This is a genomic window from Hydrogenophaga sp. NFH-34 (assembly GCF_021401345.1).
Classification (GTDB): Bacteria; Pseudomonadota; Gammaproteobacteria; order Burkholderiales; family Burkholderiaceae_C; genus Hydrogenophaga; species Hydrogenophaga electricum.
In genome coordinates this window covers 112428-165101 of sequence record NZ_JACBGE010000012.1, presented here as the reverse complement: position 1 = coordinate 165101, position 52674 = coordinate 112428, and the positions used below count along the sequence as shown (strand labels likewise).

At 68.2% G+C, this 52674-nt stretch carries 56 protein-coding genes (1 of these 56 cut by a window edge); 17 read left to right on the top strand and 39 right to left on the bottom strand.

What is annotated here, in order from left to right; all coding sequences use genetic code 11:
* Positions 1-472: alpha-hydroxy acid oxidase (locus L0977_RS13575; RefSeq protein WP_234265389.1), on the bottom strand; the 472-nt coding region annotated here is incomplete at its 3' end.
* A 246-nt stretch (positions 473-718) separates the two neighbouring features.
* Here L0977_RS13575 and L0977_RS13570 point away from each other — a divergent pair.
* Entirely contained in the window at positions 719-2035 is a 1317-nt protein-coding gene (locus L0977_RS13570) for a hypothetical protein (protein ID WP_234265388.1), read from the top strand.
* A 22-nt stretch (positions 2036-2057) separates the two neighbouring features.
* On the opposite strand, the gene L0977_RS13565 is transcribed toward L0977_RS13570, so the two are convergent.
* The 3 genes from L0977_RS13565 to L0977_RS13555 all read right to left on the bottom strand — a co-directional run bounded on the left by L0977_RS13565 (position 2058) and on the right by L0977_RS13555 (position 4274).
* A complete protein-coding gene (locus L0977_RS13565) occupies positions 2058-2381 on the bottom strand; it encodes a hypothetical protein (protein WP_234265387.1) in 324 nt (107 codons plus the stop codon).
* Between the two features lie 49 nt (positions 2382-2430).
* Complete coding sequence (locus L0977_RS13560) at positions 2431-2592, bottom strand: DUF1328 domain-containing protein (protein ID WP_234265386.1); 162 nt, start codon at positions 2590-2592, stop codon at positions 2431-2433.
* Between the two features lie 128 nt (positions 2593-2720).
* Complete coding sequence (locus tag L0977_RS13555) at positions 2721-4274, bottom strand: bifunctional aminoglycoside phosphotransferase/ATP-binding protein (protein WP_234265385.1); 1554 nt, start codon at positions 4272-4274, stop codon at positions 2721-2723.
* 124 nt (positions 4275-4398) lie between these two features.
* Between L0977_RS13555 and L0977_RS13550 the strand changes: the two genes are divergently transcribed.
* From L0977_RS13550 to L0977_RS13540, 3 genes are read left to right on the top strand one after another with little or no spacing between them, the layout of a single operon-like run.
* Positions 4399-5946: an AMP-binding protein gene (locus L0977_RS13550; protein WP_234265384.1), complete on the top strand. Its 1548-nt coding sequence runs from the start codon at positions 4399-4401 to the stop codon at positions 5944-5946.
* Between the two features lie 31 nt (positions 5947-5977).
* Entirely contained in the window at positions 5978-6271 is a 294-nt protein-coding gene (locus L0977_RS13545; RefSeq protein WP_234265383.1) for a CopG family ribbon-helix-helix protein, read from the top strand.
* Positions 6259-6549 carry a type II toxin-antitoxin system RelE/ParE family toxin gene (locus L0977_RS13540; RefSeq protein WP_234265382.1) on the top strand — a complete coding sequence of 97 codons (291 nt, stop codon included), beginning with the start codon at positions 6259-6261 and terminating at the stop codon, positions 6547-6549. Before L0977_RS13545 ends, L0977_RS13540 begins: the two co-directional genes overlap by 13 nt.
* 9 nt (positions 6550-6558) lie before the next feature.
* Here L0977_RS13540 and L0977_RS25590 read toward each other — a convergent pair whose 3' ends face one another.
* The 3 genes from L0977_RS25590 to L0977_RS13525 form a co-directional block, all read right to left on the bottom strand.
* Positions 6559-8178 (bottom strand): GNAT family N-acetyltransferase, encoded by a 1620-nt coding sequence (locus L0977_RS25590; protein ID WP_326491070.1) that lies wholly within the window; start codon positions 8176-8178, stop codon positions 6559-6561.
* A 68-nt stretch (positions 8179-8246) separates the two neighbouring features.
* On the bottom strand, positions 8247-8693 hold the full coding sequence (locus tag L0977_RS13530) for a hypothetical protein (protein ID WP_234265381.1): 447 nt from the start codon (positions 8691-8693) through the stop codon (positions 8247-8249).
* A 22-nt stretch (positions 8694-8715) separates the two neighbouring features.
* Positions 8716-9024: an addiction module antidote protein gene (locus L0977_RS13525; protein ID WP_234265398.1), complete on the bottom strand. Its 309-nt coding sequence runs from the start codon at positions 9022-9024 to the stop codon at positions 8716-8718.
* Positions 9025-9273: 249 nt separating this feature from the next.
* Between L0977_RS13525 and L0977_RS13520 the strand changes: the two genes are divergently transcribed.
* Positions 9274-9477: a putative motility protein gene (locus L0977_RS13520; protein ID WP_234265380.1), complete on the top strand. Its 204-nt coding sequence runs from the start codon at positions 9274-9276 to the stop codon at positions 9475-9477.
* Between the two features lie 82 nt (positions 9478-9559).
* Here L0977_RS13520 and L0977_RS13515 read toward each other — a convergent pair whose 3' ends face one another.
* From L0977_RS13515 to dctP, 4 genes are all read right to left on the bottom strand, one after another.
* The gene (locus tag L0977_RS13515) at positions 9560-10498 is read right to left on the bottom strand and encodes a 3-hydroxyacyl-CoA dehydrogenase family protein (RefSeq protein ID WP_234265379.1); all 939 of its coding nucleotides are present in this window, start codon (positions 10496-10498) and stop codon (positions 9560-9562) included.
* Positions 10495-11634, bottom strand: a complete 1140-nt coding sequence (locus L0977_RS13510; RefSeq protein ID WP_234265378.1) for a serine hydrolase domain-containing protein — start codon at positions 11632-11634, stop codon at positions 10495-10497. Before L0977_RS13510 ends, L0977_RS13515 begins: the two co-directional genes overlap by 4 nt.
* A 21-nt stretch (positions 11635-11655) precedes the next feature.
* Complete coding sequence (locus L0977_RS13505) at positions 11656-13704, bottom strand: TRAP transporter large permease subunit (protein WP_234265377.1); 2049 nt, start codon at positions 13702-13704, stop codon at positions 11656-11658.
* A 72-nt stretch (positions 13705-13776) separates the two neighbouring features.
* Positions 13777-14778: a TRAP transporter substrate-binding protein DctP gene (gene dctP, locus L0977_RS13500; RefSeq protein ID WP_234265376.1), complete on the bottom strand. Its 1002-nt coding sequence runs from the start codon at positions 14776-14778 to the stop codon at positions 13777-13779.
* 187 nt (positions 14779-14965) lie between these two features.
* Between dctP and L0977_RS13495 the strand changes: the two genes are divergently transcribed.
* Positions 14966-15925 (top strand): helix-turn-helix domain-containing protein, encoded by a 960-nt coding sequence (locus tag L0977_RS13495; protein WP_234265375.1) that lies wholly within the window; start codon positions 14966-14968, stop codon positions 15923-15925.
* A gap of 3 nt (positions 15926-15928) precedes the next feature.
* On the opposite strand, the gene L0977_RS13490 is transcribed toward L0977_RS13495, so the two are convergent.
* The 3 genes from L0977_RS13490 to L0977_RS13480 are packed head-to-tail and all read right to left on the bottom strand — an operon-like array spanning position 15929 to position 18006.
* Positions 15929-16264, bottom strand: a complete 336-nt coding sequence (locus tag L0977_RS13490; RefSeq protein WP_234265374.1) for a thioredoxin family protein — start codon at positions 16262-16264, stop codon at positions 15929-15931.
* A gap of 18 nt (positions 16265-16282) precedes the next feature.
* Entirely contained in the window at positions 16283-17803 is a 1521-nt protein-coding gene (locus L0977_RS13485; protein ID WP_234265373.1) for an MFS transporter, read from the bottom strand.
* An 11-nt stretch (positions 17804-17814) separates the two neighbouring features.
* A complete protein-coding gene (locus L0977_RS13480) occupies positions 17815-18006 on the bottom strand; it encodes a hypothetical protein (RefSeq protein ID WP_234265372.1) in 192 nt (63 codons plus the stop codon).
* Between the two features lie 551 nt (positions 18007-18557).
* Here L0977_RS13480 and L0977_RS13475 point away from each other — a divergent pair.
* From L0977_RS13475 to L0977_RS13440, 8 genes are all read left to right on the top strand, one after another.
* Positions 18558-19616 (top strand): ABC transporter substrate-binding protein, encoded by a 1059-nt coding sequence (locus tag L0977_RS13475; protein ID WP_234265371.1) that lies wholly within the window; start codon positions 18558-18560, stop codon positions 19614-19616.
* A complete protein-coding gene (locus tag L0977_RS13470) occupies positions 19613-23011 on the top strand; it encodes a PAS domain-containing protein (protein ID WP_234265370.1) in 3399 nt (1132 codons plus the stop codon). Before L0977_RS13475 ends, L0977_RS13470 begins: the two co-directional genes overlap by 4 nt.
* 8 nt (positions 23012-23019) lie before the next feature.
* Complete coding sequence (locus L0977_RS13465; protein ID WP_284308813.1) at positions 23020-23439, top strand: response regulator; 420 nt, start codon at positions 23020-23022, stop codon at positions 23437-23439.
* A gap of 44 nt (positions 23440-23483) precedes the next feature.
* Complete coding sequence (locus L0977_RS13460; protein ID WP_234265369.1) at positions 23484-23933, top strand: universal stress protein; 450 nt, start codon at positions 23484-23486, stop codon at positions 23931-23933.
* Positions 23934-24096: 163 nt separating this feature from the next.
* Entirely contained in the window at positions 24097-25800 is a 1704-nt protein-coding gene (locus L0977_RS13455; RefSeq protein ID WP_234265368.1) for an FAD-dependent oxidoreductase, read from the top strand.
* A 98-nt stretch (positions 25801-25898) separates the two neighbouring features.
* A complete protein-coding gene (locus L0977_RS13450) occupies positions 25899-26123 on the top strand; it encodes a DUF2783 domain-containing protein (RefSeq protein ID WP_234265367.1) in 225 nt (74 codons plus the stop codon).
* A gap of 23 nt (positions 26124-26146) precedes the next feature.
* The gene (locus tag L0977_RS13445; protein WP_234265366.1) at positions 26147-26686 is read left to right on the top strand and encodes a VOC family protein; all 540 of its coding nucleotides are present in this window, start codon (positions 26147-26149) and stop codon (positions 26684-26686) included.
* Positions 26687-26844: 158 nt separating this feature from the next.
* Positions 26845-27594, top strand: coding sequence for a hypothetical protein (locus tag L0977_RS13440; protein WP_234265365.1), 750 nt, complete (start codon positions 26845-26847; stop codon positions 27592-27594).
* Positions 27595-27693: 99 nt separating this feature from the next.
* On the opposite strand, the gene L0977_RS13435 is transcribed toward L0977_RS13440, so the two are convergent.
* Genes L0977_RS13435 through L0977_RS13400 form a run of 8 tightly spaced genes read right to left on the bottom strand, consistent with a single transcriptional unit; the run spans position 27694 to position 36200 of the window.
* Positions 27694-29991 carry an ATP-binding protein gene (locus L0977_RS13435; RefSeq protein WP_234265364.1) on the bottom strand — a complete coding sequence of 766 codons (2298 nt, stop codon included), beginning with the start codon at positions 29989-29991 and terminating at the stop codon, positions 27694-27696.
* On the bottom strand, positions 29991-30500 hold the full coding sequence (locus tag L0977_RS13430) for a molybdopterin-dependent oxidoreductase (protein ID WP_234265363.1): 510 nt from the start codon (positions 30498-30500) through the stop codon (positions 29991-29993). Before L0977_RS13430 ends, L0977_RS13435 begins: the two co-directional genes overlap by 1 nt.
* A gap of 31 nt (positions 30501-30531) precedes the next feature.
* Complete coding sequence (locus L0977_RS13425; RefSeq protein ID WP_234265362.1) at positions 30532-31629, bottom strand: protein-glutamate methylesterase/protein-glutamine glutaminase; 1098 nt, start codon at positions 31627-31629, stop codon at positions 30532-30534.
* An 11-nt stretch (positions 31630-31640) separates the two neighbouring features.
* On the bottom strand, positions 31641-32315 hold the full coding sequence (gene cheD, locus L0977_RS13420; protein WP_234265361.1) for a chemoreceptor glutamine deamidase CheD: 675 nt from the start codon (positions 32313-32315) through the stop codon (positions 31641-31643).
* On the bottom strand, positions 32302-33195 hold the full coding sequence (locus tag L0977_RS13415) for a CheR family methyltransferase (protein WP_234265360.1): 894 nt from the start codon (positions 33193-33195) through the stop codon (positions 32302-32304). Before L0977_RS13415 ends, cheD begins: the two co-directional genes overlap by 14 nt.
* Positions 33196-33197: 2 nt before the next feature.
* Complete coding sequence (locus L0977_RS13410; RefSeq protein ID WP_234265359.1) at positions 33198-35327, bottom strand: chemotaxis protein CheA; 2130 nt, start codon at positions 35325-35327, stop codon at positions 33198-33200.
* A gap of 29 nt (positions 35328-35356) precedes the next feature.
* On the bottom strand, positions 35357-35719 hold the full coding sequence (locus L0977_RS13405; RefSeq protein WP_234265358.1) for a response regulator: 363 nt from the start codon (positions 35717-35719) through the stop codon (positions 35357-35359).
* Between the two features lie 46 nt (positions 35720-35765).
* Positions 35766-36200: a hypothetical protein gene (locus tag L0977_RS13400; protein WP_234265357.1), complete on the bottom strand. Its 435-nt coding sequence runs from the start codon at positions 36198-36200 to the stop codon at positions 35766-35768.
* Between the two features lie 148 nt (positions 36201-36348).
* Between L0977_RS13400 and L0977_RS13395 the strand changes: the two genes are divergently transcribed.
* Together L0977_RS13395 and L0977_RS13390 are read left to right on the top strand one after the other, a co-directional pair.
* The gene (locus L0977_RS13395; protein ID WP_234265356.1) at positions 36349-37503 is read left to right on the top strand and encodes an ATP-binding response regulator; all 1155 of its coding nucleotides are present in this window, start codon (positions 36349-36351) and stop codon (positions 37501-37503) included.
* Complete coding sequence (locus L0977_RS13390; protein WP_234265355.1) at positions 37500-38129, top strand: response regulator; 630 nt, start codon at positions 37500-37502, stop codon at positions 38127-38129. Before L0977_RS13395 ends, L0977_RS13390 begins: the two co-directional genes overlap by 4 nt.
* 184 nt (positions 38130-38313) lie before the next feature.
* Here the strand turns inward: L0977_RS13390 and fliR are convergent, their stop codons facing one another.
* The 13 genes from fliR to fliF form a co-directional block, all read right to left on the bottom strand.
* Positions 38314-39081, bottom strand: coding sequence for a flagellar biosynthetic protein FliR (fliR, locus tag L0977_RS13385; protein ID WP_234265354.1), 768 nt, complete (start codon positions 39079-39081; stop codon positions 38314-38316).
* Between the two features lie 23 nt (positions 39082-39104).
* Complete coding sequence (gene fliQ, locus L0977_RS13380) at positions 39105-39374, bottom strand: flagellar biosynthesis protein FliQ (RefSeq protein WP_234265353.1); 270 nt, start codon at positions 39372-39374, stop codon at positions 39105-39107.
* 7 nt (positions 39375-39381) lie between these two features.
* A complete protein-coding gene (gene fliP, locus L0977_RS13375; protein ID WP_234265352.1) occupies positions 39382-40179 on the bottom strand; it encodes a flagellar type III secretion system pore protein FliP in 798 nt (265 codons plus the stop codon).
* Positions 40166-40525, bottom strand: coding sequence for a FliO/MopB family protein (locus L0977_RS13370; RefSeq protein WP_234265351.1), 360 nt, complete (start codon positions 40523-40525; stop codon positions 40166-40168). The genes fliP and L0977_RS13370 overlap by 14 nt, the downstream gene beginning before the upstream one ends.
* A gap of 13 nt (positions 40526-40538) precedes the next feature.
* Entirely contained in the window at positions 40539-40973 is a 435-nt protein-coding gene (gene fliN / locus L0977_RS13365) for a flagellar motor switch protein FliN (protein ID WP_234265350.1), read from the bottom strand.
* Positions 40963-41967 carry a flagellar motor switch protein FliM gene (fliM, locus tag L0977_RS13360; RefSeq protein ID WP_234265349.1) on the bottom strand — a complete coding sequence of 335 codons (1005 nt, stop codon included), beginning with the start codon at positions 41965-41967 and terminating at the stop codon, positions 40963-40965. Before fliM ends, fliN begins: the two co-directional genes overlap by 11 nt.
* 20 nt (positions 41968-41987) lie before the next feature.
* A complete protein-coding gene (locus L0977_RS13355) occupies positions 41988-42572 on the bottom strand; it encodes a flagellar basal body-associated FliL family protein (RefSeq protein ID WP_234265348.1) in 585 nt (194 codons plus the stop codon).
* Positions 42573-42716: 144 nt separating this feature from the next.
* Positions 42717-44138 (bottom strand): flagellar hook-length control protein FliK, encoded by a 1422-nt coding sequence (locus L0977_RS13350; protein ID WP_234265347.1) that lies wholly within the window; start codon positions 44136-44138, stop codon positions 42717-42719.
* Positions 44135-44602: a flagellar export protein FliJ gene (gene fliJ, locus L0977_RS13345; protein ID WP_234265346.1), complete on the bottom strand. Its 468-nt coding sequence runs from the start codon at positions 44600-44602 to the stop codon at positions 44135-44137. The genes L0977_RS13350 and fliJ overlap by 4 nt, the downstream gene beginning before the upstream one ends.
* 5 nt (positions 44603-44607) lie before the next feature.
* Positions 44608-46062 (bottom strand): flagellar protein export ATPase FliI, encoded by a 1455-nt coding sequence (fliI, locus tag L0977_RS13340; protein WP_234265345.1) that lies wholly within the window; start codon positions 46060-46062, stop codon positions 44608-44610.
* On the bottom strand, positions 46055-46786 hold the full coding sequence (locus tag L0977_RS13335; RefSeq protein WP_234265344.1) for a FliH/SctL family protein: 732 nt from the start codon (positions 46784-46786) through the stop codon (positions 46055-46057). Before L0977_RS13335 ends, fliI begins: the two co-directional genes overlap by 8 nt.
* The gene (gene fliG, locus L0977_RS13330; protein ID WP_234265343.1) at positions 46770-47765 is read right to left on the bottom strand and encodes a flagellar motor switch protein FliG; all 996 of its coding nucleotides are present in this window, start codon (positions 47763-47765) and stop codon (positions 46770-46772) included. The genes L0977_RS13335 and fliG overlap by 17 nt, the downstream gene beginning before the upstream one ends.
* 29 nt (positions 47766-47794) lie before the next feature.
* Entirely contained in the window at positions 47795-49504 is a 1710-nt protein-coding gene (gene fliF, locus L0977_RS13325; protein WP_234265342.1) for a flagellar basal-body MS-ring/collar protein FliF, read from the bottom strand.
* 146 nt (positions 49505-49650) lie between these two features.
* Between fliF and fliE the strand changes: the two genes are divergently transcribed.
* A complete protein-coding gene (fliE, locus tag L0977_RS13320; protein WP_234265341.1) occupies positions 49651-49974 on the top strand; it encodes a flagellar hook-basal body complex protein FliE in 324 nt (107 codons plus the stop codon).
* A gap of 148 nt (positions 49975-50122) precedes the next feature.
* Here the strand turns inward: fliE and L0977_RS13315 are convergent, their stop codons facing one another.
* From L0977_RS13315 to L0977_RS13300, 4 genes are all read right to left on the bottom strand, one after another.
* Positions 50123-50419, bottom strand: a complete 297-nt coding sequence (locus L0977_RS13315) for a flagellar protein FliT (RefSeq protein WP_234265340.1) — start codon at positions 50417-50419, stop codon at positions 50123-50125.
* 2 nt (positions 50420-50421) lie between these two features.
* Positions 50422-50856 (bottom strand): flagellar export chaperone FliS, encoded by a 435-nt coding sequence (fliS, locus tag L0977_RS13310; RefSeq protein ID WP_234265339.1) that lies wholly within the window; start codon positions 50854-50856, stop codon positions 50422-50424.
* Between the two features lie 200 nt (positions 50857-51056).
* Positions 51057-52475, bottom strand: a complete 1419-nt coding sequence (fliD, locus tag L0977_RS13305) for a flagellar filament capping protein FliD (RefSeq protein WP_234265338.1) — start codon at positions 52473-52475, stop codon at positions 51057-51059.
* A gap of 146 nt (positions 52476-52621) precedes the next feature.
* Positions 52622-52674 carry the end of a flagellin N-terminal helical domain-containing protein gene (locus L0977_RS13300; RefSeq protein WP_234265337.1) on the bottom strand. Its footprint extends 772 nt past the window's final position, so the window shows 53 of its 825 coding nt (coding positions 773-825); the start codon falls outside the window, past its right edge; it ends in the stop codon at positions 52622-52624.

Sequence of the window (52674 nt, the reverse complement as noted above, 5' to 3'; positions counted from 1 at the left end):
CCAGCGTCAGCACCAGCGCGCCGCAGCGGGCGGCCTTGGCGCGGTCGATCAGGCGCTCGATGAAAGCGCGGTCCTTCATGACATACAGCTGGAACCAGAAGCCCTCGCCGGCGTGCTGGGCAACATCCTCGATGGAGCAGATGCTCATGGTCGAGAGCGTGAAAGGCACGCCGAAACGGCGTGCGGCGCGTGCGGCGAGGATTTCGCCGTCGGGGTGCTGCATGCCGGTCAGGCCGGTGGGGGCCAGGGCCAGGGGCATGGCTGAGGGCTGGCCGACCAGGGTGGTGGCGGTGGAGCGGTTTTCCATGTTGATGGCCACGCGCTGGCGCAGCTTGATCTGCTGGAAGTCGCTCTCGTTGGCGCGGTAGGTGCTTTCGGTCCAGGAGCCGGAGTCGGCGTAGTCGTAGAACATGCGCGGCACGCGTTTCCGGGCCAGGCGGCGCAGGTCTTCGATGTTCGTCATCACGGGCATGGGGGGCTCTCCAGGGAAGGCTTTGAGGTCGGGCGATGTTATCCCTGTGGCGCGGGCCGGTCGCGTGAAAGCGGGCCGCTGCGGTTTGAAATTTCTGCGCGCTTGCCGGTGGTCGGGCCGTGGTGGACGGCGCAGCCGGTCTGCCTATCATCCGTCTCCGGAGGTGTCTCCTGGCCCGCGGCAGCGGGCTGGTGATGGTGCCACCGGGAGCCGTTTTCCTTGTCCGATCAAGGCTGGAGGCCTGCCATGGCGCATCGCAAGTTGACGTCCGCATTTCCCTTCCGGCGCGCGGGGGCGGCCGGGCTGCTCGCACTGGGGGCCACCGTGGCCGGCGCCCAGACGGCGCCCACCCAGCTCTGGATGGATCTGTCCACCTCCACCATGACGGGCGTGCCCGAATTCATGGAAGGCGGGCTCGGCGGCATGGTGGGGGGGCTGCTGGGCGGGCGCATGGGGGGCGCCAGCGGTTCGCAGGTCTACGGCCACGCCAGCGGCCGCTTCATCCAGCAGGGCAGCACGCCCAGCCTCACGGGTGCGATGCCGCCCACGCGGGTGATCGACATCGCGCTGTTCAACCCGCGCCGGCCTGGGGTGGAGGCGCAACTGGCGATTCCGCCGGGCATGAAGATGGGCGAGGCCTTGCCGCTGGTGCCGCCCTCACCCGGCTACAAGGACGCCGATCCGACCGGCGAGGTGCCCGACATCAAAGGCCGCATCCTCATTTACTGGGGCTGTGGCGAAACCGTGCGCGCTGGCCAGCCCCGGGTGGTGCCGCTGTCCAACAACCCGCAGCAGTGGGCGCCGCTGCTGGCAGGGCGCCATGCGCCCGAGCGGGCCGCACGGGTGGGGGCGCAGCACGCGCTGTACCCGAACGAAAAGAACACCGTGAACCCCGGGCCCGAGACCTCGTTGCAGGGCGACCTCCAGGTGCAGGGCGACGGCGTGCCGGAGTCGATGCGCTTCACCCTGGGCGAGCGGCAGGACCTGATGCCCGCCATCCGCCTGCAGACGCAGGGCGCGCTGGCACAAAGCATTCTGGTGAGCTGGCTGCCGGTGCCCCGGGCCCACGCCTACCACCTGCACGCCATGGGCATGGTCGGTCAGGACATGGTGCTCTGGTCCAGCGCGGAAAGCGCCGACACGGGCCTGGGCCTGTTCGATTACCTCACCGAAGCCACCAGCGCCCGCTGGGTCAAGGACAAGCTGTTGCTGCCCGCTTCGGCCACGCAATGCGCGGTGCCGGCGGGCATCTTCGCCACGCCGGGCCAGGCCGATTCGGTGGCGATGCTGCGCATGATCGCCTATGGCCCCGAGAGCTACCTCATGCACCCGGCGCGGCCGGCCAACGCCAAGACGGGCTGGCAGCCCGAATGGTCGGTACGGGTGCGCACCAAGAGCCAGACCATGGCCATGCTCGGTGTGGACATGGCCGGCATGGCGGCCGGGGGCGGTGGGGCCGAGCCGGGGCGGGCGCCCGAGCCCGCACCCAGCCCCACCGAACGCGCGGTCGACAGCGTGCTGCCCGGGGCGGTGAACGTGCTGCGGGGCCTGTTCAGCCGCTGAGGCCTGCGCCGCCGCCGGGGCGTCAGCGGTGGTTCCAGCGCGAGCGTGTGGCCCAGCCGGCCAGCGCCGTGATCGCCGCGCCGGCCAGTGCCGCTGCCAGCAGCGACTTGCCCGGCTCTTCGCGCACATAGTCGGCCGTGCGGTTGCAGGCCTGGTTGGCGCCCTGGGCGACCTGCGCGCCGGCTTCGCGGGCTTTTTCGACACCGACCCGGGTCAGGTGTTCCACCCTGCCGGCGGCGTGCGAGAGCGCGCCCGGGGTCTGGTCCAGCCATTGTTCGGCCTGCTCGATGTGGCCGTTCACGGTGTCCTGGGCAGCGGCGGCGATTTTCTTGGCGGTGGCGGTCATGCGGTTCTCCTGAAAAAGGGTGGAAAAAAGGGAAGGGCACGGGCCCGCGTCAGCGGCGCAGCACGCTCACCAGGAACGACACCAGCGCCATGACGAGGAACACGACGAACAGCACCTTGGCAATGCCGGCGGCGCTGGCCGCGAGGCCACCAAATCCGAGCACGGCGGCGATGATGGCCACCACGAAAAACACCAGGGCGTAATGCAGCATCTTGGTCTCCTGTCTGGGCTTGGCCGGAGGGCGCAAACCGGTGGGTGAAAGCACCGCAGACACGGGGTGTGGCTGCGATGGATTCAGTGTAGGAAGACGCTGGTGCGCGTGGTGTCGGCCGGCTCTGCCTAGGGCTGTAGGACAGGGCCGACAACCTGGCCGCGCTCGGCCGCCGTGAGCGGCTCCAGCCAGCCCTGTTGCCGTTCCAGCACGGCCAGCGTGGCTTCGGACGCGTCCTGCCCCTGCGCCTGCCGCGCCGTGATGCGCGCGCGCAGCGTGGCCACGGGTGCCTCGCAGGCGAGGATGCCGAACCCACAGCCCGTTTCGGCCGCCAGGGTGGCGAAGGCCGCGCGCTCGTGCTGGCGCAGGAAGGCCGCGTCCACCACCACCGACCAGCCTTCGGCCAGCAGCGCGCGGCTGCGCGCCAGCAGGCTGGCGTAGGTGTCGGCGTGGGCCTGGGGCGCGTACAGGCCCTGGTGGATGCCCGCGCCGCTGGCCTGCAGGGGCGCCAGGCCATGCAGGCGCTTGCGCTCCACGTCCGAACGCAGGCGCAGCGCGCGCGGCGTGCGCTGGCCGGCCAGCCACCGGGTGCTGGCCCAGGTCTTGCCGCTGCCCGACAGGCCGTGCGTGATCACCAGTTGCGGTGCCGGTGTGTCGGCCAGTTGCCGGGCCAGCGCCAGGTAGGCGCGCGATTCGGCCAGCGCCGCCCCGTGCGCGGGCGACGCCGCACCGGTCTGCGCCAGCCGGATGGCGGCCACCTTGGCCCGGACCAGGGCGCGGTAGACGGCAAAGAACGGCAGCACGGCCGGGGCACAAACGTCGCCGCTGGCGTCCAGCCATTCGCTGATCAGCACGTGGGCCAGCCCGGGCTGGCCGATACGCTGCAGGTCCATCGCGGTGAAGGCCAGGTCGGCGGCGGTGTCGATCCAGCGCAGCGCGTCGTTGAATTCGATCGCGTCGAACGGCATCACCGCGTCGCCGATCCGCACCAGATTGGCCAAGTGCAGGTCGCCGTGGCCTTCGCGCACGCAGCCGGCCTGGCGCCGCTCGGCCAGGCGGGGTTCGATGGCGGCGAAGCGCTCGGCCGTCCACGTTGCCAGTGCTGCCACCGTGGCACGGTCGTCGGCGTTGAGGCCGGTGGTTTCGCGCAGCGTGCTGAGGTTGTCCTCGGCCCATTGGCGCACGCCGGCCGGCTCGCCCCAGACGCTGTCTGCCGGGGCCACGGCGGCGCTGGCCTGAAAGGCCGCCAGGTGGCGGGCCAGTTGCTGCAGCAGCGCCGGGGTGAGCGCGCCACGCTCGGCCAGGTGGTCCAGCCGCTGATCTTCGGGAAAGCGGCGCATGTGCACCGCCCATTCGATGGCCGCCGCCGGGTCACCGCGCCACACCGGCGCTTCGGGCGTGCCTGTGATCGGCAGGGCTTCCAGGTACAGCCGCGCCGCCGGGTCGGTGGGCTCGAAGCGCCGGTTCACGCGGATCTCGGCCTCGCAGGCCGCGCGCCGCAGTGCCAGGGTGCCGAAATCCATGAACGGCAGGCGCACCGGCTTCTTGATCTTGTAGGCGTGTTCGCCCGCCAGCAGCACCCAGGCGCCGTGGGTTTCCATCAGCACCACCGGTTCGGCCGGGTGCGGGTAGCGGGCGGCGCTGCGCAACGCGGTGATCAGCGCAGGGGTGTCGGTCGGCATGGGCGTTGTGGGCGGGCGCGGCGGGCCGCTGGCGGGGCGGTGGCCGTGCCTGGGGATTTCATGGACCGACTGTAGCCGCCCCGCGAGCGCGCTATGGTGGAGCCTTGCACCCGGAGACAAAACCATGAACCTCGCCCACCTGCTGCAGCGCAAGGCGCTGGAACACCCCGACCGCCCCGCCATCTTCAACGGCACCCTGCCGGTGGCCACCCATTTTGAGTGGGCAGAGCGCGCTGCGCGAGTGGGCGCTCACCTGCGGGCCCAAGGCCTGCAGCCCGGCGACCGCGTGCTGCTGTTCATGCGCAACCACCCACGCTATCTGGAACTGCTGTTCGGCGCCTGGTGGGCCGGGCTGGTGGCCGTGCCGATCAACGCCAAGCTGCACCTCAAGGAAGTGCAGTGGATCGTGGAAAACGCCGGGGCGCGGTGGGCCTTCGTCACGGCGGACCTCGTGCCCGATCCGGCCGCGCTGACCGGGCTGGACGGCGTGATGGACGTGGACAGCACCGCATGCGACGCCTGGGTGAATGGCGCGGAAAGGGGGGGCGAAGACGCTCTCTATATAGAGGAGCCAGAGGAGCGCGCCCCCGACGACACCGCCTGGCTGTTCTACACCAGCGGCACCACCGGCCGGCCCAAGGGCGTGATGATCACGCACCGCAACCTGCTCACCATGGGCCTGGGCTACTTCAACGACGTCGATCACGTCAGCCCGCAGGACGCCATCGCCTACGCCGCGCCCATGTCGCACGGCGCGGGGCTCTACGCCATCCCGCACCTCATGGCCGGCGCGCGGCACGTGGTGCCCGCCTCGGGCGGCTTCGACGCTGCCGAGCTGTTTGAACTGGGCCGCCAACTCGGCCCGCTCTCGCTCTTCGCCGCGCCCACCATCGTCAAACGCATCGTCGACGAGGCCGAGGCCCAGGGCCTCACGCCCGAACAGTGCGGCCAGAGCTTCAAGACCATCGTCTACGGCGGCGCGCCCATGTACGCCGCCGACATCCGCCGCGCGCTGCGCAGCATGGGCCTGCGCTTCGTGCAGATCTACGGCCAGGGCGAAAGCCCCATGACCGGCACCGCCCTCAGCCGCGCCCACCTGGCCGACACCGCGCACCCGCGCCACGAGGCGCGCATCGCCTCCGTCGGCGTGGCGCAGACCCCCGTGCGCATCCGCGTCGCGGGGCCTGACGGCCAATCACTGCCCGCAGGCGAAGTGGGTGAAGTGCTGATCCAGGGCGACAGCATCATGGCAGGCTACTGGCAGAACCCCGAGGCCACGCAGGCCGCCATCCGCGACGGCTGGCTGTGGACCGGTGACATGGGCGCGCTGGACGACGACGGCTTTTTGACACTCAAGGACCGCAGCAAGGACCTGATCATCAGCGGCGGATCAAACATCTATCCGCGCGAGGTGGAAGAGGTGCTGCTGCACGCGCCCGGCGTGGCCGAAGTGGCGGTGGTCGGCGCGCCCGACCCCGAGTGGGGCGAAGTCGTGGTGGCCTTCGTGGTGCCGTTGCCCGGTGCGGCGCTGGATGCACAGACGCTCGACGCCTTCTGCCTGGACCAGATCGCCCGTTTCAAGCGGCCCAAGCGGTACGAGCTGGTCGAGGCGCTGCCGAAGAACAACTATGGGAAGGTGTTGAAGACGGTGTTGCGGGAGCGGGTATGTTAAGGTAATACCTCGAAATACCCAGGAGGCCACCATGCCCGCCGCCGTCATCCGCCCCGTTGCCATCAAGATCGATGAAGACACCCGCGCCCGCGTCAAGCGCCTGGCCGACGCCCGCCAGCGCACGCCACACTGGCTCATGCGCGAGGCCATTCAACAGTATGTGGAGCGCGAGGAGCAGCGCGAAGCCTTGCGGCAGGACACCCTCAAGGCCTGGGAAAGCTACCGCGCCAACGGCGGCCTGCACATCACTGCTGAAGAAGCCGATGCCTGGCTGAGCGAACTCGAACAAGGCAAGGACGTGGAGCCGCCTGAATGCCACGCCTGATCTGGACGCCGCAGGCGCTGGCCGATGTGCAGCGCCTGTACCGATTTGTGTCCAGCAAGAACTTGGATGCCGCCCGGCGCGCCGTGCAGACCATACGCCAAGGGGTCAAGGTGTTGACCCTGCAACCGGGCATGGGGCGCCCCATCGAGGACCTGCCCGTCGAATTCCGCGAATGGCTGATTGACTTCGGCGACAGCGGCTACGTGGCGCGCTACCGGCTGGATGGCGATGCGATCGTCGTGCTGGCGGTGCGACATCAGAAGGAGGCCGGGTTTTGAAGGAGCCAGTTAGCGGCTTGGGGCCTTGTCCAGGCGATCCAGCACGGCATCTGCCATCTGTTTGCAATGGTACTTACCGTAGATCGTCGCGCGCTTTCGCATGACGCGCAACACCAGCGCGGCAGAGGCGCGCTGGACCCCCGGATGCTGAAGCAGCCACTCCAGCGGCTCAACGCCCGCGTGTTCCAGTCTTGGCCAAAGCCGCACTTGGAAGGGGCCGGCATCTCGGTAGTCGGACGGGATGACTTCGACATCGGGAAACGCTTGTTCAAAGGCGGAGCGTGAACCGAACTCGCGATCCAGCACGTCGCTCGCCACGTTCACAAAGCCCCAGGGGAGGCCCGGATGGCCGCGAAGATGCCCCAGGACAAAAACCTCCATGACACCCACGCTCAGGGTGCAGAAGCGCGGAGCGGTGTACGAATTGGTGCCCGGCATACAGCTGAGCGCCCAGAAGGTGTACTCAGTCAGCGACGGATGCGGGACGGCGCATTCCACATAGTCCGCCAGCAGGTCGAGCACCCAGTCGCTGAGCGGTGTCCTCAGAAACACCTCATAGCGCGGCTGAAACCGGGCCCGGTGAGAGGCCGAGAGGGACTGGCGTGCATGCCCGCCCAACTGGTTGACCTGGACGGGTGCCGCCAGCCATCGCTGCTGTTCATCGGGCGAAAGCAACCCGTCGAGGTCGGTCTCTCCGTGAATGCTGGAGACGAACATCGTGTTGCGCAACACATGACCGTCGCGCTCCGCCGTCTGGATCATGGTGCGTTCGGTGTCGTTCAGCCGCGATGACGCCACAGGGATGAACGCAAAGGCGTCGATGTCGTCGTAGGTTTGACGGTGCTGCGCAAAACGCCTGACCGCATCGATGGCTTGGCCGATGTAGATGCTGCTGTCGGCAAACACGAGCAGGTAGATGCCGCATCGCTTCTTCCGGGGGCCAAACAGGTGAGCCACGGACCGGAGGGTGGCGACCGGCTCAGGCGCGGGAAACCCCAGCGAGGCGTGCAGGGAGATTGGGGCGTCACCATTGCTCCTTATGGCGCCCGCCACTCGGGACGACGCAAGTGTGCAAGCCAGGTCGAGTTGCATAAACCGACTAAACGGATTCACCCTGTAATCCGCAAATGGCCCACATTCCTCAAACCCGAACCGCCGGTACATCGCGATCGCCGCATCAAACGGCGGTGTGCTGCCGGTTTCCAGGCTGACGCGCGCGTAGCCGCGCTCGCGGGCCAGGGTCAGCAGTTCGGTGAGGATGGCCTGTGCGGCGCCCTGGCGCAGGTGGCGCGCGCTGGTGCGCATGGACTTGAGTTCGCCGTGGCCGCCTTCGGTGGCGGTGGTGGGCGTCAGTTCCTTGAGGGCGCCCATGGCGACCAGTTCGCCCTCATCGCCTGCAAACGGGTCGGGTTCAGCGCCGGGCGGGGCGTCCGGCGGCAGGCGCCAGGCGGTGAGGAAGGTGATCTCGGGCCGGCGCAGGCCGTCCAGGTCGAGCGCGAACACGCATTCGGGCGGTGAGGCGGCGCACATGCCAGCGAGGTGTTCGTCCCGCAGGCTGAGCATCTGCGGGTGCGCGAGTTCGCGGTCAGCGCGGATGTGAAACCGGCGCGGTGATGCCTCTGAAACCATGTCGCACCCTCCCCGGGCGATGTATGTGGTCGGGCCGGAATGGCTCTGCGGCCATTTTGTTCGGTTTGTTACTGGCGAGGCAAGGCTTGGCAGAGCGCCTTCACTTCCTCAATGCGCGGATCGGTCAGCCAGATGGCGTCTACCAACTGGAACACCTGTGACGCCAGCGGTGTGCCGACGACTTCATCACGGCGCAGGCTTCGGGTGAAGAGTGGTTTGTTGCTGCGGCGCCGGTCGCCTGCGTCGATGACCATGAACGAACCGCCATCGGGCGCGGGCCTGAACCGGAGGCAGGCGAGCACTCGCTGGTCAGCGTCCGCTCCGTCGCCCCACGGGCCGATGATGAGATCGATGCTGGGGTAGTGGTCGGGTGAGTCCACGGTCCACTGGATGTAGTAGACCGCGTGTGTGGCTTGGTCGTCGGACAGGTCGCCCCAGATGGTTTTCGAGGTGTTCCCGCAGCACGCGCAGGTGCCTTGGGACTCTTTCCAGGGGGTGGCGGCTAGAGAGGTCATCAAGGGCTCCAATCTGTTTCGTTCATGCCACCTGCGCGTGTAGCCGAACGCCCAATGCCTTCGCCACCTTGAGCACGGTCGCGAAGCTCGGGTTGCCGTTTTCGCTCAGTGCCTTGTACAGGCTCTCGCGGCTCAGCCCGGCATCGCGGGCGACCTGGGTCATGCCTTTGGCGCGGGCGATGTCGCCCAGGGCGCGGGCGATGCCTGTGGCGTCGTCGGGCGCGTCGGTGAGCCAGGCGTCGAGGTACGCGGCCATTTCTTCGGGCGTGCGCAGCTGTTCGGCGACGTCGTAGGCGACGGTTTTGGTTTTGGGTGTGGTCGCTTTGGTCATGGAGTACTCCCACAGATGGCGCGCGAGTTCGAGCGCCATCTCGATGTCTTTCTGCTGGCTGGACTTGTCGCCACCCGCCAGCAGCACGATCAGCTCTCTGTTGCGTTCTGTGTAGTCGCGCATGGCAGAAAATGTATCCTGCGGGATACGCTTGTCAACCTGCCTGATGCGGCATGCACCATCACCGGTTCAAGCATCCTGGCCCACCGGCCGATAACAGGGGAACCGTTTTCGAGGATGCCCATGGACATGTCCGTTTCCCCCGCCCTGGTTGTTGACCGTGTGATGCAGATGCGCCAGGGTGCGGTCGAGCAGCAGGTGCAGATCCATGTGCTCAAGGAGGCCATGGCCACGCAGGCTTCGGCGGCGGCGACTTTGTTGAGCGCGGTGGCGGGTGATTTGCCGCTGGCGACGGAGGGCGCCGTGGGCACGCAGGTGAACACGCTGGCGTGAGCCAGGCCGGCTGACGGCATCTGCGGCGAGTTCGGCGACGGTCAGCGCAGCGCGTCGGTGGCGCGCGCACGCTCGCAGGGGGTCAGGGTGCAGACAGGTCGTTGAGCATGTCTCGCCGTGCCTGGCGGAAGCGGTCCTGCCGTTGGGTGTCCCAGGTCACCAGGCCCTGGCCGCTCTTGCGGCCGAGCTGGCCTTGCTGCACCCGCGTTTGCAGCAGCGCCAACACGTCTTCGTCCTTGGCCAGCGTGGGCATGAGGTGCGTGGCGATGGCCAGAAAGGTGTCCAGCCCACCGGCGTCGGCACCTTCGAGCGGGCCGATCCGGTGGTAGCGCCGCCCCAGGGTTTCGCGGACGACGCGGTCGATGGTGTTGGCGTCGGCCACGTGTTCGCGCAGGAGGTGCAGGGCTTCCCGCAAGACGGCGAACTGGATGCGGTTGCCAATGAAGCCGGGCACTGCCTGGTGCAGCAAGACCGGCGCGCAGCCGTGGTGCTCAAGGCCGCTCATGACGGCGTCCAGCAGGTCGCGGCGCGTGGCGGGTGCGGGCACCACTTCCACCAGGGGCATGAGGTGCGGCGGGTTCCAGAAGTGCGCGATCAGGAAGCGCTCGGGGTGCGTGAGCGGTTCGGCCAACGTGGCCGGGAGCAGGCCGCTGGTGCTGCTGGCGATCACGGTGCCGGGACCGACGATGGCTTCAAGCCGGGCATACAGCGCCTGCTTGGCGCCCAGCGATTCCGGAATCGCCTCGATCACCAGGCTGGCGTCGGCCAGTGCCTCCAACGGGTGGGCGACCTGCACGCGGCCCAGAGCGTCCGCTGCTTGGGCCGGGTCCAGACAGCCTGCGGCTTGAAGCTCTTCAACAATGGCCTGGCAATGGGCGCGTACGCGGGCCTGGGCGTCGGGCGCGCTGTCGTGCACCACGGGCCGGGCACCGGCCAGGGCCAGGCGGGCGGCGATGCCGGCGCCCATGAGCCCGCCACCGACCACGGCGGGGCGGGAGAACACAGTGGTACCCAGATTCATGAGCGGGACTCCAGGGTTGCAGAGGGGGTTCCATACAAGGCCTGCCGACACCTGGCGCGGTAGGTCAGCCGGTGAGAGGGCGCTTGCAGCATGGCGATCACGACCCACTGGCGTTGGGGGTCGCCCCAGAAGAGGCAGCCGGACACCCCTGGCCAACTGAAGTCACCGGCATGGCCGGGCAGGGGGTTGGTGCCGTCGTCCAGACGCACGGACAACCCCAAGCCGAATCCCTGGCCCATGGCGACGGTGGGGGCGATGGGCCCCATGGCGTCCACGTACTCGCCCCAGGCCACGCCGGGTGGCAATTGCTGGGTGCGCATGGCGTGCACGCTCTGGGCGCTGAGCAACTGCCCACCGGGGTGCCGGCCGTGGTCCAGCAGCATGTGGGCGAAACGCAGGTAGTCGGCGGCGGTGGACCACAACCCGCTGCCGCCCGATTGCCAACGCGTTCCGTGGGTGGGTGGCATCAGCGGCGACGTTTCCGCGGGGCAGGGGCGCGCGACGCGCGGGCGTTGGGCCGGCGAGAGTTCGAAGCCGGTGTCGACCATGCCCAGCGGCCCCAAGACGCGGGCCTGCATGAAGTCGCCCAGGGCCTGGCCGCTGCAGACTTCGATCAATGCGCCGAGCACGTCGGTCGACATGCCGTATTCGAACGTGGTGCCGGGAGGGTGGAGCAGGGGCAGCGTGGCCAGCCGCTCGACCATCTGCTGGTTGGTGAGGTGGAAGTCGTACACCCCGGCTTGGCGGTAGGCCGCGTGCACGGGCCCTTCGCCGAAGGGGCCGTAGGTGAAGCCGGCGGTGTGGCGCATCAGGTCGCGAACGGTAGGGCACGGGGCGGGCGCACCACCAGGCAACCGCAGGCCACGCAAGGCCGGCAGGTAGTCGGCAACGGCATCGTCCAGCCGCAAGCGGCCGTCTTCGACCAGCAGCAAGGCGGCGGCCGTGGTGATGGGCTTGGTCATGGACGCAATCCAGAAGATGGCGTCGGTGGGCATGGGCGTGGTCCGGGACGGGTCGAGGTGGCCGGTCGCCGCGAGATGCGTGATCTGGCCCGCCTCGGCCACGAGGCCGACCGCTCCCGGGAAGTGGCCGAAGGCCACCCCTTCGCTCAGGACTTTGTGCAGGGGATGGGGCATGGGGGACATGTCGTGGGTCCCTCAGCGGCTGGCCATGGCGTTGGGCAGCCAGGTCACCAGGCCGGGAAAGGCATAGAACAGGGCGGCAGCGGCCAGCATGGCCACCACAAAAGGCAGTGCACCGAGCGAGATGTCCTGCAGCCGGGTGCGTCCTCGGGCCACGCCTTCGAGCACGAACAGAATCATGCCCACCGGGGGGGTGATCAGGCCCACCTCCACCAGCAGCACCAGCACGATGCCGAACCACAACGGGTCCCAGCCGACGGCCTGGATCAGGGGCAGCATGACGGGCATGGTCATCAGCACCATGGAGATCGGTTCGATGAACATGCCCAGCACCAGATAGGCGAGCACGATGCACAGCAGCAGTTCGACACCGCTGAGGTTCAGCTCCCGGATGTAGGTCACCATCTGTGCGGGCATGCTCAGGTAGTCCATGACATAGCCCATCTGCGAGGCGCCGACGGCAATGAGCAGCAGGAAGCTGGTGACCAGGGCGGTTTCTTCCAGGGTGTCGATGAACTGCCGAAGGGTCAGCGTGCCGCGCCAGCGGCACAGCAGCAGGGCGGCCAACGCGCCCACGGCACCGGCTTCGGTGGGCGTGGCAATGCCCAGGTACAGGGCACCCAGGACACAGGCCATGAGTGCGATGAAGGGGGCCACGCCACGGAAGCTGTGCAGCTTTTCCCGCCAGGTGAAGGCGTGGGCCGGTGGTGCGGCTTTCGGATCGAACAGCAGCCAGCCCAGCACCACCAGGGCGAACAGCAGCATCAGCACGATGCCGGGAACAATGCCCGCAATGAACAACTGGGTGACCGGGACACCGGCCAGCGAGCCATAGACGATCATGGCGATGCTGGGCGGAATCATGATGCCCAGCGTGCCGCCAGCGGCCAGCACCCCGTAGGCCAGCCGCGCGCTGTAGCCCTGGTCCAGCATCTGCGGCCCGGCCACGCGGCCCAGGGTGGCGGCCGTGGCCAGACTGGAGCCCGAAACGGCGGCAAAGATCCCGGCGGCGCCGATGGAGGCGAAGGCCAGCCCGCCGCGCACGCGGCCCAGCAAGGCGCGCATGGCGCCGAACATGTCGTCCGAGGCTTCGCTCTTGACCAGAAGTGCGCCCATCAGCACGAACATGGGAATGGCGGAGAGTTCGAAGGTGTGCACCGCCGACCAGGCGCGTTCGGCCAGCACGCGCACCGTGGGCGAGGGCAGCCAGAAGACCACCCCGAGCAGGCCCAGCCATGCCAGCGCAAAGGCCACGCGCACACCGGCAAACAGCAGATACAGCATGGTGCCGACCAGGGCCAGCGCCTGCCAGGCGGGTGTGGCCTCGGTGGTCGCGGCGTAGAGCAGCACCGGTGGCAGGACGAAGGCCGCCAGGGTCAAGGTCGGCCCCAGGCCGGCCCACAGCGCCGACAGCGCCAGGACGGTCAGTGCAATCAGTCCCAGTCCCGCCATCGTGTTCAGTGGCCACCCATCCAGTGCCTGGCCGGCAAGCACGGTCAGCGTCAGTGCCAGCCACAGGCCGCCGGTGGTGGTGCGCGTGACCGACCGGGTGCCCGCGAGGTGGTGCATTTGCAGTGCCAGCGCCAGGACCAGGAACCCATAGCCCAGTGCCACCACGCTTTGCGGCACCCACATGGGCGTGGCCATGAGCCCGAAGTCTCGCGTGCCGGCGTCGTATTCGCCATGGACGAACTCCAGCGACTTCCAGGCCAGCACCAGGGCGATGAACAGCGCCGTGGCGGCGCTCAGGTAGTCCAGCCTCAGGCGCCCTCGGGCAGGCAGGGCATCCAGCAGCAGGGTCACGCGGATGTGGCCATCACGCGCCACCGCGAACGCGGCGCCCAGGAAGGTCATCGCCGCGACCAGGTAGGTGGAGTACTCCATGACCCAGACGGTGGGGGCGTTGAACAGGTAGCGCGCAAAGACCTCGTAGTTGATGATCAGCAAGAGCACCATGGCCAGCGCGACAACCAGGCAGCGACTGCCTTGGTGCACCAGCGTGGCGGCGCGGCCATCGGCCGGATAGGGAATGGCCGGCTCGGCGGGGGAGAGGGGGATGTCCATGGCGGGGTGTGAAGGAATAGGGCCGCCCCGGTAGCCCCGGGGCGGATGCAGCAGACGACGGGCCGTGACCGGTCAGCGGCCCAGGGCCTCGCGGGCGACCGACTCCCACTGGCGCGCGTCCACGTTGCGCGCCTGGGCCTGCTTGTACCAAGCGTCCAGCACCGGGCCCATGTAGCGGGCGTCCTGCACCTTGCGGTTCTCGGCGTCGGAGACGGGCTGGGAGGTCACACCCTTGGCGCCCCATTGCTTGGGCAGAGCCTCCACCTTGGCGGCATAGTCGGCCCGCAATTCCTGAGAAACCTTGGCCAGTTCTGCCGCCACGGTCTTTTGCAGATCGGCGGGCAGCTTGGCCCAGGCTTCTTTGCCGACCACCAGGTGCCAAGGAACGACGGAGCCGAGCTTCCAGCCGGCAGCGTATTTCACGGCGGTGTAGAACCCGGCGCCATAGGCCCAGCAACTGTCGGTGATCACGGCGTCGATGACGCCGCGCTGCAGGGCGGGCAGCACCTCGCCCGCCGACAGCGACACGGGCTTGGCCGCCAGCACGTTGGCCAGCACGGCCGTGCCCGCGTTGTTCACCCGCACGCGCAAGCCATTCCAGTCCTCGACCTTGGTCACCGGTTTGGTGGAGAACATGGTCTGCGGGCAGAAGGCGCTGTAGAGCACTTCGCGGGCTTTGTAGTCGCGCGCAAAGACATCGCGCACCGCGGCACCGTAGGGGGAGGCCATGATTTTTTCCAGATCGCTGAAGCTCTCCGAATAACCGGGCAGCGCCACCAGGGTGAACAGCGGTTGGGACGCGCTGTAGTAGCCGCTCAGAACCAGGGACATCTGCACATCGCCGTCGCGCACGGCTTCGAGCAAGCGGTTGCCGGGCACCAGCGAGCCGTTGGCCGTGACCTGCAGGCGTCCCTGCGTGGCTTTGCTCAGGCGCTCAGGCAACTGCTGGGCGACGTCGTAGTACGTGGTGCCGGTGACGGGCAGGTAGGCCAGCGTCCATTTGAATTCCGGATTGGCCTGGGCGGTGAAGGCGGCGCTCAGACCGAGAGCGGCGAGGGCGAGGCGGCGGTGCATGGTTGTCTCCTGATGCGTTGGGACTCGACGGCTGTCGGGTGCGACGGATCGTAGGCAGCCAGCGCCCGGGCCGGTTGTCTCAGCGGCGGGGGAATGTTGACTCAGCGTATGGTGCGAAATGACGGGTTCGCCGCACCGGGTTGACCCTCAGCCAGCCTGTTCTGGCAAGCGGGACAATGGCGACACCATGAACACCATCGACCTCGACATCTCGACCCTGCCGGCCAGCGAGCGGCTGGAGCGGTGGCAACAGGTGCTGCACGACACCTTTGGGCCGATCGAGGTGCAACCGATGGCTGGCCGGATGCCCGTGGGGAACATCCGGTCCACCCGGCGCGGGCCGTTGGCGTTTCACGCCATGCGTTACCGCGGCATGAACCTGAGCCGGCAGCCCGTGCACGTGGCGCATTTGAACGAGGAGTTCGTGACCTTGACGCTGCCGCAGGCCACCATGCAGGTGGTGCACTTGGGCCAGGAGCGCCAGCTGGAGGCGGGCAAAGCCTATCTGTTCAACCACGCGGTGGCCTATCGCACCCAACTGGGCCACGAGTACCGCACGGAAAGTGTGGCATTTCCGGCCACCTTGCTGCGCGAGCGCGCGGGGTCGCTGCCGCCCTTCTTGGACCTCAATGCCTGCTTCGGGGCATCGGCCAGTGTGGACATGGTTCGCTCATTCGCTGCGCACCTGGCGGTGGGCGTCGCGTCCTGGGGGGATCACGAGTACCACCGCTGGACTCAGCAGTTGCTGGACATGCTGGCGCTGTTTCTGGCGCGGGTGCCGGATGACGCCGCCGAAATGCAGTCGCATGCGCGAACCCATCACCGGGAGCGTGCGCTGCGCCATATCCGCGCCCATGCGCGCGACCCGGACCTGTCGCCTCAAGGCGTTGCACGGGCCTGCGGTGTGTCTTTGTCGTACCTCCACGCGGTTTTCCGGGACAGTGGCATGACGCTGGAGGGAGCGATTTTCGAGGGCCGTCTGGACCTCGCTCGGCGCTGGCTGATCGATCCCCGCAGGGCGGCGTTGCCGATCCGGACGCTGTGCTACGAAGCGGGTTTTTCCGATCCCGCGCACTTTTCTCGCAAGTTCAAAGGGCGCTTCGGGGTGACGCCCGGCGAACTGCGCCGATCGGCCATCGGCGCCTGAGGTTCAGGCGCGCCAATGGGGCAGCAGCGATGACAGCGGCGGATAGCTGCTCTGCCCTGTGGGCTGGGAAACCGCCCGCAGCAGCCGCTCCACTTCGGTCGCGAAGGGTTTGACCGGACCGCAGAACAGCACCATGTCGCCGGCGGCGATCAGCACGGTGGGGAAGGTCTGTACATCGAGCGGGGAATCGTCGAGCAGTTCGGCATCGTCTTCGATGTCCACCCAGTGCAGGGCCACGTCGGGGTGGCGGCGGGCCAGATCATCGAAGACCGGCCGCCAGTCGCGGCAGGTGCCGCACCATTCGGCGCAGAGACAGATCAGGCGGAGTGGGGCGGACATGGTGGTGCGATTGTCTGCTCAATTGGCTGGTGTGGGCCGGCGCTGCATGCGCGCCGCCAGCAGGCTGGCCAGCAGCACCAGGGCCGCGCCGGCCAGGGCGGTGAACTGCAGCGCGTCGGTGAAGGCGGCCTGCGCCGCAGGCACCAGGGCGCGGGCGGTTTCTGCGGGCAGATGCTCGGCCGCCTGCAGCGCGCCACCGAGGGTGGCCAGGGCTTCGGGCGGCAGCCCGCCGAGCCCGCTCTGCGCCAACTGGTGGCGGTAGATCAGCGTGCCCGCGCTGCCGAACAGCGCGATGCCCAGCGCACCGCTGAATTCCGACGCGGTTTCGGCGATGGACGAGGCCGCGCCCGCGCGCTCGGGCGGCGCCGAGGTGATGATCTGTTCGGTGCCGATGGCGAACACCGGCGCCATGCCCAGGCTGATGACGATCATGCCGCCCACCAGCACCCACAGCGCGGCCGGGCCGTCGGCGGCCGCCATGGCGAGCATGCCGGCCGAGGCAGCGGCCAGGCCCCCCACCATGACCGGCCCGGGCCCGTAGCGGCTGGCCAGGCGCGGCGCCAGCACCAGCGAGCCCACCACGAATCCCAGTGCCCAGGGCACCGTGGCCCAGCCGGCCTGCAAGGGGCTGAGCATCAACACCATCTGCAGAAACTGCGCGATGAAGATGTAGATGCCGAACATGGCCAGGCACGACAGCGCGTAGGCCACGATGGCGGTGCGGAAGGCGGGGATGGCGAACAGCCGCAGTTCGAGCAGCGGGTACGGAATCTGCCGCTGGCGGCGCAGGAACACGGCGCCGACCCCCAGCCCGGCCAGCAGCAGCGCCAGCCGTGGCAGGCTGGGCCCGTGTTCGGCCATGGCCTTGACGGCATAGATCAACCCCAGCACGGCGGCCAGCGAAAGCAGCACGCTGGGCAGGTCGATGCGGCCGGCGTTTTGATCGCGGTATTCGGGCAGCAGGCGTGGGCCCAGCACCAGCAGCAGCACCATCACCGGCACCGCGGGCAGAAACACCGACCCCCACCAGAAGTGCTCCAGCAGCCAGCCGCCCACCAGCGGGCCGATGGCGCTGCCGACCGAAAACGCGGTGATCCACACGCCGATGGCGAACTGGCGCTGCGTCTCGTCGTGGAACATGTTGCGGATCAGCGAGAGCGTGGACGGCGCCAGCGTGGCCCCGGCCATGCCCAGCAGCGCGCGCAGCGCGATCAGTTCGGCCGGCGTGCGCGCGAACGCGGCCAGCACCGAAGCCACGGCAAAGAAGGCCGCGCCGGCGAGCAGCAGGCGGCGCCGCCCGATGCGGTCGCCCAGCGTGCCCATGGTGATCAGGCAGCCCGCTACCAGAAAGCCGTAGATGTCGATGATCCACAGCAGTTGCGAGGCGCTGGGTGCCAGCGCGCGGCTCAGCGCCGGCACGGCGAGGTTGAGCACCGTCAGGTCCATGGCGTAGACCAGGCAGGGCAGGGCGATCACGGCCAGGCCCCACCATTCACGGGCGGTGGCACGGGCAGGGGCGGTAGCGGTGAGGTCGTTCAAGGGTAGGCGTTTCAAAGGAGCCGAAAACCGGCCAACAGGGCGATGCCGGTTCCGGCACCCAGCAGCAAGACGCTGCGCAGACAGCGCCGGCTGGTTTTCAGGGGGAGCCGTCCCGACGACTGCCGCGCGGTCGTACCGTTCAGGATGCCCCAGGCCGCACCTGTTATCGCACCCACCCCCGCATGGAACAAGCGTTCGGTCATTCAGTCTTCCTGGGCATCGAGGCCGAGCACCGGGCGTACCGACTGCGCCAGCAGTTCGACCCGCTCGGGGGCCATGTAGGTGGACGCATCCGTGGCGTCGAGCGCGTGAAGGGGCCGGTTGTCCAGCCGTGCGGCGAAGTCGGCGACGAGGCGCGACTTGTTTTCTGTTCCCTCACGCTCACCTCATCGGCCGACACGATATCGGCGCCGGCAACCGTGTGGCGCGCTCCCTGGTACCGCTCGATGCCGTCCGATGCCCAGGCGTCGTCGGGCAACGGGGCGCCGAGGCCTTTCCGCCGTGCATGGTGCCATTCGCCGTGGTGGGCGCATGGGAATCCGGTCTGGGGTTTTTTGCGCATGCTCCGAGTGTCGCCAAAAAAAAGCGTCGGGTTCGACCGGTCTGCTTGCGAACGGGCGCAGGCACGGGCTTTGGGGGCTGGCGTCTCCGGGGTGTTGGCATTTGGTGCCAAGGTACGGGCCGGAACCACATCACTCTGTGGTGTTTGTCACGGTTGATGACAAAATGAAACCAAACCATCAGGAACCCAGCCATGCCCCCAAGACCCGGGGTGCGAGGCGCGTGCAGGGACGCGTCCGCAGCCGTTGCCCAGCCGCCGTTGTCACGCCGCACCTGGCTGCGCCGCCTGTCGCTGTCTGCCATGGTGATAGCGGGGCTGCCAGCCTGCGACTTCCGCACCCCGCCGGCGCTGAAGATCGGCCTCAATTCCTGGGTCGGGTACGACCCGCTGGTGCTGGCGCGGGAGCGTCAATGGCTCGATGTGCGCCGGGTCAAGGTGATTGAACTGGCTTCGGTGTCGGAGACGCTGCGCCACCTGCACAACGGCTTGCTGGAAGGCGCGGCGCTGACCCTGGACGAAACGCTGCGCCAGGTCGAGCAGGGTGAAGACCTGCGCATCGTCGAATTCCTCAGCACGTCGCATGGGGCCGATGTGGTGCTGGCCAGCCCGTCCATCGAGCGTCCGACCCAGTTGCGGGGGCAGCGCATCGCCGTCGAGTCGAGCACCGTGGGCGCGCTGATGCTGCACCGTCTGCTGCAGTCGGCGGGCCTGACGCTGTCGGACGTTCTGGTCGTGCCGCTGGAGTCGTCTCAGCACCTGGCCGCGCTGCGCGACGGCCGGGTGACGGTGGCGGTCAGCCATGAGCCGCTGGCGCGCCACATGCGGGCGGCGGGTTTCTGGCCGATGTTCGACAGCCGCCAGATGCCGGGCGAGATCATCGATGTGCTGGTGGTCCGGGCCGCAACACTGAACCAGCGGCCCGAGCAGGTGCAGGCTCTTGTGGCGGGTTGGCAGCGCGGCTTGCAAGAGTTTCAGGCCGATCCGGCCAAAGCCGCCGAGTTGCTGGCGCCCGGTGTGGCGCTGTCGGAGGCAGACTACCAGGCCACGCTGTCCGGCCTGAGGTTCTACACGCCCGGCGAGTCGCTCGGGCTGTTGGGGGGGCGAGGGCCGGCCGAGGCGCTGCAGGCCGGGAAGCTGGTCGAAACGCTGCGTGGCTTGCGTCTGTTGCACCATGTTCCGGTCTGGGATCACCTGTTGGCGCCCGCGCCGGCGCTGCAGGTGAGCCGATCCGCCATGGGGGGGGCGCCATGAAACTTTGGAACGCCTTGCTCAATGTACCGGCGCGGCGGCTGGTGCCGTTGCTGCTGCTGGTGGTGGCACTGGTCAGCGTCGGCTTGCGCTATGGCTACCAGGTGGGGGCGATGGAGCAGCGGGTGCTGCAGGGGGTGGCCAGCGATCTGCGCGGGCGCCTGGGCATCGAACAGGCGTTGCTGGACGTGCGGCTGGGCAATGACGATCCCATCCAGTTGCGGCACCAGGTGGCCTCACTGGCGTTGTACCGTGGCATGGACCGGGCTTATCTGGTTGGCGCCGATGGGGTGGTGGAAGCGTCGCTGTCGCGGGCCGACATCGGGCGCCAGATTGCCCAGGTGCTGGGCTCGGCTGCGGCGGATTTGCAGGCCTTGACCGAACGTCCGCAACCCCGCTCCGTGGAGGTGGACCAGGTGCCCAATGCGCCCCGCCTGGCGGGTCTGGTGCCCCTGACCGAGGGCTACCGTCTGGTGGTCCGGGTCGACCCCGCCAACACGCTGGCCAGCCGCCGCAGCGAAATCCGCGGTGAAGTGGCGCGTGAGGCGGTCTTGATTCTGGCCGCAGCGGTGTTGCTGGCCCTGCTGCTGCACCTGCTGTGGTTCCGGCGCGCGCAGCAACTGGTGGCGGCGCTGGAAGCCATCGGCGCCGGCGACCTGTCGGTGCGGACCGCCCTGACCGGGCGCGACGAACTGGCGCAGATTTCCGCGGCAGTCGACCGCATGGCGCGCCGGCTGGAGGCCCAGCAGCGCGCGCAGCTGGAGCAGGCCGAGGAACTGCGGCACTTCTACGACCTGCCGTTCATTGGCATGGCCGTGTCGTCGCCCGCCGACAAACGCTGGCTGCGGGTGAACGACCGCCTCTGCGAAATCCTGGGTTACGAGCGGGAGGAACTGCTGGTGCGCACCTGGGCGGAGATGACGCCGCCGGGCGACCTGGAGCGCAACGTCGAGCTTTTCAACGACCTGGTGGCCGGGGTGCGCGAGGGCTACCAGATGGAAAAACGCTTTGTGCGCAAGGACGGTCGCATGGTGCACGCCTTCATGGACGTGCGGGCAGTGCGTCATGCCGACGGCCAACTGCGGCAACTGTTCACCACCATCCAGGACGTCACCGAACGCAAGGCGGCCGAAGTGGCGCTGCGCAACAGCCAGGCGCTGCTGGTGGATGCGCAGCGCCTGAGCCGCCTGGGGAACTGGTCGTTCAGCGAGCCCGGCCCCGAGTTGCTGTGGTCCGAAGAGGTCTACCGCATCCACGAACTCGACCCGCAGGCCCACATCCCGACCGCCGGGGATCTGATCCGCCTGGTTCACCCCGAAGACCGCGACCGCGTGGCCGAGGCCTACCGCGGTGCGGTGTTGCATGCCCAGGGCTTTGAGGTGCAGTACCGAATCAGCCTGCCCAGCGGGGCCATCAAATTTCTGCGGCTCCAGGGAGCGGCGACGCGCGAGGCCCATGGCAGCATCCGCGCTTTCGGCACGGTGCAGGACGTCACGGAGCTGGTGGAAGCCCGGCGCGAACGGGACCGCCTCGCGTCGGTGATGGAGAACACCTCGGACATCGTCAGCATGGCCGATCCGCAGGGGCGGGTGTTCTATTTCAACCGCGCCGGCTACGAACTGCTGGGGCTGAAGCCGGGCGATCCGCTGGACGACTCCATCGTGAACGTGCACCCCCCGTGGGCGGCCCGGCGCGTCCAGGAAGAGGGCATTCCCACCGCCTTGCGGGACGGTCGCTGGCTGGGCGAGACGGCGGTACTGGACGCGCAGGGCCGCGAAGTGCCCATGTCGCAATTGATCATGGTGCACCGCGAAGCCGACGGCCGGCCGCAGTTCCTGTGGTCGCTTCTGCGCGACATGACCGAGCGCAAGGCGGCCGAGAAGGCCCTGCACGAACAGCGCGTGCTGCTGGCCGAAGCCCAGGACGTGGCACGCCTGGGCAATTGGAGCATGGACGTGGCCAGCCGGGAGCTGACCTGGTCACCGGTGCTGTACGAGATGCTGGGTTTCCTGCCGGGGGCTGTGCGGCCGACAGCCGAGGCCGCGCTGAACGTGGTGCACCCGGCCGACGCCAAGCGCGTGCGGCGAGCGCTGGCGGCCGAACTGCGCGCACCCAATGCCGGCCAGTTGCTGCTGGTGCACCGCATCGTCACGGACCAGGGCACCCGCTATCTGGAACAGCGTGTGCGCACCGAGCGCGACAGCGATGGCCGCGCCGTGCGCCTGTTCGGTACCGCGATGGACGTGACCGAGCGCACGCTGGCCGCGCAGGCCGTGCTGGAACTCAAGGACATGCTGGAGCAGGCCGAAAGCGTGTCGCTGCTGGGCAGTTGGGCCGCCGACGCACAGACGCAGCGGCTGACCGTGTCGGCGCAGCTGTTCTGCAACCTGGGGCTGGCGCCGGCCGACCGCCCGCCTTCGGACGAGGAGTACCTCACCCGCCTGCACCCGGACGACCAGGCCATGGTGGCGGCCGACATGGCGCAGTTGCGCTGCGGGGGCGAGGCGCGCGACCTGGTCTTCCGCACCCACCCGGATCACGGGCCGGTGCGCTGGCTGCGCCGCACGGCACGCCGCATCGACCGCTCCGCCGAAGGCCTGCCGCCGCGCTACATCGGCACGCTGCTCGACATCACCGATTCGGTGCAGGCCGAAGAGAAGCTGCGCGAGATCAATCAGGGGTTGGAGCAGCGGGTGAACGAACGCACCCAGCAGTTGAGCGAGGCGAACCGCGAACTGGAGGCGTTTTCCTACACCGTCTCCCACGACCTGAAGGCGCCCTTGCGCGGCATCGATGGCTACAGCCAGTTGCTCGAAGAGGAGTACGGCGCCCAGCTCGGCGAAGAGGGCATGCAGTTCCTGGGACGCATCCGCCGCGGCGTGCAGCTCATGGGCGAACTCATCAGCGACCTGCTGGACTATTCCCGCATGGAGCGCCGCACCATGGAGCGCCACGACGTCGACCTGCAGCCCTTGCTGGAGCGGGTGCTGGAAGGTTTTGCCGGTGACGTCGAACGGCATGGCGCCCAGGTGACGCTGGCGCTGGCACCGATGACGCTGGGCGTGGACCGCGAAGGCATGGCCGTGGTGCTGCGCAACCTGATTGGCAACGCGCTCAAGTTCAGCCGGGAAAGCCGGCCCCCGCAGGTGCAGATTGGGTCCCGCAGCGAGCCTGGTCGGCGTATCCTCTGGGTTCAGGACAATGGTGTCGGTTTCGACATGAAGTACCACGACCGCATCTTCGGCATCTTCCAGCGCCTGCAGCGCGCGGAGGATTACCCCGGCACCGGGGTGGGTCTGGCCCTGGTGGCCAAGGCGGTCGACCGCATGGGAGGCCGGGTGTGGGCCGAGAGCCGTCTTGGAGGCGGCGCCACCTTTTATCTGGAGTTCCCCGAATGAGCCTGTCCGTGAACCCCCCCCCCATCCTGCTGGTGGAAGACAACCCGATGGATCTGGACCTCACGCTGCGGGCCTTCACCCGCAAGCGGCTGACCAACATGATCCAGATCGCGCGCGACGGCGAAGAGGCGCTGGCCTACATGGCGCGCTGGGACGCGGGCGAGCAGTTGCCGGCCGTGATCCTGCTGGACATCAACCTGCCCAAGATCAACGGTCTGGAAGTGCTGCGCCAGCTCAAGGCGCACGAGCGCTACCGCCGCATTCCCGTGGTGGTGCTCACCTCGTCGCGCGAAGACCGCGACCTGCAGACCGCCTACGACATCGGGGTCAACTCCTACATCGAAAAGCCCGTGAACTTCAGCAAGTTCATGGACGTGGCCGAACACATCGAGCTGTACTGGTGTGTGCTCAACGAGCGGCCGCACTGAGCCCGTTTTCTGCTTTTTTGCCAACCGACCAGGAGATACACCGAGTGATCCGGATTCTGATTCCCACCGACGGCTCGACCCAGGCGCTGCAGGCGGCGCACCACGTTTTGCGCCTCTGCGGCTGGGGCCTCAAGGCGCGTTTCGTGGTGGCCAACGTGCAGCCGCCCGCCAATCTCTACGAAGTGGTGGTGGCGCACGATCCCGTGGTGCTGCAGCAGGTGAGCGAAGCGGCCGGGCGCGACCTCATGCGGCCCGTGGTGCAGTTGCTGCAGGCCGCAGGGATGGCGGTGGAATCGGTGGTGGTTTCCGGCGACCCGGCGCAGGCGCTGGTTGAACTGGTGGAAGCGCACGACTGCCACCTGATCGTGCTCGGGGCCCAGGGGCACGGGGCGCTGCGTGCCGCTGTGCTGGGCTCGGTGTCGCAGGCCCTGCTGCAGACCAGCCCTGTGCCGGTGACGGTGGTCGGAGCCAGGCCGGAGGACACGGTCGACTGACCCGCCTGGCCCTCTGGGGAACCGAACCCGTTGCACCGCAAGGTGCAGCGGGTTTTTTTTGGTGGTTGCGCAGTTTGTGATTACGAATAGTGAAACGTATTTACGCATGAAGAATTATCGGCTACAGTCCGGACCCAGCGTGAACTTTCCAGGAGACAAGCCCATGGGCACGTACAGCTACCCCACCTTTCCCTACCGCGCCCCCACTGACCTGATGGCCGGTGCCCCGCAACGCAAGCCCCTGGTGATCATCGGTGCCGGCCCGGTCGGCCTGGCCGCCGCCATCGACGCGCGCTTGCAGGGGCTGGACGTGCTGCTGTTCGACGAAGAAGACAGCGTGTCTTTCGGCTCGCGCGCCGTGTGTTACGCCAAGCGGGCGCTGGAAATCCTCGACCGCCTGGGCGTGGGCGACACCGTCGTCGACAAGGGCGTGAGCTGGAACGTGGGCCGCACCTTTCTGCGCGAGGAAGAGGTCTACCGCTTCAACCTCGTGCCCGACGCCGGCCACAAGCGCCCCGGCATGATCAACCTGCAGCAGTACCACCTCGAAGAGGCGCTGGTGCACCGCGCCACCGAACTCGGCGCCGACCTGCGCTGGAAGTACAAGGTGGCGGGTGTGCAGCCGCTGGAAGAGGGCGCGCGCGTCAGCGTCGAAACGCCGGACGGCCACTTCGAGATCGATGCCGACTGGCTGATCGTGGCCGACGGCGCGCGCTCCAACGTGCGGCGCCAGCTCGGCCTGGACATCGACGGCCATGTGTTCAAGGACCGCTTCCTGATCGCCGACGTGGTGATGAAGGCCGACTTCCCGGCCGAGCGCTGGTTCTGGTTCGACCCACCCTTCCACCCCAACCAGTCGGTGCTGCTGCACAAGCAGAGCGACAACGTCTGGCGCATCGACTTCCAGCTCGGCTGGGACGCCGACCCGGAAGAAGAGAAGAAGCCCGAGAAGATCATCCCGCGCGTCCAGGCCATGCTCGGCGACGACCGCGAGTTCGAGTTGGAATGGGCCAGCATCTACACCTTCCAGTGCCGCCGCATGAAGAGCTTCCGGCACGGCCGCCTGCTGTTCGTGGGCGACGCGGCGCACCAGGTCTCGCCCTTCGGTGCGCGCGGTGCCAACTCCGGCTTCCAGGACACCGACGACCTGCTCTGGAAGCTGGCGCTGGTGATGAAGGGCCAGGCGCCCGACGCGCTGCTGGACACCTACGACGCCGACCGCACCTACGCGGCCGACGAGAACATCCGCAACTCCACCCGCTCGACCGACTTCATCACGCCCAAGAGCGCGGTCAGCAAGCTGTTCCGCAACGCGGCGCTGGAGCTGGCGCGCAGCCAGCCCTTCGCCCGCAAGCTGGTCAACTCCGGCCGCCTCTCGGTGCCGGCCTTCCTGGTGCAGTCGGCGCTGAACACGGCCGACGTCGACGCCTTCGAGGGCCAGATGGTGCCCGGCGCCCCGATGGACGATGCCCCGGTGCGCGTGGCGGGGCGGGACGCCTGGCTGCTCGACCAACTGGGCAACCGCTTCGTGCTGCTGGCCTTTGTCGACGATCCGGGCCAGTTGGAACCGGCGCTGCGCGCCCAGGCCACGGCGCTGGCCGCCGGGCCGGTGCCGGTCGAGACCGTGCTGATCACGCCGCACGGCGGCAGTGCCGCCGGTTTCACCGTGCTGCAGGACCCGGGCGGTCTGTTCGCCCAGCGCTACGACGCCCGCCCGGGCACCACCTATCTGGTCCGCCCCGACCAGCACGTGGCCGCCCGCTGGCGCCGCGCCGACCTGGCCGCCGTGCGCGCCGCGCTGGCCCGTGCCACGGCCCAGCAGACCCAGCCCGCCACGGCGCCGAAGGCCGAAATGGTCGCCGCCTGAACCCCGTCGAGGAGACCCATGATGACCCCCACGTTCGCTATGCTCTCTGCCCCCCAAGGGGGCTCGCCCGCCTTGAGGCGGCTCTGCGGAGGTCGGCCATGACCCTGCAACTGCAACCCAACCTCGCCGAACCCGGCCAGCGCTATTTCCGCGATTTCACGCCCGGCGACGACTTCTACGAAGCGCTGATCGACACCCACCGCGACCTCAGCGACGCGCAGAGCCAGATGCTCAACGCCAAGCTGATCCTGCTGTTGGCCAACCAGGTGGGCGACATCACCGTGCTCAAAGACGCCCTGCGGCTGGCCCGCGAAGGCGTCTGACCCATCCCCCGAAGGAGATCTTCATGAACATCCGCAAGATTCACCACGTCGCCTACCGCTGCAAGGATGCCAAGACCACGGTCGAGTGGTACCAGAAGCACCTGGGCATGAACTTCGTGCTGGCCATTGCCGAGGATGCTGTGCCCTCGACCAAGGCGCCGGACCCGTACATGCACCTGTTCATGGATGCTGGCGGCGGCAACGTTCTGGCGTTCTTCGAACTGCCGAACTCGCCCGAAATGGGCAAGGACCCGAACACCCCCGACTGGGTGCAGCACATCGCGCTGGAGGTCGACACCGTGGCCGAACTGGAAGCCACCAAGGCCCGCCTGGAAGCGGCCGGCATTCCGGTGGTGGGCGTGACCGACCACACCATCTTCAAGTCGATCTATTTCTTCGACCCCAACGGCCACCGCCTGGAACTGGCCGCCAACACCGCCACGCCCGAGATGATGCAAAAGCTCGACGCGGTGAAATGGGACATGCTCAACGAATGGTCACAGACCAAGCGCGCGCCCAAACACGCGGCCTGGATGCACGAAAAAACCTTCGCCGACGCCTGAACCGGGGTCGTTTGTCTGTCGGCCTGCACCCTATCGGTGCAGGCTGATGCGCGAAAAAGCTGGGCAAAAACCCCTCAAGTCTGGCGAATTCAGGCCGAAAACTCGATAGAACTGCGGGAATCTCCCCTCCCGCGCCGCCTTCGAGTCAGGGGATTGCCATGTTGAACATCGCTTCTTCGCCCTCTTTTGCCTGGACGCCGGCGACGAGTGCTGCCCAGCCCTCGTCGGCTGCGCCTGTGGGCGCCGTGACGCCGGTGCGGTCGGTGCAGCCCGACCAGCGGTCGACGGGAGACGCACGCACGGGCAACGGCCCGGCCCGCGACCGCCCTGCCACCGCCGCGGTGGCCGAACCGGCGCACCCGCGCGACGGCGGCGAGCAGGCCGCCAGGGCCGAGACCTATCTGCCCGAGCCGGCGCCCTTGCTGCCGCGGCAGAAGCCGCAGGATGGGCAAGGCCAGTCGCAGCAGGAGGCCGCTGACGAGCAGAGCGGTGGCGCCGGCACCGACAGCGCCCGCGAGAGCACCGCCAGTACCGTGAGCACGTATCCGCTGCCCCAGGAAATGGTGTCGTCGGTCTGGCTGGCCAGCGCGGCGGTCGTGGACCCGGTGCTGGAAGCGCAGTTGGAGGCCCGCTCCTCGCTGGCAACCGACACCGCGCCGGACCTGTCGGTCGTGGCGGCCACCCAGGTGGCCCGCGCCGCCATCGCGAACAAGGCCAGCGCTGCGGCCACGCCCTTGCAGGCCCAGATTCCGCTGCCGTTTTCGTCTGGCGATCCGCTGGCCGCCAAGGCCGAAAGTGTGGGGGCCCAGTCGGTGGCGGGAGATGGCTCGCCGGCCGCCTATGACGAACGGGGCAATGCGGCGCGTCCGCTGCCCGAATCGGGCAGCCTGCTCAGCGAACGGGCCTGACGGGCCGGGCGCTCTCCCCCCCAACTGCACCGGGCCTTGGCCCGGTTTTTTTGTACCCTGAGCTGGCCCCGACCCGTCCGTGGGACGGAAGGAGGGGGCTCAGGCCGTGGATGGGCGGGCGGCGGTGCCCTGGCTTTCGAACTGTTGCAGCGCCTGTTGGGTCCGGTCCATGTCGCGCAGCACCTGTTCGGGCAGGTCGGCGGTCAGGGGATCGCTGCCCTTGGCCAGCAGTTCGATGCGGGCGGCGATGGTCGCCAGCGCCTTGAACCCGAGCAGCAGCGACGTGCCCTTGAGCTGATGGGCTTCGTGCCCGGCGACTTCGCGGTCCTTGTCGGCCAGCGCCTGCAGCAGCTTGTGCACCGTGCCTTCGGGTGGCGCGAACAGCGTGTCGAGCATCTCGTGCAGCGAGTCGTCGGGCATCATCGAGAGCACTTCGGTGTACGACTCCGTGTCAAGCACGGTGCCGATCAGCGACGAAGCCGGGTCGGGCAGCCGCATGGGCAGCTCGTAGCTCGACAGCGGGGAATGCCCTGAAACCCGTTGCACCACCAGCCCCGGCACCGACTGTTCGGGCGGGTCGAGCAGGCCGCAGCGGGCCAGGGCCGCTTCGAGGTCCTGCGCCTGCAGCGGTTTGCTCGTGAACTCGTTGACGCCGACTTCCAGCGCCCGTTTTCGGGTGTCGTTGACGACGTCGGCCGTGACCAGGATCACCTTGATCTGCGAAGCCGGCCCGTCCATCTGGCGGATGGCTTCGGTGGTGGCCATGCCGTCGAGCACGGGCATGTGGTAGTCGAGCAGCACCGCGTCGAAGGTTTCGCGCGCCAGCAGTTGTAGCGCTTCCTGGCCGTTTTCGCAGAAGGTGGCCTCGTGCCCCATCTTCTCCAGCAGGATGCTCATGTACTTCAGGTTGATCGGGTGGTCCTCGGCCACGAGCAACCGCAGGCGGCGGCTGTGGCTGGGGTCGATCGGCGCCGTCGCGCTCTCGGGCGGCGCCTCGGCCAGCGGCAGGCTGAGCGTGACCGTGAACACCGAGCCCATACCCTGCTGGCTGCTGACCTGGATGTCGCCCCCCATCATGCGGGCCAGGTTGCGCGAGATTTCCAGGCCCAGGCCGGTGCCGCCGATGCGGCGGCGCAGCGAGTTGTCGGCCTGGTAGAAGCGTGTGAACAGCCGCTCCAGCGTCTCGCGGTCCATCCCCATGCCGGTATCGCGCACGGTGATGGCCACCCCGTCGGGCAGGCGCGGTGCGCGGGCCACCTCCACCATGATGTGGCCCTGCGGCGTGAACTTGATGGCGTTGCCGATCAGGTTGAACAGGATCTGCCGCAGGCGCGTGGCATCGGCCTGCACCCAGGCCGGCAGGTCGGGGGCGCAGTGGGCGTTCAAGTCGAGCCCCTTGTCGCGTGCGGCCACCTGCATCAGGTCGTTCACTTCCTGCACCACGGTGGGCAGGTGCACCGGTGCGGCCGACAGCTTGAGCGTGCCCGACTCCATGGTGGAGACGTCGAGGATGTCGTTGAGCACGCCCAGCAGGTGTTCGGCCGAATCGCGGGCGGTTTGCAGGTAGTCGCGCTGCTGGCTGGTCAACTGGGCGTCGCCCAGCAGGTTGAGCATGCCCAGCAGCCCCTGGAAGGGGGTGCGGATTTCGTGGCTCATGTTGGCCAGAAAAACGCTCTTGCCGCGGTTGGCGGCCTCGGCCTGGTCGCGCGCCTCGGTCAGTTCGCGGCTGAGCTTCTTGAGCCGGGCGTACTGGCGCTGCTGCTTGCGGATGTGGCGCACCAGCAGGGCGACAAAGGCCAGCAGGCCGAGCGCCTGCACCGTCGCCAGCCCGATCAGCAGGTAGCTCTGTTGCTGCAACTGGGCGTTGCGTTCGTCGACGAACCGGGCCACGGCGCGGTTGGCGTCGCGGGTGAGCTCGGCCAGCACCGGCAGCAGGCTGTCGATGGCGTTGTCCACGCGCGCGAGTGCTTCGGGGTCTTTCAGCAGGGCATGCGGATCGGCAAACAGGGGCTCGACCATCGTCGTGAAGTCGGTCAGCCGCTGCCTGGCATCCGCATACGTGGAGGTGCCTTCGATCAGGTCGTGCCGGGGAATCTTGGTCAGCAGGTCGATGCGGCTGAGGAAGATCTCGTAGCGTTCGGCCAGGTTGTCGGCATCGGCGGCTTCCGGCTCGACCTCGGCGCTGTGCACCGCGTCATCCAGGCGCGAGAGCTCGCGTTCGAGCTGGTAGGCCTGCCACATGATGGAGTCGACCTGGTTGCTGGCGACGTTGTCGAGCAGGCGCACCTGGCGCCACTGGATCCAGCCCAGCGGCGTGAGCGTCACCGCCAGCAGCGCCAGGATCACCAGGGCCCAGTGGCGACGCTCCCATTGGGCCAGGTTGGTGGAGGGCCACATCACTGCACGTCCAGTGCCTTGAGCTGCCAGATCGAGCGCTCGTAGTAGACCGAGGTGCGCAGTTCGGCTTTGCTGTCGAAGGGGTAGACGATGAACAGCGGGCCCTTTTCGCGCACCGGTATGGGCTTGCCGTTGAGCAGCCGCGCCATGATGACGCCGTGCTGGGCGGCGTCTGCGAGCGGGATGCTGATGCGGTAGTCGTTGATCGCGGTGGCCGAGAGCGTGGTGCCCGATGCCTTCACGGCTGCCAGCACGTCCGACAGCAGGGGACCGGTGAAGGTCACGGGCTGGTCGTACCAGGGCGTGCGGGTGGTGAAGGTGTGCTGGGGCAGGGCTTCGATCATCTTCATGTCGAAGCGGGCGCTGTCGGGGGTGTTTTTCTCGGTGATCTTGCCGGTGACGGTGAGCACGATGCGCTCCTGGGGCGCATCCAGCGACCAGGCCGAGAGGGCGAACAGCGACAGGCAGGCCAGCACGACGGCATGGCCGAATTGGCGACGGGTTTTCATGGGGACTCCGCGGAGTGGGTGGGGTGAGGGGTCAGATCCGGTGGCGCACGCTGCCGGGGCTGGTGGCGAGGCGGTTCAACAGGGCCGGGGCAATCTGTTTGAGGGGCAGCACTTCGTGCGCCGCGCCGAACTGGATGGCCATGCGGGGCATGCCGAAGACCACGCAGCTGGCTTCGTCCTGCACGTAGTTGTAGCTGCCGGCGTCCTTCATTTCGCGCATCGCCTGCGCACCGTCGGCCCCCATGCCCGTGAGCATCACGCCCAGCGCGTTGGGGCCGAGCACGCGGGCGGCCGAGCGGAAGAGCATTTCCACCGAGGGCCGGTGGCGGTTGACCGGTTCGGTGTCGTCGAGCACGGCGACATAGTTGGAGCCGCTGCGGTCGATGCGCAGGTGGCGGCCACCGGGTGCGATGTAGGCGTGGCCGGGCAGGATGCGCTCGCCGTCGCGGGCTTCGGCCACCCGGATGCGACACAGGCTGTTCAGGCGCGCCGCGAAGCTGGTGGTGAAGCCGGGCGGCATGTGCTGGGTGATGACGATGGCCGGCGAGTCGGCCGGCATCGGGGTCAGCACCTCGCGGATGGCTTCGGTGCCGCCGGTGGACGCCCCGATGCAGATGACTTTTTCGGTCGACAGGCGCGGCAGCGGCCCGCGCGGCACTTCGGGCACGCCAGCCTCGACGTGGCCTGCAGCGGCCGGTGTGCCGTGTGGAGCCGCCAGGCGCTTGACGTGGGCGCTGGCGGCGATGCGGATCTTGTCGACGATGTCGGTGGCCAGTTCGTTGAGCCCGCTGGCGATGCCGATGCGCGGCTTGGCCACGTAGTCCACGGCGCCCATTTCGAGCGCACGCAGCGTGATGTCGGCGCCCTGCTCGGTCAGGGTGGAGACCATCACCACCGGCATCGGGCGCAGCCGCATCAGGCGCGAGAGAAACTCCAGCCCGTCCATGCGGGGCATTTCCACGTCGAGCGTGATCACGTCGGGGTTGAGCTCGCGGATCATTTCGCGCGCCACCAGCGGATCGCTGGCCGCGCCCACGCACTGCATGTCGCTCTGTCGGTTGATGATTTCCGACAGCAGGCTGCGCACCAGGGCCGAGTCGTCCACCACCACCACACGGATTCGGGTCATTGTTGTCTCCCTCAGAACAGATCCACCGAGCCGCCGGCCGTGGCCGTGACCACCACAGCCGCATTGCCGCGGTGTTCCTGGGATTCCAGCGTTTCGGGATGCGAATGCGCCAGGCGCTTGACCATCGCCTTGCCGGTGGCCGGGAAGTAGCAGACCTTGCGCGGGTAGATGTCCAGCACATCCTTGGAAACGATGGCAATGCGCTCGGTCTTGAGGTAGTCGAGCACGAACTGCGTGTTGCGCTCACCCACGTTCATCGTGGTGAAGCTGTGCATCACCTGCCCGCCGCCGAAGACCTTGGCCTGCATGTGTTCGCGCCGGGCGCCGAGCTTCATCATTTCGTTGATGAGCAGTTCCATCGCGTAGGAGCCGTAGCGGCCGGAGGTGTCGGCGCCGCCTTCGGGCAGCATGAAATGGTTCATGCCACCCACGCGCACGCGCGGGTCCCAGATGCAGGCGGCGATGCACGAGCCGAGCACGGTCATGATCAGCAGGTCGTCGCTGGTGACGTAGTACTCGCCGGGCAGCACCTTGACCGCGTCGTGCTTGAAATGGTGGTCGTGATAGAAGAACGAGGCTTCGCCCGGCTTGCGCGGGCGTGCCTTCAGGGCTTCGAGGCTGCTGCGGGCCGACACGCCAGCAACCGCCGGAGAGTGCCCGGGCAGCGTGGATTCATAGGCGTTCATACACCGTCTTTCCGCGCAGGCTGAACAGCAGCCGTGCATCGCTGAAGTTCTCGGCGTGGCCGACGAACAGCATGCCCCCGGGCTTCATCACCCGGTGGATGCGTTCGAGCACCTGCCGCTGGGTCGGGCCATCGAAATAGATCATCACGTTGCGGCAGAACACCACGTCGAAGGCGTCGCGCAGCGGCAGCTCTTCGATGAGGTTGATGACGCGGAACTCCACGTGTTTCTGCAGGTCGGGCTTGACCCGGAACAGCCCTTCGTTGGCGCCCCTGCCGCGCATGAAAAACCGCTGCAGCCGCTCCTGGCTCAGCCCCTTGACGCCGTCGAGCCGGTAGATGCCCTTGGCGGCGGTTGCCAGCACCTTGGTGTCGATGTCGCTGCACACCACCTGGAACTGCCCACCCATGCCCAGAGCCTCGGCGGCCGTGATCGCGATCGAATACGGCTCTTCCCCGGTGGATGCGGCGGCGCACCAGATGCGCCAGGGCTGCTGGCGGCGCGAGGCCAGCAACTGCGCCAGGATGTCGAAGTGGTGCTGTTCGCGGAAGAACGAGGTGAGGTTGGTGGTCAGCGCGTTGATGAATTCCTGCCACTCCGGACCGTCGCTGCGTTCGAGCACATCGAGGTAGTCGCGAAAGCTGTTGTGGCCGGTTTCCCGCAGCCGGCGCGAGACGCGGCTGTAGACCATGGCGTGTTTGCCATCGTGCAGGCTGATGCCGGCCTTTTGGTAGATCAGCGCCTTGATGCGGTTGAAGTCCGCGTTCGACCACACGAACTCGCGGCCTTCGGCCACGGGGCCGCCGTCGTCCGGCAAGGCCAGACCCCCGGCGACGCCGGTCCGGCCTGGCGAGTGCGTTGCCGCCGCATGGGGTTTCATGATCAGTGACGCGAACGCCTGACAAGACCCGAGGTGTCCAGAATGAGCGCCACATGGCCATCGCCGAGGATGGTGGCGCCCGAGACGTTGGGCACTTTGCGGTAGTTGGTTTCGAGGTTCTTGATGACCACCTGCTGCTGGCCGAGCAGTTCGTCGACCAGCATGCCGGCGCGCGAGCCCTCGGCCTCGACCACGACCATGATCGGAGTGGACGGCGCGTCATCGTCGAAGCGGGGCACGTCGAACACCTGCTCCAGCGCGATCACCGGCATGTATTCCTCGCGCACCTTCACCAGGCGCGCGCCCTGGGCCACGGTGTTGATGTGCCCCGGCTGGACCTGGAAGGACTCGATCACCGACGACAGCGGCAGGATGTAGGTTTCCTGGCCGACGCGCACGCTCATGCCGTCCATGATGGCCAGGGTCAGCGGCAGCCGCACCTTGACGCTCATGCCGTAGCCTTCGGCGGAATCGATTTCCACCGTGCCACCCAGCGAGGCGATGTTCTTCTTGACCACGTCCATGCCGACGCCGCGGCCCGAGACGTCGGTCACCACCTCGGCGGTGGAGAAACCGGGCGCCATGATCAGGTTCCACACCTCGGCATCGCTGAGGGTGTCGGGAGCGTCCATGCCTTTTTCGCGCGCTTTCTTCAGCAGTTTTTCGCGCGAAAGGCCCTTGCCGTCGTCGCGCACTTCGATCAGGATGCTGCCGCCCTGGTGCGAGGCCGACAGCGTGATGGTGCCGTGTTCGGTCTTGCCCTTGGCCAGGCGCTCTTCGGGCATTTCGATACCGTGGTCGCAGCTGTTGCGGATCAGGTGCGTGAGCGGATCGGTGATCTTCTCGATCAGGCCCTTGTCCAGCTCGGTGGCTTCGCCATGCGTGATCAGCTCGACCTTCTTGCCCAGCTTGCCGGCCAGGTCGCGCAACATGCGCGGGAAGCGGCTGAACACCACCGACATCGGGATCATGCGGATCGACATCACCGCTTCCTGCAGGTCGCGGGTGTTGCGGTCCAGGTCGGCCAGGCCGGCCAGCAGGGGCTGGTTGGCGCTCACGTCCAGTTCGCGGCTCTTCTGCGCGAGCATGGCCTGGGTGATGACCAGTTCGCCCACCAGGTTGATGAGCTGGTCGACCTTGCTCACCGACACGCGCAGCGTGCTCGATTCCGGCGCTGCCGCACTGGGCGCAGTGGCTTTGGCCGCCTGACGGGCGGGGGCGACCGGTGCCGGGGTGGCTTCGACGGGCGCCGGGGCGGCGACCGCCGGCGGTTCGCTCGCGGGCGCCGCCGGCAGGCCGGGCGCGCCGTCGAAAAAGCCGAAGTCGGCCGCAGCGGCGGCGGCTGGCTCGGGGCTGGGGGCCGGGGCGGCGGTGGTGGCCAGGTCGGTGAGGCGGATCTGTTCGCGGCTGACGTGGAAGGTGAACAGGTCCAGCAGGTCGCTGTCGCTCGACGTCGTGGTCACCAGAAACACGCGGTGCCGTTCTTTGCCACCGGTCTGCGGCTCGATCGTGCCCAGGCCTTCGATGTCGCGGAACAGTTCGGCAATGCCGTCGGCCAGTGCCAGGTTGTCCAGCGGCCCGATGTCGATGCGCAGGCGCCGCTGGCCGGCGGGTGCCGGTGCAGCGGCCGGGGGCGGTGGTTCGGGGGCCGCCACGGGCGCCGGTGGTGGCGCGGCCACCACCGCGGCCGGGGCAGGCGCCGCGGTGCCTTCGGCGTGGGTGAGGGCGTAGATGCGGTCGACCAGCGAGGCGGTGGCCGGCGGGTCCACCGCCTGCCCCGCGTGGCGGGCCAGCAGCAGCTTGAGCGCGTCGGAGGATTCGAGCAGCACGTCCACCATGGGGGCCGTGGGCTGCAACTCGTGGCGCCGCAATTTGTCCAGCAGGGACTCCATGCGGTGCGTGAGCTCGGCGACGTCGGCAAAGCCGAACGTGGCCGCGCCGCCCTTGATGGAGTGCGCGCAGCGGAAGATTGCGTTGAGCTCTTCGTCGTCGGCGGCCTCCAGGTTGAGCGCCAGGAGCATCTGCTCCATCTGCTCCAGGTTTTCGCCCGCCTCTTCGAAGAAGATTTGGTAGAACTGGGTCAGGTCGATGTTGCCGCCCAGGTTTTGGCTCTCGTTCATCATGTCACCCATGGGTGTCTCCTGCTACCGGTGCCGGTGCGTCATCGGATGACTTTGTGAATGACCTCGATCAGGCGGCCCGGATCGAACGGCTTGACCAGCCAGCCGGTGGCACCGGCGGCGCGGCCCGCCTGTTTCATCTGGTCGCTCGATTCGGTGGTCAGGATGAGGATGGGGGTGGACTGGAACTTCGGCTGTTCACGCAGCTTGCGTGTCAGCCCCAGACCGTCCAGGCGGGGCATGTTCTGGTCGGTCAGCACCAGGTCGATGGCGTGGGTCTGGGCCTTTTCCAGGGCATCCTGTCCGTCAACCGCCTCCACGACGTGAAAACCGGCGCCGGTGAGCGTGAACGAAACCATCTTCCGCATGGAAGCCGAATCGTCGACGGCAAGAATCGATCGCATGGTGTACTCCGTATTCCGTACTTATCGGCAGCCGCTGCCCGGGCCTTTAAAACAGCTCCACGGAGCCGGCGTCCATCTCGCCCTGGGTGACCGGGCTGGGGCGGTCGGGCATCGGGTTGAGGCACAGGGGGATTTCGTCCTCTTCCGGTTCCATCGCCTCGTCGGCCAGCCGCCAGGCGCAGCCTTGCAGCACCTTGCCGGTGTGGGTGATCAACTGGGTGGCCATGTCGTGAAACTGCAATTCGGTCACCGCCTGGTGCAGGGTCTGGCGAATCTGCTGCAACTCCTGGTCGTCGTGGCGGGCCAGTTGCGCCAGGGCCCGGTTGGCGGTACTGAAGCGTTCCAGCAGATTGCCGGTGGCGTGGTCGAGCAGGCCTTCAAGCCGCTGCAGGTCGGTCATGGCCATGAGCAGGGCATCCTGGAGATCGGCCACGGCCTGCACGGGCAGGGCCAGGGTGGGCTGGTTCGGAGGCTGTTCCATGGGTGGCACTCGATGAAGGGCTGGGGGCCGGAGCCTTGCGCACTTACAATTTTCGGCATCCCCTGACGCCTATATCGGCTAATAACACCGCAAATTCAGCACCTTTTTGCGCCGAACAGCGCCACTGGTCGCCTCGATGCCCATGTCCATGAGTGCTTTGCCGGAATTCCAGACTGCCCACGTCATCCGCATCCTGCACCTGGAGGATTCCCGTGTCGACCACGCGCTGGTGAAGTTCGCGCTGCAGCGCAGCCACGTGGCCTGCGAGCTGACCCTGGTGGATACCCTGCCCGATTTCGAGCGCGAACTCGACCACGGCCACCACGACATCGTGCTGGCCGACTACCACCTGCCGGGTTTTACCGGCCTCGACGCCTGGGAACTGGTGCGCCAGCGCGCGCAGCCGCTGCCTTTCGTGGTGCTGTCCGGCGCGATCGGCGAGGCCGCGGCGGTGGAGGCCATGCACCGCGGCATCAGCGATTACCTGCTCAAGGACAACATGACCCGCCTGGCCCACGTGATCGAGCGGGCCATCGAGGTCAGCCGCGCGCGGCAGGCCCGCACCCGCTCCGACGCCGAACTGGCGGCATCGCAGCGCCGCCTGGGCGAGCTGGCGGAACACTTGCAGACCAGCATCGAACGCGAGCGTGCCGACATCGCACGCGAGATCCACGACGACATCGGCGGCGCGCTGGCGGCCGTGCGGCTGGACCTGTCGTGGGTGGCGCGGCGCACCACCGATCCGGATCTCAAGCAGCACATGGACACGGCGCTGGAGATGCTGCGCCACGCGCTGGAAGCCAGCCAGCGCATCATGATGAACCTGCGCCCACCCATCCTCGACCAGGGGCTGGTGGCGGCGGTGCAGTGGCTGGGCACGAATTTCGAGCGGCGCACGGGCCTGCGGGTGGGCGTGCGCACGTCTTCGGAAACCCTGGACGTGCCGCGCGACGTGCAGCTCGTGGCCTACCGGACGGCGCAGGAGGCGCTGACCAATGTCGCCAAACACGCGATGGCCAGCAGTGTGGAGATCGACCTCAGCGACCGCGAAGGGGTGCTGACGCTGGAGGTGAGCGACAACGGCCGCGGCATGACCGAGCAGGAGCGGCGCAAGGCCAAATCCTTCGGGCTGCTGGGCTTGCATGAGCGTGCGCACAAGGTGGATGGCTGGCTCGACGTCAGCTCCGGCCCGCGCGGCACGTCGGTCATCCTGTCGGTGCCCCTGACGCCCGAGGCCCGCGCTGTGACCGGCGAAGACGATTCGGAAGAAGAACCTATGCAGATCAAGGAAGGCAACGCATGATCCGTGTCACGTTGTGTGACGACCACGCCATGGTGCGGCGCGGCATTCGCGACACCATCGCGGAGGCCGTGGACATTCAGGTGGTGGGCGAAGCCGGTAGCTATCCGGAGTTGCGCGAAATCATGCGCCGCGTGCCCACCGATGTGCTGGTGCTGGACCTGAACATGCCGGGTCGGGGCGGGCTGGAGGTGCTCACCGCGCTGCGCGAGGAGGGTTCGTCGGTGAAGGTGCTGGTGGTTTCGATGTACCCCGAGGACCAGTACGCCATCCGCTGCCTGCGCGCCGGCGCGCGCGGCTACCTGAACAAGGCCAGCGAGCCGCAGGAGCTGATCGCGGCCATCCGCACGATCAACCAGGGCCGCAAGTACGTGACGCCGGCGGTGGCGGAAATGCTGGTCGACAGCCTCAACGCCCCGGAAGACCAGGAACTGCACGCCAGCCTGTCCGAGCGCGAGCTGCAGACGCTGCAGAAGATCGCCTCGGGCAAGAAGCTCTCGGACATCGCTGAAGAACTGATGCTCAGTCCCAAGACGGTCAGCGTCTACCGGGCCCGGGTGCTGGAGAAGCTGCACCTGTCGAACAACGCCGAACTCACGGTGTACGCCATCCGCAACGGGCTGGTATAGCCAGCGACCCGGTGGCTGCAGCCGCCTGGATGCCCGCCTGCGCGGGCATGACGGGGTTGGCGGCAGCGACCCGCGTCAGCGGCGGAGCGCGGGGGCCTTGAATCCAGCGCCGGGCCGCCCCAAGCTGGATTCGCACCCCCCTGGGGGACAGCGACCCGCGCAGCGGCGGAGCGCGGGGGCCATTTCACCCGCCCATGAACAGGTCGGTGGCCACCTTCAGCAGCGCCACCACCGGCACCTCCAGCATCGGCAGCGTGGCCGCGATGCCCACCAGGCCGACGGAGAGCGTGAGCGGAAAGCCGATGGCGAAGGCGTTCATCTGCGGCGCCACGCGCGAGACGAAGCCCAGGATGATGTTGAGAAACAGCAGCATGCCGATCATCGGCAGCGCAATCCACAGGCCGTAGCGGAACACCACGGTGCCCAGCTCGTGCAGGCGCATGCGGGCCACCGCTTCGAGCGCGCCGGTGCCCACGGGGAAGGTGTCGAAGCTGGCCACCACCGCCTGCAGCACCAGCAGATGGCCGTTGATCACCACGAACAGCAGCATGGTCATGTTGCCGAAGAAGCGGCCGACGGCGCTGGTCTGGCTGTTGGTGGCGGGGTCGAAGAAGCCGGCCAGGTTCAGGCCCATCTGAAGGCCGATGAGTTCGCCGGCCACTTCCACCGCCGCGAAGACGATGCGCACCGCCAGCCCGATGGCCAGCCCGATCACCACCTGCTGCACGGCCACGGGCAGCGCCTGCGCGTCGTTGAAGCCGACCACGGGCTGGTCGCTCAGGCCGGCCTGGGCGCAGAAGGCGATGAGGAAGGCCAGCGCCACGCGGGTGCGCACCGGCACCGATCGGGCGGAAAAGATGGGGGCGCTGGAGAACACCGCCAGCACGCGCAGGAAGGGCCAGAAGACCGGCGACACCCAGGCCATGATCTGGGCTTCGGTGAAGGTCATCATGGTGCGTGCCCGGCGGCCTGCGGTCAGATCGCGTACTGCGGGATCGACAGGATGGTGCTGCGGATGAACTCCACCAGGGTGGTGAGCATCCAGGGGCCGGTCATGGCGAACACGGCGATGGCCGCGATCAGCTTGGGCACGAAGGACAGGGTGGCTTCGTGGATCTGGGTGACGGCCTGGAAGATGCTGACCAGCAGGCCGACCGCGAGCACGGTCACCAGCACCGGGGCGGCCACGGTGAGGATCAGGAACAGGGCTTTCTGGCCCAGGGTCAGGGCGGCTTGCGGGTCCATGGCGGTCCTAGGTGGCGAACGACGCGGCGAGCGAGCCGATGAGCAGGTTCCAGCCATCGGCGAGCACGAACAGCATGAGCTTGAACGGCAGCGCCACCAGCACGGGCGAGAGCATCATCATGCCCAGCGACATGAGCACGCTGGCCACCACCATGTCGATGACCAGGAAGGGGATGAAGATCATGAAGCCGATCTGGAACGCGGTCTTGAGCTCGCTGGTCACGAAGGCCGGCACCAGCACCCGGAACGGCGCGTCCTCGGCCTTCACGTCGGCGGGCAACTGGGCCAGCTTGGCGAACAGTTCGAAGTCGGACTGGCGGGTCTGCTTGAGCATGAAGGTGCGCATGGGCGCCTGGCCGCGTTCGAGGGCCTGCTCGAAGGTGATCTGGTTCGCGCTGAAGGGCGCGTAGGCGTCGTTGTAGACGCGGTCCAGCGTGGGGCCCATGACGAACAGTGTCAGGAACAGCGACAGGCCCACCACCACCTGGTTGGGCGGCGCCGACTGTGTGCCCAGGGCCTGGCGCAGCAGCGAGAGCACGATGACGATGCGGGTGAAGCCCGTCATCATCAGCAGCACGGCCGGCAGGAAGGACAGCGCGGTGAAGAACAGCAGCGTCTGGATCGGCACCGAATAGCTGGTGCTGCCCGCGCCTTGCCCGACCAGCAGGGGCAGCGAGGCGCCTGCGCCGGCCGGCGCGGTGCCCTGGGCGAACGCGGGCGCAACGGCTGCGGCCAGGGCGGCCAGCACGAGGGCGGCGGGCAGCCACCTGCGGCGGCGGGCGGCGGGGGCGTCAGTGGTTGTCATCGGCGGGTTTCCGGAACCGGGCCAGCAAGGGCGCAAATCCGTCGCCGGCCGCAGGGGCGTCGGTGTCGGGCAGGCCGGTTTCGGGAGCGCAGGGTAGGGTCTGCAGGGCGCTGATCTGCGACGGGGTCACGCCCAGCAGCAGGCATTGGCGCTGCTCGCCTTCGCCGACCTGCAGCGCGACGACGCGCTGCTGCGGTCCGAGCGCCAGGCTGCCGAGCACCTGCATCGGCGGGCCCTGGTGGCGCGCCAGCGACGGCAGGTGGCGGCGCCAGCGCTGCAGCGCCACGGCCACGAGGACCATGATCAGCAGCAGGCCGAGCGCGGGCAGGGCGTTCTGGAAGTTCATGGGAAAGCCCGGGTCAGGCGCCGCGGCTGACGCGGCGCATGCGTTCGGACGGGGTGACGATGTCGGTGAGGCGGATGCCGAACTTTTCGTTCACCACCACGACCTCGCCCTGGGCGATGAGGTAGCCGTTGACCAGCACGTCCATGGGCTCGCCGGCCAGCGCGTCGAGTTCGACGATGGAGCCTTGCGCCAGTTGCAGGATGTATTTGATCGGCACCTTCACGCGGCCCAGCTCCACCGAGAGCTGAACCGGGATGTCCAGCACCATCTGGATGTCGTTGACCGCGCTCTGGCCGCTCCCGGGCTTGCTTGGGGCGTTGACGGTCTCGAACGCGGGTGCGTGTTCCTCTTCCGCGCTGCGGTCGGCCTGGGCCTGCTCTTCCAGCGCCTGGGCCCATTCGTCGGCGATGGCGTCCTGGTTCGAGGACGCGGGGTTGTCAGCTGCCATAGGAATCTCCCAGCCAGTTCATGTCGGTGCCGCGCAGCTTCCGTTCGATGCGCAGCGCATATTTGCCCTTGTGCGTGCCGTACTGGCACTCGAACAGGGGCACGCCTTCCACCTTGGCCTGGATGGTGGGCAGGCGGTCGAGTTCGATGAAGTCGCCGACCTGCATGGCCAGCAGTTCTTCGACGGTGGCGTCGGTGCGTGCCAGTTCGGCCACCAGGGCCAGTTCGGCCGCTTGGATCTCGTGGCTGAGCACGCGGACCCAGCGCCGGTCCACCTCCATGGCGTCGCCCTGGACGGTGGAATACAGCACGTCGCGGATCGGCTCCAGCGTGGCGTACGGAATGCAGATGTGCATGGCGCCGGTGAGGTCGCCGATCTCCAGCGTGAAGCTGGTGCTGACGACGATCTCGCTCGGGGTGGCCACGGTGGCGAACTGCGGCTGCATCTCGGAGCGCTGGTAGTGCAGCTCCAGCGGGTAGACGCCGGCCCAGGCCTTCTTGTATTCCTCGGAGATCACCTCGACCAGGCGCATGATCACGCGCTGTTCGGTGGGCGAGAAGTCGCGCCCTTCGATGCGGGTGTGGAACTTGCCATTGCCGCCGAACAGGCTGTCGATGACGCTGAACAGCAGGGTCGGTTCGCACACCACCAGGCCGTTGCCGCGCAGGGGCCGCACCGACATGACGTTGAAATTGGTGGGCACTACCAGATCGCGCAGGAAGGCGCTGTATTTCTGGGCCTTCACCGGGCCGACGGTGATTTCGGGGCTGCGCCGGATGAAGTTGAACAGGCCCATGCGCAGGTTGCGCGAGAACCGCTCGTTGACCACTTCGAGCGTGGGCATGCGCCCGCGCACGATGCGCTCCTGGTTGGACAGGTTGTAGCCCCGCACCCCTTCGGTGGGCGCTTCGTCCTTTTCCAGGTGCTGGCTCTCGCCGGTGACACCTTCGAGAAGGGCATCGACCTCGGCCTGGGACAGAAAGGCTTCCGACATGGTGGCTCCCGTCAGCGCGGTTACTGGACGATGAAGCTGGAGAACAGCACGCTCTCCACCGGGTTGTTGCTGGCACGGCGGCGCTTGGGGGCGTCTGCGCTGCCGGGTGCCGGGGGCGGGTCGTAGTCGTAGCCCATGACCTGGGCGATCTCGGCGGTGATGGCCTGCGCCAGCGCTTCCTTGCCGTCGGGGCGCAGCATTTCTTCGGAGGTGCGCTGCGACACGCGGATCAGGATGCCGTTGCGGATGGCCGGCATGTAGACCTTGATCTCTTCGGCGGCCTTGGGGTCGCTCAGCTGCAAGGTGATGCCCAACTGGGCAAAGCGGTTGCCTCCGGCGTCGGCCAGGTTCACGACCATGCTGTCCAGGGGCATGAAGGTCGGCGGGGTTTTGGGGTCGCGCTTGGGCGTGGCGGCGGCGTGGCTCTGTTCGGCCGTGTCGGCGTTGTCGCCCTCATCGGCGGCGTGGTTCTGCTTGAGCAGCAGCACGAAAGCGCCCGCGGCGACGAGTACCAGCACCAGCACCACGCTGATCACGATGATCAGCAGCTTCTTGCTCTTCTTGGGCGGTGCCGCATCGGCGGCGGGGGCAGGGGCTGCGGACATGAAGGTACTCCGGATCGGTGCCGCCACACTGGCGGGCGAGGCACGCGGCAAAACGTGCTGGATTCGGAAGCATTATTGAAGTCCGGCCCCCGGGCCGTTTGGTGGAATAAGCGCCTTTTCGGGCGCTTATTCCCGGGTAGGGGCTCAGACGAACAGGTCCAGCCCGCTGTCGCCGCCGGGGCGCCGTGCGGGGGTTGCGCGAGCGCTGTCGAGCGTGCCGCCTTCGGTGGGCGAGATGCCGCGCAGGCCGGGGTTGGCCGCAGGCCGGCCCGGACGGTCCTGGCCGGACGAGCCCTGACCCTGGGCCTGGGCGCCCACCGACACGTCGGTCAGCGCGATGCCGCTGCGCTGCAGCAGGTCGCCCAGCGCGGTGCTCGCATGCTGGGCCAGGCTGGCGCGGGCGTGGGCGTCGTCGGTGCGGAAATCCACGCTCAGCGACTGCCCCTGCAGAGCGAGCTGGATGTCGATGCTGCTGTCGGCGTCGCCCACGCGCAGGCTGGCATGGCGCAGCGAACCCGCGCCCCAGGCCGCGTCGGCCTCGGCGCTGGCGTCGCCGGCATCGGCCAGCTCCTGTGAGAACAGGTCGGGTTCGTCCGGGGCCTGTGTGCCGTCGCGCGACGCCGTGCCCTCCACGGCCGCCAGATCGGGGGCGCCGCCGAAAGCGTGACCCGGCTGGCCGTGCTGGCCGCCGGATTCGGTGGCCAGGCCGCCGACAGCGAGGGGCACCGGGGCAGCGCCCTCGGGCGTCAGGCCCGCGCTGGCGTCGGGGCGCACACGCCGGTCGACCCAGAGGCCGTTGTCGACGCGCCAGGTGCTTGGTGTCTGGCTGGCGAGTTCGGTCGTGGCGCGCTGGGTGGCCACGGCGGTGGTCTGGGCAGGGGCCTGCCGCTGTTGCAGGGTGGCGGTGTCCATGACGGTCGAGCGCCAGCCCGTCACCGCGGCGCCGTGCTGACCGCGTGGCGCCTGGGCCGCCGCTGCTGTGGCGCGCGTGGCGTCGTTGCCGCTGGCTGCGGGGTCGCCGAAGCGCAGCTCGGTGCTGACGCCGTCCGGGGTGGCGGGTGGGGTGTCCTTGAGCGGTTCGTTGGTGGCGGTCCAGCCGGGGCCCTGCAGCGGCTGGCTGGTCGGGCTCTGGCGCCCGGAAGGTCCGGCGGGTGTCGCCAGGGCGTTGTCCGCCTGTGTGTCTGTTGCCAGGGCCTCGCCGCCGTCGGTGGGCAAGTTGGTATCACCGGGCGCGGAGGCGGGCTGGGGGGTGCCGGTCGGTGCGAGGGCTGTGCCCGGCAGGCCGGCGCCCAGCAGGGCCAGGGGCGTTTCGCTGCCGTCGTCGCCCGCAGGGGCCGCGCGTTTGCCCCGACCCCTGGCAGGACTGCCGAGATCGGTATCGGCGAGGCCCGGGTCGGCGGCTGTGCCCAGCCAGCCGTTCGGGTCGGCCGCGTCGGCGCCGAGGCCCAGCAGCAACTGGGCAAACAGGTTCTGGCGGCCGGGCTGCGCGTCCTGCCGGCCTGCGGCGTGGGGCGATTTGGCGGCGTGGGCGGACGGTGAGCCTGAGGAGGCGTTGACCTGGCTCATGGGCGGACTCCGTGAAAGGACGCGAGGCTCTGGCGCAGGTGGATGGACAGCGCCATCTCGTCGGTGGCTTTCTGCTCCTGGCGCTGGGCGCGCTGCTGCAGCGCGTGCTGCTGGCGTTCGGCGTATTTGCGCAGGCCGGCCACGTCGCGCTCGGCGGCGATCACCTGCTGCTGGCAGCTGTCGATCAGCTCCTGCCGGCTGCTGAGCACGCCTTCCTGGAAGGCGATGGCGTGGTCGATCTTCTGCATGAACTGGCGGTGGTGGAACAGGAACTGCGCATCCACGCCCTGCTGGCAGCGGGTGGTCCAGCGTGCCTGCGCTTCCAGCGCGTAGGACTGCAACTGGTTCATCTGGTCCTGCGCGGCCTGCATTTCGCGTTGCTGCTGCGCCAGCTTGCCCACCGCTTCGTCACGGCGTTTCTCGGCCAGCTCGACCACTTTGTTCAGGGTGTGGATCGGTGTCATGGAGGTCAACGGTCAGAAGAGGAAGGGCGCTGGGCGCGCGGCTGGCTGCGGTCGTCCTGCAGGATCAGCGCCATCTGCTGCAGGCTCGATTCCAGCGTAGCAGCTTCGCGCATGTCTTGTTGAAGAAATCGCTGCATCTGGGGGTGCAGGGCGATGGCGCGGTCGGTCTCCGGGTCGCTGCCCGGCACGTAGGCGCCGAGCTGGATCAGGTCGCGGCTCTTCTGGTAGCGCGAATACAGCGCGCGGAAGCGCCGGGCCAGTTCCAGGTGCGTGGCGCCGGTGACGTTGTGCATCACGCGCGAGGCCGAGGCCTCGATGTCGATGGCCGGGTAGTGGCCCGATTCGGCCAGCGTGCGCGAGAGCACGATGTGGCCGTCCAGGATGGCGCGTGCCGCGTCGGCGATCGGGTCCTGCTGGTCGTCGCCTTCGGAGAGCACCGTGTAGAACGCGGTGATCGAGCCGACGCCGTTGAGGCCGTTGCCGCTGCGCTCCACCAGTTGCGGCAGGCGCGCGAAGCACGAAGGCGGGTAGCCCTTGGTCGCGGGCGGCTCGCCGATGGCCAGGGCGATCTCGCGCTGCGCCATGGCGTAGCGCGTCAGCGAATCCATCAGCAGCAGCACGTGCAGCCCGTCGTCGCGGAAGCGCTCGGCGATGGCGGTGGCGTAGGCCGCGCCCTGCATGCGCGCCAGCGGCGGGGCGTCGGCCGGGGCGGCCACCACGACGGAGCGCTGGCGGCCGTCTTCGCCCAGGATGTCTTCGATGAATTCCTTGACCTCGCGGCCGCGCTCGCCGATCAGGCCGACCACGATCACATCGGCGCGGGTGTAGCGTGCCATCATGCCCAGCAGCACGCTCTTGCCCACGCCGGAGCCGGCGAACAGGCCCAGCCGCTGGCCGCGGCCGACGGTGAGCAGCGCATTGATGGCGCGCACGCCGGTGTCCAGCGGCTCGCGCACGGGGTCGCGGTCCATGGCGTTGAGCGGGGCACGGTCCAGGGCTTCGATGTCCACGTTCTGGATCGGGCCCTGGTGGTCGAGCGGGTTGCCGTGCGAATCGACCACGCGCCCCAGCAGCCCGGCGCCCAGCGGCAGGCGCAGCGCGCCGCGGTCGTCGGCCGAGGGCGGCTTGTTGGCCTGCCCGAAACGGGGCACCGGGCGGTAGGGCGAGAGCGGGGTGACGCTGGCGCCGCTGGACAGGCCGTGCGTGTCGCCGGCCGGCATGAGGAAGGCGCGGTCGCTGGCGAAACCGACCACCTCGGCCAGCACGGGTTTGCGCTGACCGTTGCTGATCAGGCATTGCGAGCCGACCGGTACCTTCAGGCCCACGGCTTCCAGCACCAGGCCGGCCAGTCGCGTCAGCGTGCCGCTGACCTCCAGCGGCGTGTGCACCGATGCGCAGGTGCGCAGGTCCTGGAGGAAATCGCCCCAGCGGCCTTTGTCGTCGTCGGCCAGGTCAGACATCGGTGTCCTCCGGGTTCCACGGCACGCTCAGCCCGAGGTTGCCGATGGCGCGGGCCCAGCGCTTTTCCACGCTGGCGTCGACCAGCGAGTGCGGGGTCTGCACGATGCAGCCACCGGGCGAGACGCTGTCGTCGGCCACCAGTTCGGGAGCGTTCTCGCCCATCGCCTGCGTCAGGCTGTCCTGCAGCAGGGCGAGGTCGTTCGGGTTCAGGCGCACGGTGGCCGGCAGGCCGTCGTCGATCACCTGTTCCAGCGCCTCCTCGATCACCGGGCGCATGTGCTGGGTGTTGACCATCAACTCCTGGCGCACCACCTGGCGCGCCAGGTCGCAAGCCAGGTCGAGCAATTGGCGCGACATCTTCTGTTCGGCGGCGATGAGCTGCTCGGCCATGCCGTGCAGCAACTGCGCCATGCGCTCGGCGGTGTCGGCCGCCGCCTGCTGGATGGGGGCTTCGAGCGCCTCGCGGGTTTCGCGGCTGCCGGTGTCGTGGCCCTGGGCGAACCCGGCGGCGAAGGCCTCTTCGCGGGCCTGGTCCAGGGCCGCCTGCAGGCGCTCTTCGGCGTCCGGCGCCGGCGCGCCCGCCGGCTCGTCGGGTTCGATCGGGGGTTCCGGCTCGCTGCCGTCCACGGCAGAAAAGTGCCAGCTGCGCACAGCCCCGATTTCCTCGCGCGGGATGATGCGCGAGAAGCTCGGCTTGGCCGTGGGCTTAGACGAAGCTGTCATCGCCGCCTCCACCGATCACGATGGAGCCTTCGTCCGACAGGCGCCGCACGGTCTTGAGGATTTCCTTCTGCTGGCCCTCGACTTCGGACAGGCGCACCGGGCCACGCGATTCGAGGTCCTCGCGCAGACCTTCGGCAGCGCGTGACGACATGTTGGCGAGGATGTGTTCCTTGAGCTCCTGCGACGCCCCCTTGAGCGCGATGACCAGCATGTCGGTGGACACTTCCTTGAGCACCATCTGCACCGACTTGTTGTCCAGTTTGAGCAGGTCCTCGAACACGAACATCTTGTCCATGATCTTCTGGGCCAGATCGGCGTCGACGTTGCGGATCGATTCGATCACCGTGCCCTCGATGCCCGTGCCCATGAGGTTGAGGATGTCGGCCGCGGTCTGGATGCCGCCCAGCGAGGTCTTGCGCACCTTGTCGCCACCGGCCAGCACCTGGTAGAGCACTTCGTTGAGGTCGTTGAGCGCGGTCGGCTGGATGCCTTCGAGCGTGGCGATGCGCAGCATCACTTCGTTGCGCATGCGCTCGTTCAGGTGCTTGAGCACGCCGGCCGTGAGGTCAGCTTCCAGGTGCACCAGGATGGCCGCCATGATCTGCGGGTGCTCGTTGCGCAGCAGCTCGGCGATGGACTGCGGGTCCATCCATTTGAGGCTTTCGATGCCGGAAACGTCGCTGCCCTGCATGATCCGGTCGATCAGCAGCGAGGCCTTGTCGTCGCCCAGCGCGCGCTTGAGCACCGACTTGACGTAGTTGTTCGTGTCCGACACCAGCAGGCTTTGCGAGGCGGCTTCGTCGGTGAAGCGGGAGATGACCTGTTCCACGCGCTCGCGCGAGACGGTGCGCATGCTGGCGATGGTCTCGCCCAGCTTCTGCACTTCCTTGGGCGAGAGGTGCTTGAACACCTCGGCCGCCTCTTCCTCGCCGAGGGACATCAGAAAAATCGCGGCGTCGTGGATACCCTGGTCTTCCATGGCGATGTCCTTGTCCGGGGCTCAGCCGGTCAGGCCGGCACCTCGCCGTTGACCCAACCCTTGACGATGTTGGCCACGGCCACGGGGTTGTCGCGGGCCAGGCGCTTGGCGTCCGTCAGACGCAACTGCTCGGGCGTCGGCTCGATGCTGGCGGGCTGGGGCAGGCCCGGGCGTTCCGGGGTTTCGTCCAGCAGGGCGCTGAGCTGCGGCGCGGGCGCCGGGGTCTGGTTGCCGGCGCGCAGGGCCTTGATCACGGGCCGCACCATGCCCAGCAGCACCAGCAGGGCCAGCAGCACCATGGCGGCGGGGAAGACCAGATCGCGCAGCATCTGCTGGTTGTCCGGCACCTGCCACCAGGCGGGCGGGGCTTCGGGTTCGGCCTTGGGCGCGTTGAAGGGCGCGTTGACGACGTTCACCGAGTCGCCGCGGTCCTTGTTGAAGCCGATGGTTTCGCGCACCAGCGCGGCCATCTGCTCGACCTGCTCGGGCGGGATCGCCTCGGCCACCGCCTTGCCGGACCGGTCCACCGTGCTGCGGTGGTTCACGACCACGGCGGCCGTCAGGCGCTTGATCGAACCCGTGGCTTCGCGCACCACCTTGACGGTCTTGTCGACCTCGTAGTTGATGACCGATTCGCGGCGCGTGCTGCCGGCCTTGTCGCCGTTGGCGGTGCTGCCCAGCGGGGCGGCGGCGGCGTTGATCGGGGCTGTGCCCGTGGTCGGTGGCTGGTTGCTCGTGGCGCCCGGCACGCCGGCCGGCTGGGCCTGCGCGCCCGTGCCGTCTTCCACCAGTTGCTGGCTGCGCACGGCGCCGGGCTCGCCACCCTGGTTCGGGCGGTGCTGTTCGCTGGTCGATTCGACCTGCGCGAAGTCGACTTCGGCGCTGACCTGGGCCTTGATGTTGTCGGCCCCCACCAGCGGCTCCAGCATGTCCAGGATGCGGCGGGTGTACATCTGTTCGATCTGCTGCGTGTACTGCAGGCGCTGCAGATCCACGCCCTGGGCGTTGTCGTCGGGCGATGCCGACAACAGCTTGCCGCTGTCGTCGACCACGCTGACCGCCTTGGGGTTCATCTCCGGCACGCTCGAAGCCACCAGGTGCACGATGCCGGCGATCTGGGCCTTGTCCAGGCTGCGCCCGGGGTACAGGGTCAGCAGGATCGAGGCCGAGGGCTTCTGCTGCTCGCGGAAAAAGCCGTTCTGGTTGGGCAGCGCCAGGTGCACGCGCGCCGACTGGACCGAAGCCAGCGACTGGATGGAGCGCGTGAGTTCACCTTCCAGGCCGCGCTGGAAGGTCAGGCGCTCCTGGAACTGGGTCATGCCGAAGCGGTTGTTTTCCATCAGCTCGAAACCGCTGACGGAGCCCTTGGGCAGGCCCTGGGAGGCCAGCTTCAGGCGCACGTCGTGCACCTTGTCCGAGGGCACCATGATCGCGCCCCCCCCTTCGGTGTAGCGGTATGGCACGTTCATCTGCGCGAGCTGCGCGACGATGGCGCCACCGTCCTTGTCGCCCAGGTTGGTGTAGAGCACCCGGTAATCGGGCTGCCGTCCCATGAAGAAGAATGCCAGGGCGATGGCGACCAGCGCGGCGGCGCCGATGCCCAGCCGGATCTTCTGGGTCTTGTCCAGGCGCGCGAGACCGGCGAGCAGACCCCCCGGCGCGGCGGGCGGCGTGGCGAGGGGAGCGACGGCGGTATTCATGGCGGCAAGGGCGGTGGTCGGTTCCGGTGGCGGGGGCATGGAGCCCCTGCATGCGACCGATTATTCGGGGCCTCGCCCCCCGGCATAGCGCAGAAAAGGTGTGCCTTTTTCCCGCTATTTCCCGACCCCAGGCTTCACACGCCCCCTAGCATTGGGCCGTCATTCCTTCCGCAAGGGGTTTCCCCATGGACCTGCGACTCAACGCCCTGAACAACCCGTCCCTGTCATCGGCCACCCAGGCCGGCCTGCGCCGACCTGCGGGCACGGCCGCCGCCGGGGGCGTGGGCACCGGGTTTGCCGACAATTTCAAGACGGCGCTGCAGTCGGTCAGCGCGGCGCAGGAGGCGGCCACGCAACTGCAGACCCGTGTCCAGATGGGCGATCCGCAGGTCAGCCTGGAAGAAACCATGCTGGCGGTGCAGAAGGCGCAGATCGGTTTTCAGGCCACCCTGAACGTGCGCAACCGCATGGTGCAGGCCTACACCGACATCATGAACATGAGCGTCTGACGCTGCCGCGGCGCACCGTCGGCCCGCGCCTTTTCTCCGCACTCCCCGTTCGATCCTGCCCAACCCCTGCCCGCCTGGCGTCTGCCACGCGGGCGCCGCGGCCGTGGGCCGTGGCAGGAGGCGGGCGAGGGGGTGCATGGCCGTGGCCTCAGTGCACCTGGCCCTTGGCGTCCATCAGCTGTTCGAGGTCGTTGAGCCAGGGCTCGGCCAGACAGCGGATTTCGGCGTCGGTGCGCAGGATGCGCTGCATGATGCGGCTCTTTTCCTTGCGCTCTTCCGGGCCCAGATCGCTGCTGCGCGACTTGTGGCGCAGCTGGGCGATCAGCACGGCGCAGGCGCCTTCGAGCCGCACCACCTGGTCCCAGTCTTCCGACTGGGCCGCTTCCAGCATCTTCTGGCTGGCGTTTTCGATGGCCTTGTAGTAGTCAAGCAGCGAATGCGACATGATCACGCTCCATGGCTCGAAACGACGGTGGGCTGGGTGGGCGAGGGCGTTTTGATGAGCTTCCATGATTCGGCGACGGGTTCCATGAGGTGGAGCACTTCTTCCAGCGCCTGCGGGTCGTTGCGCAGGTTGGCCTGGGTCAGGCGCAGCACGCTGTAGCTGTAGAGTTGGTGCAGGCTCGCAGCGATCTCGCCCCCCTGCTGCTGGTTCAGGCCTGCCTTGAGGCCTTCCTCGATGATGCGGACGGCCTTGCCGATGGCAGCGCCCTTGGCCGCGATGTCGCCCCGTGCCATGGCACCGCGGGCGTTCGAGATCGATTGCAGCAGGGCGTCGAACAGCAGGTCCACCAGCTGGTGCGGGTCCGCGCTCTGCACGCTGGTCTCGGCGGCAATGCGCTGGTAGGCGGCGACGGCACGGGAGCGGACAGAGGTGAACATGGGCTCGATTCCTTGGGTCTGATGCTGATTTTTATCGGCATCGACACGCGGGTCTGAAGTGGCCTCTGAGGACATAAGCGGTAAAAATTGGTACGTTTTCCGCGGCTTGCAATGGAGCCGTCTGGCTCAAGAAAAAAAGGCCTGCGGCCGTGCCGTCCGCACCGCCACAGGCCTGCCGGAGCGCCTGTCCGCCGTCGGCGTCAGGACGACTTGTTCCACAGCGTGATCTGCTGTGACACAAAACTGCTCAACCCGTTGAACTTGGCCACCGCAGCGTCCATGGCGTTGTATTGCGCCAGGAAGCGGGCCTCGGCCCGCGTGGCCCGGTCCGTCACTTTGGTCTGCTCGTCGCTGTTGCGGGTGATGGCCTTCTGCAGCGCGTCGGAGCGGTTGGTCAGCGTGCCTTCGCTGTCGAGCAGGCCTTGCGCGAAGGTCTTTATCTTGCGGCCAAAGCCGTCGGACGTGGTGCTGCCGCTGTTGACCGTAAACAGGTTCTTGAGCCCGTCGAAGTTGCTGGTCAGCGCCTTGTCGAACTTGGTCGAGTCCAGGGTCATGGTGCCGCCGGTCTGGAGGCTGATGCCGATGTCGGCCAGGCGCGTGTAGCTGCCGCCGTCGGTGTACGACCGCATCATCGAGCGCAGGGCGTTCTGCAGCCCCACCGCGGTGGAGTCCCCCTGCAGCGTGCCGGCGGTCTGGGTCGCCTCGTCGTATTTGGTGGCGTTCGCCAGGGTGGTGTTGAGAGCGTTGTAGGCGGAGACAAAGGCCTGCACGTTGCTGCGGATGGTGTCGTTGTCGATCACGACGTTGATGGACACCGGTGAGGTCGTCACCTGCGACAGTTGCAGGGTCAGTCCGGGGACGGTGTCGGACAGCTGGTTGCTCGCCGTCTCGATGGATGCCCCGTTGATCGTGGCCAGCGCGTTTTGCGCCGACTGGGTCTGTATGGTGCCGGTCGTGCCGGAGCCATCGAAGGCCAGACGTGACAGCCCGCTGGCGTCGGCGTCGTTGCCGTCGTCGTCGCTGGCGGTGATGCGAAAGCCGTTGGCCAGCCCGGTGTCCTTGGCGTTGAGCAGCAGCCGCTCGCCATTGGCGTCCTTGAGCACGGTCGCGTTGACGCCGGCGCCGGCGTTGTTGATCTTGGCAGCGATGTCGGTGAGCGTGTCGGTGTCGGCGACGGTGATGTCCACCGCATCGGCGCTACCGGCCGCAAAGCTGCTGCCGCTCCACTGGCCAAGCTGGATCGACAGCGTGCCGCTGCCGATGGTCGCATCCGTGGCCACGCTGGTGGAGGTGGTGGTCTGGCTGCGGGCCAGTTGCTGCACCTGCATCGACAGCGTGGTGGGCGTGGCGCCCGCCGAGGCCTTGACGCTGATGGCCGCGCTGTTGGAGGACGTGGCCGACGCCGCGTTCCAGCCGCTGGTGCCGGCCAGTTTGGCAGCCGCGTCACCGAGGGCCGACACCTGGGACTTGATGGTGCCGTAGAGCGAGAGTTTGGTTTTGAGGGAGCTGGCCTGGGTCTGCAGCGGGGCCAGCGGCGCCTTCTCCAGCGCCACCAGTTGGGAGACGATGGACGAGACATCGAGGCCGCTGCCAATGCCGGGGGATGAAATCGTGGCCATGGGGGCTCCTCCTCAGGATGAACGCACCGCACGCCGGGCGGCATGCGGTCTGCACATCCCGCTGCAAGCGGGAAGGCGGCCAGGCACCGGGAGGTGCCGCCGCCTGAACGGCGCGGCCGAAGCCGCGCCTGGGGATGGGGCCAGGATCAGCGCAGGAGCGACAGCACACCTTGCGGCAGCTGGTTGGCCTGGGCCACCA

Bases quoted from the DNA above. Each gene is read 5' to 3' on its own strand.
- L0977_RS13570 (WP_234265388.1), top strand. From the start codon at position 719: ATGGCGCATCGCAAGTTGACGTCCGCATTTCCCTTCCGGCGCGCGGGG.
- L0977_RS13565 (WP_234265387.1), bottom strand. From the start codon at position 2,381: ATGACCGCCACCGCCAAGAAAATCGCCGCCGCTGCCCAGGACACCGTG.
- L0977_RS13560 (WP_234265386.1), bottom strand. From the start codon at position 2,592: ATGCTGCATTACGCCCTGGTGTTTTTCGTGGTGGCCATCATCGCCGCC.
- L0977_RS13555 (WP_234265385.1), bottom strand. From the start codon at position 4,274: ATGCCGACCGACACCCCTGCGCTGATCACCGCGTTGCGCAGCGCCGCC.
- L0977_RS13550 (WP_234265384.1), top strand. From the start codon at position 4,399: ATGAACCTCGCCCACCTGCTGCAGCGCAAGGCGCTGGAACACCCCGAC.
- L0977_RS13545 (WP_234265383.1), top strand. From the start codon at position 5,978: ATGCCCGCCGCCGTCATCCGCCCCGTTGCCATCAAGATCGATGAAGAC.
- L0977_RS13540 (WP_234265382.1), top strand. From the start codon at position 6,259: ATGCCACGCCTGATCTGGACGCCGCAGGCGCTGGCCGATGTGCAGCGC.
- L0977_RS25590 (WP_326491070.1), bottom strand. From the start codon at position 8,178: ATGGTTTCAGAGGCATCACCGCGCCGGTTTCACATCCGCGCTGACCGC.
- L0977_RS13530 (WP_234265381.1), bottom strand. From the start codon at position 8,693: ATGACCTCTCTAGCCGCCACCCCCTGGAAAGAGTCCCAAGGCACCTGC.
- L0977_RS13525 (WP_234265398.1), bottom strand. From the start codon at position 9,024: ATGACCAAAGCGACCACACCCAAAACCAAAACCGTCGCCTACGACGTC.
- L0977_RS13520 (WP_234265380.1), top strand. From the start codon at position 9,274: ATGTCCGTTTCCCCCGCCCTGGTTGTTGACCGTGTGATGCAGATGCGC.
- L0977_RS13515 (WP_234265379.1), bottom strand. From the start codon at position 10,498: ATGAATCTGGGTACCACTGTGTTCTCCCGCCCCGCCGTGGTCGGTGGC.
- L0977_RS13510 (WP_234265378.1), bottom strand. From the start codon at position 11,634: ATGCCCCATCCCCTGCACAAAGTCCTGAGCGAAGGGGTGGCCTTCGGC.
- L0977_RS13505 (WP_234265377.1), bottom strand. From the start codon at position 13,704: ATGGACATCCCCCTCTCCCCCGCCGAGCCGGCCATTCCCTATCCGGCC.
- dctP (WP_234265376.1), bottom strand. From the start codon at position 14,778: ATGCACCGCCGCCTCGCCCTCGCCGCTCTCGGTCTGAGCGCCGCCTTC.
- L0977_RS13495 (WP_234265375.1), top strand. From the start codon at position 14,966: ATGAACACCATCGACCTCGACATCTCGACCCTGCCGGCCAGCGAGCGG.
- L0977_RS13490 (WP_234265374.1), bottom strand. From the start codon at position 16,264: ATGTCCGCCCCACTCCGCCTGATCTGTCTCTGCGCCGAATGGTGCGGC.
- L0977_RS13480 (WP_234265372.1), bottom strand. From the start codon at position 18,006: ATGACCGAACGCTTGTTCCATGCGGGGGTGGGTGCGATAACAGGTGCG.
- L0977_RS13475 (WP_234265371.1), top strand. From the start codon at position 18,558: ATGCCCCCAAGACCCGGGGTGCGAGGCGCGTGCAGGGACGCGTCCGCA.
- L0977_RS13470 (WP_234265370.1), top strand. From the start codon at position 19,613: ATGAAACTTTGGAACGCCTTGCTCAATGTACCGGCGCGGCGGCTGGTG.
- L0977_RS13455 (WP_234265368.1), top strand. From the start codon at position 24,097: ATGGGCACGTACAGCTACCCCACCTTTCCCTACCGCGCCCCCACTGAC.
- L0977_RS13450 (WP_234265367.1), top strand. From the start codon at position 25,899: ATGACCCTGCAACTGCAACCCAACCTCGCCGAACCCGGCCAGCGCTAT.
- L0977_RS13445 (WP_234265366.1), top strand. From the start codon at position 26,147: ATGAACATCCGCAAGATTCACCACGTCGCCTACCGCTGCAAGGATGCC.
- L0977_RS13440 (WP_234265365.1), top strand. From the start codon at position 26,845: ATGTTGAACATCGCTTCTTCGCCCTCTTTTGCCTGGACGCCGGCGACG.
- L0977_RS13435 (WP_234265364.1), bottom strand. From the start codon at position 29,991: ATGTGGCCCTCCACCAACCTGGCCCAATGGGAGCGTCGCCACTGGGCC.
- L0977_RS13430 (WP_234265363.1), bottom strand. From the start codon at position 30,500: ATGAAAACCCGTCGCCAATTCGGCCATGCCGTCGTGCTGGCCTGCCTG.
- L0977_RS13425 (WP_234265362.1), bottom strand. From the start codon at position 31,629: ATGACCCGAATCCGTGTGGTGGTGGTGGACGACTCGGCCCTGGTGCGC.
- cheD (WP_234265361.1), bottom strand. From the start codon at position 32,315: ATGAACGCCTATGAATCCACGCTGCCCGGGCACTCTCCGGCGGTTGCT.
- L0977_RS13415 (WP_234265360.1), bottom strand. From the start codon at position 33,195: ATGAAACCCCATGCGGCGGCAACGCACTCGCCAGGCCGGACCGGCGTC.
- L0977_RS13410 (WP_234265359.1), bottom strand. From the start codon at position 35,327: ATGGGTGACATGATGAACGAGAGCCAAAACCTGGGCGGCAACATCGAC.
- L0977_RS13405 (WP_234265358.1), bottom strand. From the start codon at position 35,719: ATGCGATCGATTCTTGCCGTCGACGATTCGGCTTCCATGCGGAAGATG.
- L0977_RS13400 (WP_234265357.1), bottom strand. From the start codon at position 36,200: ATGGAACAGCCTCCGAACCAGCCCACCCTGGCCCTGCCCGTGCAGGCC.
- L0977_RS13395 (WP_234265356.1), top strand. From the start codon at position 36,349: ATGAGTGCTTTGCCGGAATTCCAGACTGCCCACGTCATCCGCATCCTG.
- L0977_RS13390 (WP_234265355.1), top strand. From the start codon at position 37,500: ATGATCCGTGTCACGTTGTGTGACGACCACGCCATGGTGCGGCGCGGC.
- fliR (WP_234265354.1), bottom strand. From the start codon at position 39,081: ATGATGACCTTCACCGAAGCCCAGATCATGGCCTGGGTGTCGCCGGTC.
- fliQ (WP_234265353.1), bottom strand. From the start codon at position 39,374: ATGGACCCGCAAGCCGCCCTGACCCTGGGCCAGAAAGCCCTGTTCCTG.
- fliP (WP_234265352.1), bottom strand. From the start codon at position 40,179: ATGACAACCACTGACGCCCCCGCCGCCCGCCGCCGCAGGTGGCTGCCC.
- L0977_RS13370 (WP_234265351.1), bottom strand. From the start codon at position 40,525: ATGAACTTCCAGAACGCCCTGCCCGCGCTCGGCCTGCTGCTGATCATG.
- fliN (WP_234265350.1), bottom strand. From the start codon at position 40,973: ATGGCAGCTGACAACCCCGCGTCCTCGAACCAGGACGCCATCGCCGAC.
- fliM (WP_234265349.1), bottom strand. From the start codon at position 41,967: ATGTCGGAAGCCTTTCTGTCCCAGGCCGAGGTCGATGCCCTTCTCGAA.
- L0977_RS13355 (WP_234265348.1), bottom strand. From the start codon at position 42,572: ATGTCCGCAGCCCCTGCCCCCGCCGCCGATGCGGCACCGCCCAAGAAG.
- L0977_RS13350 (WP_234265347.1), bottom strand. From the start codon at position 44,138: ATGAGCCAGGTCAACGCCTCCTCAGGCTCACCGTCCGCCCACGCCGCC.
- fliJ (WP_234265346.1), bottom strand. From the start codon at position 44,602: ATGACACCGATCCACACCCTGAACAAAGTGGTCGAGCTGGCCGAGAAA.
- fliI (WP_234265345.1), bottom strand. From the start codon at position 46,062: ATGTCTGACCTGGCCGACGACGACAAAGGCCGCTGGGGCGATTTCCTC.
- L0977_RS13335 (WP_234265344.1), bottom strand. From the start codon at position 46,786: ATGACAGCTTCGTCTAAGCCCACGGCCAAGCCGAGCTTCTCGCGCATC.
- fliG (WP_234265343.1), bottom strand. From the start codon at position 47,765: ATGGAAGACCAGGGTATCCACGACGCCGCGATTTTTCTGATGTCCCTC.
- fliF (WP_234265342.1), bottom strand. From the start codon at position 49,504: ATGCCCCCGCCACCGGAACCGACCACCGCCCTTGCCGCCATGAATACC.
- fliE (WP_234265341.1), top strand. From the start codon at position 49,651: ATGGACCTGCGACTCAACGCCCTGAACAACCCGTCCCTGTCATCGGCC.
- L0977_RS13315 (WP_234265340.1), bottom strand. From the start codon at position 50,419: ATGTCGCATTCGCTGCTTGACTACTACAAGGCCATCGAAAACGCCAGC.
- fliS (WP_234265339.1), bottom strand. From the start codon at position 50,856: ATGTTCACCTCTGTCCGCTCCCGTGCCGTCGCCGCCTACCAGCGCATT.
- fliD (WP_234265338.1), bottom strand. From the start codon at position 52,475: ATGGCCACGATTTCATCCCCCGGCATTGGCAGCGGCCTCGATGTCTCG.